The sequence below is a fragment of the Spirosoma luteolum genome (assembly GCF_054778875.1).
In genome coordinates, this window is the sequence record NZ_BAAGZE010000006.1 from 115,343 (window position 1) to 170,174 (window position 54,832).

At 56.5% G+C, this 54,832-nt stretch carries 66 protein-coding genes and 1 tRNA gene (2 of these 67 cut by a window edge); 54 read left to right on the plus strand and 13 right to left on the minus strand.

Annotation, left to right across the window (positions count from 1 at the left end; translation table 11 throughout):
• The 8 genes from ACYVAC_RS11010 to ACYVAC_RS11045 all read left to right on the plus strand — a co-directional run.
• Positions 1–355: the 3' end of a DUF6371 domain-containing protein gene (locus tag ACYVAC_RS11010; protein WP_461097708.1), read on the plus strand. The gene continues 2,597 nt to the left of window position 1, outside the view; only the last 355 of its 2,952 coding nucleotides appear in the window; its start codon lies beyond the left edge, outside the window; its stop codon occupies positions 353–355.
• 472 nt (positions 356–827) lie between these two features.
• On the plus strand, positions 828–1,127 hold the full coding sequence (locus tag ACYVAC_RS11015) for a hypothetical protein (protein WP_461097710.1): 300 nt from the start codon (positions 828–830) through the stop codon (positions 1,125–1,127).
• Between the two features lie 44 nt (positions 1,128–1,171).
• A complete protein-coding gene (locus ACYVAC_RS11020; RefSeq protein WP_461097712.1) occupies positions 1,172–1,348 on the plus strand; it encodes a histone H1 in 177 nt (58 codons plus the stop codon).
• Positions 1,349–1,387: 39 nt separating this feature from the next.
• Positions 1,388–1,684 carry a hypothetical protein gene (locus ACYVAC_RS11025; protein ID WP_461097713.1) on the plus strand — a complete coding sequence of 99 codons (297 nt, stop codon included), beginning with the start codon at positions 1,388–1,390 and terminating at the stop codon, positions 1,682–1,684.
• 82 nt (positions 1,685–1,766) lie between these two features.
• Positions 1,767–1,949 carry a hypothetical protein gene (locus ACYVAC_RS11030; RefSeq protein WP_461097714.1) on the plus strand — a complete coding sequence of 61 codons (183 nt, stop codon included), beginning with the start codon at positions 1,767–1,769 and terminating at the stop codon, positions 1,947–1,949.
• Between the two features lie 217 nt (positions 1,950–2,166).
• Entirely contained in the window at positions 2,167–5,643 is a 3,477-nt protein-coding gene (locus tag ACYVAC_RS11035; RefSeq protein ID WP_461097716.1) for a class I SAM-dependent DNA methyltransferase, read from the plus strand.
• 17 nt (positions 5,644–5,660) lie between these two features.
• Positions 5,661–5,897, plus strand: a complete 237-nt coding sequence (locus ACYVAC_RS11040) for a hypothetical protein (protein ID WP_461097717.1) — start codon at positions 5,661–5,663, stop codon at positions 5,895–5,897.
• Between the two features lie 175 nt (positions 5,898–6,072).
• Positions 6,073–6,405, plus strand: coding sequence for a hypothetical protein (locus tag ACYVAC_RS11045; protein ID WP_461097718.1), 333 nt, complete (start codon positions 6,073–6,075; stop codon positions 6,403–6,405).
• A gap of 526 nt (positions 6,406–6,931) precedes the next feature.
• On the opposite strand, the gene ACYVAC_RS11050 is transcribed toward ACYVAC_RS11045, so the two are convergent.
• The 4 genes from ACYVAC_RS11050 to ACYVAC_RS11065 form a co-directional block, all read right to left on the minus strand.
• Complete coding sequence (locus ACYVAC_RS11050) at positions 6,932–7,246, minus strand: hypothetical protein (protein WP_461097719.1); 315 nt, start codon at positions 7,244–7,246, stop codon at positions 6,932–6,934.
• A gap of 154 nt (positions 7,247–7,400) precedes the next feature.
• The gene (locus ACYVAC_RS11055) at positions 7,401–7,625 is read right to left on the minus strand and encodes a hypothetical protein (RefSeq protein WP_461097720.1); all 225 of its coding nucleotides are present in this window, start codon (positions 7,623–7,625) and stop codon (positions 7,401–7,403) included.
• 494 nt (positions 7,626–8,119) lie between these two features.
• Entirely contained in the window at positions 8,120–8,509 is a 390-nt protein-coding gene (locus tag ACYVAC_RS11060; protein WP_461097721.1) for a hypothetical protein, read from the minus strand.
• 155 nt (positions 8,510–8,664) lie between these two features.
• Positions 8,665–9,078, minus strand: coding sequence for a hypothetical protein (locus tag ACYVAC_RS11065; RefSeq protein WP_461097722.1), 414 nt, complete (start codon positions 9,076–9,078; stop codon positions 8,665–8,667).
• A gap of 1,281 nt (positions 9,079–10,359) precedes the next feature.
• Here ACYVAC_RS11065 and ACYVAC_RS11070 point away from each other — a divergent pair.
• Positions 10,360–10,521, plus strand: coding sequence for a hypothetical protein (locus ACYVAC_RS11070; RefSeq protein ID WP_461097723.1), 162 nt, complete (start codon positions 10,360–10,362; stop codon positions 10,519–10,521).
• Positions 10,522–10,719: 198 nt separating this feature from the next.
• On the opposite strand, the gene ACYVAC_RS11075 is transcribed toward ACYVAC_RS11070, so the two are convergent.
• On the minus strand, positions 10,720–11,259 hold the full coding sequence (locus ACYVAC_RS11075) for a M23 family metallopeptidase (RefSeq protein ID WP_461097724.1): 540 nt from the start codon (positions 11,257–11,259) through the stop codon (positions 10,720–10,722).
• Positions 11,256–11,456 carry a hypothetical protein gene (locus ACYVAC_RS11080; protein WP_461097725.1) on the minus strand — a complete coding sequence of 67 codons (201 nt, stop codon included), beginning with the start codon at positions 11,454–11,456 and terminating at the stop codon, positions 11,256–11,258. Before ACYVAC_RS11080 ends, ACYVAC_RS11075 begins: the two co-directional genes overlap by 4 nt.
• A gap of 121 nt (positions 11,457–11,577) precedes the next feature.
• On the opposite strand from ACYVAC_RS11080, the gene ACYVAC_RS11085 reads away from it, so the two are divergent.
• The 10 genes from ACYVAC_RS11085 to ACYVAC_RS11130 all read left to right on the plus strand — a co-directional run bounded on the left by ACYVAC_RS11085 (position 11,578) and on the right by ACYVAC_RS11130 (position 19,487).
• Positions 11,578–12,396: a hypothetical protein gene (locus ACYVAC_RS11085; RefSeq protein WP_461097726.1), complete on the plus strand. Its 819-nt coding sequence runs from the start codon at positions 11,578–11,580 to the stop codon at positions 12,394–12,396.
• Positions 12,397–12,410: 14 nt separating this feature from the next.
• Entirely contained in the window at positions 12,411–12,929 is a 519-nt protein-coding gene (locus tag ACYVAC_RS11090; RefSeq protein WP_461097727.1) for a hypothetical protein, read from the plus strand.
• Entirely contained in the window at positions 12,929–13,606 is a 678-nt protein-coding gene (locus ACYVAC_RS11095; RefSeq protein ID WP_461097728.1) for a hypothetical protein, read from the plus strand. The genes ACYVAC_RS11090 and ACYVAC_RS11095 overlap by 1 nt, the downstream gene beginning before the upstream one ends.
• A complete protein-coding gene (locus ACYVAC_RS11100; protein WP_461097729.1) occupies positions 13,606–13,797 on the plus strand; it encodes a hypothetical protein in 192 nt (63 codons plus the stop codon). The genes ACYVAC_RS11095 and ACYVAC_RS11100 overlap by 1 nt, the downstream gene beginning before the upstream one ends.
• Positions 13,794–14,441, plus strand: a complete 648-nt coding sequence (locus tag ACYVAC_RS11105) for a hypothetical protein (RefSeq protein ID WP_461097730.1) — start codon at positions 13,794–13,796, stop codon at positions 14,439–14,441. The genes ACYVAC_RS11100 and ACYVAC_RS11105 overlap by 4 nt, the downstream gene beginning before the upstream one ends.
• Positions 14,442–14,783: 342 nt before the next feature.
• Positions 14,784–14,999: a hypothetical protein gene (locus ACYVAC_RS11110; RefSeq protein WP_461097731.1), complete on the plus strand. Its 216-nt coding sequence runs from the start codon at positions 14,784–14,786 to the stop codon at positions 14,997–14,999.
• A 258-nt stretch (positions 15,000–15,257) separates the two neighbouring features.
• The gene (locus ACYVAC_RS11115) at positions 15,258–17,561 is read left to right on the plus strand and encodes a PAS domain-containing sensor histidine kinase (RefSeq protein WP_461097732.1); all 2,304 of its coding nucleotides are present in this window, start codon (positions 15,258–15,260) and stop codon (positions 17,559–17,561) included.
• Positions 17,562–18,229: 668 nt separating this feature from the next.
• Positions 18,230–18,829, plus strand: coding sequence for a recombinase family protein (locus ACYVAC_RS11120; protein WP_461097733.1), 600 nt, complete (start codon positions 18,230–18,232; stop codon positions 18,827–18,829).
• Positions 18,830–18,864: 35 nt separating this feature from the next.
• Positions 18,865–19,065, plus strand: a complete 201-nt coding sequence (locus ACYVAC_RS11125; protein ID WP_461097734.1) for a hypothetical protein — start codon at positions 18,865–18,867, stop codon at positions 19,063–19,065.
• Entirely contained in the window at positions 19,065–19,487 is a 423-nt protein-coding gene (locus tag ACYVAC_RS11130) for a type II toxin-antitoxin system VapC family toxin (protein WP_461097735.1), read from the plus strand. The genes ACYVAC_RS11125 and ACYVAC_RS11130 overlap by 1 nt, the downstream gene beginning before the upstream one ends.
• A 79-nt stretch (positions 19,488–19,566) precedes the next feature.
• Here the strand turns inward: ACYVAC_RS11130 and ACYVAC_RS11135 are convergent, their stop codons facing one another.
• Positions 19,567–20,112: a hypothetical protein gene (locus tag ACYVAC_RS11135; RefSeq protein WP_461097736.1), complete on the minus strand. Its 546-nt coding sequence runs from the start codon at positions 20,110–20,112 to the stop codon at positions 19,567–19,569.
• Between the two features lie 282 nt (positions 20,113–20,394).
• Between ACYVAC_RS11135 and ACYVAC_RS11140 the strand changes: the two genes are divergently transcribed.
• The 31 genes from ACYVAC_RS11140 (at position 20,395) to ACYVAC_RS11290 (ending at position 43,075) form a co-directional block, all read left to right on the plus strand.
• Positions 20,395–20,682, plus strand: coding sequence for a hypothetical protein (locus tag ACYVAC_RS11140; protein WP_461097737.1), 288 nt, complete (start codon positions 20,395–20,397; stop codon positions 20,680–20,682).
• Positions 20,679–21,338: a KilA-N domain-containing protein gene (locus tag ACYVAC_RS11145; protein ID WP_461097738.1), complete on the plus strand. Its 660-nt coding sequence runs from the start codon at positions 20,679–20,681 to the stop codon at positions 21,336–21,338. Before ACYVAC_RS11140 ends, ACYVAC_RS11145 begins: the two co-directional genes overlap by 4 nt.
• A 323-nt stretch (positions 21,339–21,661) precedes the next feature.
• Positions 21,662–22,042, plus strand: a complete 381-nt coding sequence (locus ACYVAC_RS11150) for a hypothetical protein (RefSeq protein WP_461097739.1) — start codon at positions 21,662–21,664, stop codon at positions 22,040–22,042.
• Positions 22,043–22,066: 24 nt separating this feature from the next.
• Entirely contained in the window at positions 22,067–22,594 is a 528-nt protein-coding gene (locus ACYVAC_RS11155) for a hypothetical protein (RefSeq protein ID WP_461097740.1), read from the plus strand.
• A 42-nt stretch (positions 22,595–22,636) separates the two neighbouring features.
• A complete protein-coding gene (locus ACYVAC_RS11160; RefSeq protein WP_461097741.1) occupies positions 22,637–22,990 on the plus strand; it encodes a hypothetical protein in 354 nt (117 codons plus the stop codon).
• 3 nt (positions 22,991–22,993) lie between these two features.
• On the plus strand, positions 22,994–23,329 hold the full coding sequence (locus ACYVAC_RS11165; RefSeq protein ID WP_461097742.1) for a hypothetical protein: 336 nt from the start codon (positions 22,994–22,996) through the stop codon (positions 23,327–23,329).
• 2 nt (positions 23,330–23,331) lie between these two features.
• Positions 23,332–23,649, plus strand: a complete 318-nt coding sequence (locus tag ACYVAC_RS11170) for a hypothetical protein (protein WP_461097743.1) — start codon at positions 23,332–23,334, stop codon at positions 23,647–23,649.
• Positions 23,650–23,673: 24 nt separating this feature from the next.
• Entirely contained in the window at positions 23,674–24,111 is a 438-nt protein-coding gene (locus ACYVAC_RS11175) for a hypothetical protein (RefSeq protein WP_461097744.1), read from the plus strand.
• Positions 24,112–24,194: 83 nt separating this feature from the next.
• A complete protein-coding gene (locus ACYVAC_RS11180) occupies positions 24,195–24,848 on the plus strand; it encodes a hypothetical protein (RefSeq protein WP_461097745.1) in 654 nt (217 codons plus the stop codon).
• A gap of 82 nt (positions 24,849–24,930) precedes the next feature.
• The gene (locus ACYVAC_RS11185) at positions 24,931–25,665 is read left to right on the plus strand and encodes a hypothetical protein (protein ID WP_461097746.1); all 735 of its coding nucleotides are present in this window, start codon (positions 24,931–24,933) and stop codon (positions 25,663–25,665) included.
• Positions 25,653–26,252: a hypothetical protein gene (locus tag ACYVAC_RS11190; protein WP_461097747.1), complete on the plus strand. Its 600-nt coding sequence runs from the start codon at positions 25,653–25,655 to the stop codon at positions 26,250–26,252. Before ACYVAC_RS11185 ends, ACYVAC_RS11190 begins: the two co-directional genes overlap by 13 nt.
• On the plus strand, positions 26,249–26,941 hold the full coding sequence (locus ACYVAC_RS11195; RefSeq protein WP_461097748.1) for an SH3 domain-containing protein: 693 nt from the start codon (positions 26,249–26,251) through the stop codon (positions 26,939–26,941). The genes ACYVAC_RS11190 and ACYVAC_RS11195 overlap by 4 nt, the downstream gene beginning before the upstream one ends.
• Entirely contained in the window at positions 26,938–27,399 is a 462-nt protein-coding gene (locus tag ACYVAC_RS11200; RefSeq protein ID WP_461097749.1) for a hypothetical protein, read from the plus strand. The genes ACYVAC_RS11195 and ACYVAC_RS11200 overlap by 4 nt, the downstream gene beginning before the upstream one ends.
• An 8-nt stretch (positions 27,400–27,407) precedes the next feature.
• Positions 27,408–27,605, plus strand: a complete 198-nt coding sequence (locus ACYVAC_RS11205) for a hypothetical protein (protein ID WP_461097750.1) — start codon at positions 27,408–27,410, stop codon at positions 27,603–27,605.
• A gap of 96 nt (positions 27,606–27,701) precedes the next feature.
• Positions 27,702–28,247 (plus strand): N-acetylmuramidase family protein, encoded by a 546-nt coding sequence (locus ACYVAC_RS11210; RefSeq protein WP_461097751.1) that lies wholly within the window; start codon positions 27,702–27,704, stop codon positions 28,245–28,247.
• 124 nt (positions 28,248–28,371) lie between these two features.
• On the plus strand, positions 28,372–28,497 hold the full coding sequence (locus ACYVAC_RS11215) for a hypothetical protein (RefSeq protein ID WP_461097752.1): 126 nt from the start codon (positions 28,372–28,374) through the stop codon (positions 28,495–28,497).
• Positions 28,498–28,501: 4 nt separating this feature from the next.
• Positions 28,502–29,101, plus strand: coding sequence for a hypothetical protein (locus ACYVAC_RS11220; protein WP_461097753.1), 600 nt, complete (start codon positions 28,502–28,504; stop codon positions 29,099–29,101).
• Between the two features lie 38 nt (positions 29,102–29,139).
• Positions 29,140–29,655, plus strand: coding sequence for a hypothetical protein (locus ACYVAC_RS11225; protein ID WP_461097754.1), 516 nt, complete (start codon positions 29,140–29,142; stop codon positions 29,653–29,655).
• Positions 29,652–29,822: a hypothetical protein gene (locus tag ACYVAC_RS11230; RefSeq protein ID WP_461097755.1), complete on the plus strand. Its 171-nt coding sequence runs from the start codon at positions 29,652–29,654 to the stop codon at positions 29,820–29,822. The genes ACYVAC_RS11225 and ACYVAC_RS11230 overlap by 4 nt, the downstream gene beginning before the upstream one ends.
• Positions 29,806–30,480 (plus strand): hypothetical protein, encoded by a 675-nt coding sequence (locus ACYVAC_RS11235; protein WP_461097756.1) that lies wholly within the window; start codon positions 29,806–29,808, stop codon positions 30,478–30,480. Before ACYVAC_RS11230 ends, ACYVAC_RS11235 begins: the two co-directional genes overlap by 17 nt.
• A gap of 13 nt (positions 30,481–30,493) precedes the next feature.
• Positions 30,494–32,035: an LPD29 domain-containing protein gene (locus tag ACYVAC_RS11240; protein WP_461097757.1), complete on the plus strand. Its 1,542-nt coding sequence runs from the start codon at positions 30,494–30,496 to the stop codon at positions 32,033–32,035.
• 9 nt (positions 32,036–32,044) lie between these two features.
• The gene (locus ACYVAC_RS11245) at positions 32,045–34,024 is read left to right on the plus strand and encodes a hypothetical protein (protein WP_461097758.1); all 1,980 of its coding nucleotides are present in this window, start codon (positions 32,045–32,047) and stop codon (positions 34,022–34,024) included.
• Positions 34,025–34,028: 4 nt separating this feature from the next.
• Entirely contained in the window at positions 34,029–35,426 is a 1,398-nt protein-coding gene (locus ACYVAC_RS11250) for a hypothetical protein (RefSeq protein ID WP_461097759.1), read from the plus strand.
• On the plus strand, positions 35,413–36,432 hold the full coding sequence (locus tag ACYVAC_RS11255; RefSeq protein ID WP_461097760.1) for a hypothetical protein: 1,020 nt from the start codon (positions 35,413–35,415) through the stop codon (positions 36,430–36,432). Before ACYVAC_RS11250 ends, ACYVAC_RS11255 begins: the two co-directional genes overlap by 14 nt.
• A 57-nt stretch (positions 36,433–36,489) precedes the next feature.
• Complete coding sequence (locus ACYVAC_RS11260) at positions 36,490–36,864, plus strand: hypothetical protein (RefSeq protein ID WP_461097761.1); 375 nt, start codon at positions 36,490–36,492, stop codon at positions 36,862–36,864.
• A 41-nt stretch (positions 36,865–36,905) separates the two neighbouring features.
• Complete coding sequence (locus tag ACYVAC_RS11265; RefSeq protein ID WP_461097762.1) at positions 36,906–37,271, plus strand: hypothetical protein; 366 nt, start codon at positions 36,906–36,908, stop codon at positions 37,269–37,271.
• The gene (locus tag ACYVAC_RS11270; protein ID WP_461097763.1) at positions 37,272–39,263 is read left to right on the plus strand and encodes a hypothetical protein; all 1,992 of its coding nucleotides are present in this window, start codon (positions 37,272–37,274) and stop codon (positions 39,261–39,263) included.
• Positions 39,260–39,745 carry a hypothetical protein gene (locus ACYVAC_RS11275; RefSeq protein WP_461097764.1) on the plus strand — a complete coding sequence of 162 codons (486 nt, stop codon included), beginning with the start codon at positions 39,260–39,262 and terminating at the stop codon, positions 39,743–39,745. The genes ACYVAC_RS11270 and ACYVAC_RS11275 overlap by 4 nt, the downstream gene beginning before the upstream one ends.
• 4 nt (positions 39,746–39,749) lie before the next feature.
• Positions 39,750–40,325, plus strand: a complete 576-nt coding sequence (locus tag ACYVAC_RS11280) for a hypothetical protein (RefSeq protein WP_461097765.1) — start codon at positions 39,750–39,752, stop codon at positions 40,323–40,325.
• Positions 40,326–40,368: 43 nt separating this feature from the next.
• A complete protein-coding gene (locus ACYVAC_RS11285) occupies positions 40,369–41,070 on the plus strand; it encodes a hypothetical protein (protein WP_461097766.1) in 702 nt (233 codons plus the stop codon).
• A 67-nt stretch (positions 41,071–41,137) separates the two neighbouring features.
• Positions 41,138–43,075 carry a hypothetical protein gene (locus ACYVAC_RS11290; RefSeq protein WP_461097768.1) on the plus strand — a complete coding sequence of 646 codons (1,938 nt, stop codon included), beginning with the start codon at positions 41,138–41,140 and terminating at the stop codon, positions 43,073–43,075.
• 153 nt (positions 43,076–43,228) lie between these two features.
• Here the strand turns inward: ACYVAC_RS11290 and ACYVAC_RS11295 are convergent, their stop codons facing one another.
• The 3 genes from ACYVAC_RS11295 to ACYVAC_RS11305 form a co-directional block, all read right to left on the minus strand.
• Entirely contained in the window at positions 43,229–44,446 is a 1,218-nt protein-coding gene (locus ACYVAC_RS11295; RefSeq protein WP_461097770.1) for a tyrosine-type recombinase/integrase, read from the minus strand.
• Between the two features lie 107 nt (positions 44,447–44,553).
• Positions 44,554–44,636 (minus strand) — tRNA-Leu (locus tag ACYVAC_RS11300).
• Positions 44,637–44,740: 104 nt separating this feature from the next.
• The gene (locus ACYVAC_RS11305) at positions 44,741–45,979 is read right to left on the minus strand and encodes an ABC transporter permease (protein ID WP_461097771.1); all 1,239 of its coding nucleotides are present in this window, start codon (positions 45,977–45,979) and stop codon (positions 44,741–44,743) included.
• Positions 45,980–46,146: 167 nt separating this feature from the next.
• On the opposite strand from ACYVAC_RS11305, the gene ACYVAC_RS11310 reads away from it, so the two are divergent.
• Positions 46,147–47,409 (plus strand): asparagine synthetase B, encoded by a 1,263-nt coding sequence (locus ACYVAC_RS11310; protein ID WP_461097773.1) that lies wholly within the window; start codon positions 46,147–46,149, stop codon positions 47,407–47,409.
• 139 nt (positions 47,410–47,548) lie between these two features.
• On the plus strand, positions 47,549–49,489 hold the full coding sequence (locus ACYVAC_RS11315; protein WP_461097774.1) for a pectinesterase family protein: 1,941 nt from the start codon (positions 47,549–47,551) through the stop codon (positions 49,487–49,489).
• Positions 49,490–49,503: 14 nt separating this feature from the next.
• Here the strand turns inward: ACYVAC_RS11315 and ACYVAC_RS11320 are convergent, their stop codons facing one another.
• Positions 49,504–50,571 (minus strand): DNA/RNA non-specific endonuclease, encoded by a 1,068-nt coding sequence (locus tag ACYVAC_RS11320; RefSeq protein WP_461097775.1) that lies wholly within the window; start codon positions 50,569–50,571, stop codon positions 49,504–49,506.
• A 145-nt stretch (positions 50,572–50,716) separates the two neighbouring features.
• On the opposite strand from ACYVAC_RS11320, the gene ACYVAC_RS11325 reads away from it, so the two are divergent.
• Positions 50,717–51,943, plus strand: a complete 1,227-nt coding sequence (locus tag ACYVAC_RS11325) for a BaiN/RdsA family NAD(P)/FAD-dependent oxidoreductase (RefSeq protein ID WP_461097776.1) — start codon at positions 50,717–50,719, stop codon at positions 51,941–51,943.
• A 75-nt stretch (positions 51,944–52,018) separates the two neighbouring features.
• Positions 52,019–52,846, plus strand: a complete 828-nt coding sequence (locus tag ACYVAC_RS11330) for a purine-nucleoside phosphorylase (protein ID WP_461097777.1) — start codon at positions 52,019–52,021, stop codon at positions 52,844–52,846.
• Positions 52,847–52,932: 86 nt separating this feature from the next.
• Here ACYVAC_RS11330 and ACYVAC_RS11335 read toward each other — a convergent pair whose 3' ends face one another.
• Both ACYVAC_RS11335 and trxB read right to left on the minus strand, forming a co-directional pair.
• The gene (locus ACYVAC_RS11335; RefSeq protein ID WP_461097778.1) at positions 52,933–54,006 is read right to left on the minus strand and encodes a peptidoglycan DD-metalloendopeptidase family protein; all 1,074 of its coding nucleotides are present in this window, start codon (positions 54,004–54,006) and stop codon (positions 52,933–52,935) included.
• Between the two features lie 81 nt (positions 54,007–54,087).
• Positions 54,088–54,832, minus strand: partial view of a thioredoxin-disulfide reductase gene (trxB, locus tag ACYVAC_RS11340; RefSeq protein WP_461097779.1) — the 3' portion only. It continues 212 nt past the right edge of the window; only the last 745 of its 957 coding nucleotides appear in the window; its start codon lies off the right edge, out of view; its stop codon occupies positions 54,088–54,090.

The window sequence follows — 54,832 nt, forward strand, 5'->3', positions numbered from 1 at the left end:
CGTGCATACGCTCTACCAGAAAGCCAGTCGGGAAGTGGGCGCCAAAAACGCCCTCGATGAAGGTTCGCTACGACACTACTTGGTCACGGCCAAAGAGTTCAAAGGCAAGGTACGGGGCGTGAAGTTTGGCAAGACCAGTTCGACGGCCCTGGCCTTCGACTACGAATACCTGTGCGAAACGATCGAAGACTTCAGCCTGAACGACCTGCTCGACGACGACGATACGGCCGATCAGGGCGACGCGCCGGCGCCCGACGCCCCCACCCCAGGGCGACCCAAAACCAAGCCCACCAAGGGGCCAAAAACGAACGTGTTTGGCGATCCAGAAAGCCCCGTCCCCGAAGACGCTTTTTGATTTCAGTAAAATACTGGTCAACCGGGTCAACTTGGTCAACCGCTCGTTTTTGGGCATTTCAGCTAATACTAATTGTTTAAAAATCAATTCTTTAAAAAAGTATGAATAGGCCCAACGCACCGCCCAAGCGGTTGACAGCGGTTGACAATGGTTGACAATCGTTGACCAGAAAGCCCTGAAACCAGGCTGACCGATACCCAACCGGAGCCCCGTGCCTGGCACCCCTCCAACGTCGGCCAAAGAGGCTCATGCCCACCAATGACCGACGCATTTGCCCAAAAAGCTGGTTTGTTGTCAACCAATGTCAACAAAAACAACCCCTTGTCAACCACTTTCACATCAACACAAAAATCATACATCGCTGATTTTCAGTCAGCTATACGTATGGTTGACAAGGTTGACCCGATTGACCGAAAAATACACCAATCACTTTTCGATTTCTCAAATCATGCCTGCACCGCTAGTTACTCCAATGCAACCCACTCCTAAGATTGTGTTGAGCCGTAGCCGGGTCAAAAAATGGGAGCCGACGCGCCGAACCGTCGATCTGTATTCCTGGTGGCAACACGTCGACCGCGACCAACCTATCTGTATTGTCGAGAAAGTAACCAGGGGGCTCGGCATCGACTTTCGAACAACGCACATCAAAACGCTGCGCATTGGCGAATCCGATCCGTCGACCTTATCGATCGAGGTGTTTTGGCACATGGTCGACACGGGTCTCGTGGTCAACGTTACCCGCCCCACCGAAGTAACTGTTGTCGAATCGTAACCACCTGAAACCCCCTTTTTATTCACAATCAACCCGTTACCCCAATGAACCCCTACGAGCAACTGAAACACCTGGTACTGAGTGCTGAACAGGACGCCAGCGCCTTCTACAACAAGGGCAACAAATCGGCCGGTACCCGCCTGCGCAAAACCATGTCCGAGGTCAAAGCCCAGGCCCAGGCTACTCGGGAGAATGTCAGCCAAATTAAAAACCAGAACTGACACACCATGACACTCACCGATTACACCAACAGTTTCGATATGCAAACGCTCAAAATGCGTCGCCAGAATCTACAAAAAACACAGGCTGTTTTAGAGCGTGAATTAGCTGACACTCATCAGAATGTTTCTGACGTGACGGCGGCCATGACGCTAAAATCGTACACGCTACGCCCCGGTGATACGATCCTGATCAATAAAGCCAGCCGGGTCAGGATCGAAGCCGAAAGCATCGACGGTAAACCACTGGGGCAACTGATCAACCGCAACGGCGAACCGGTGGGCCGACAATTTCTGCTGCACGATCACCTGTTGTCGACCGCCCGCAAGCAGGTATGATCTACACCTTATCTACCATCGCCATATCGTTTCTGGCTGGCCTGCTCGTCGGAACGATATGGCCTGTAAAAGCCCCAAAACTATGACTATTGTGCTGTTCGCGTTGTCGACTGGTGGTGCATTCTGTTTCGGCTACTACCGAGGTATGGGCTTTATTCTGCGCAATTATGAGGGGTTCAAACACTATGTCGACGACGTGTTGGACGACCTGAAAATCAGCAAAGCGGGTGACACCGATGATAAGGTGAACAAGGGGTTCCAGTAGCCAGATAGTGTACACGCCAAACCAGTACCCCCGAAAGACCCACAGCCAGTTCCATACTGGTGGTTGAAGCTGTTAGGGCGTGTTTTTCCGCTCACGGTGTAGCCCTCATTACTCGCCTACACCATAAAACCGGTATAGATTATAGTCAACGTATTGGGTCGGTTAGTATCTTTCGAACGGTTTGCGCTTTGCGTTATCAGCTTCTATTGACTCACCTGTGATCTATCCCGACTTTGAAACCCGCTGGCAGAAATCCGGCGGTGCCGAACGGGCCAACTACGGCCTGTTTCTGCAAGACCTGTGCGACCTCATCGGCGTTGACCGCCCTGACCCCACTACCGACAACCCCAGCCACGACGCCTACGTACTCGAACGGGCCGTTGAGTTTAATGATGCCGGCGTGGCAGCGCACGGCAAACGTAGCGTTGGCCGCATCGACCTCTACAAGCGCGGCTGCTTCATTCTGGAAACCAAGCAAGGTACCGACACGCCTGACCAGCAGAAAGCCGCCGAACGCGCCGAACTAGGCCTGCCCCCCGAAAAGCGCCGGAAAGGCCACGCCCTGCGCGGTACGGCCAAGTGGCAACAGATGATGCAAACGGCCCGCCAGCAGGCCCTTGGTTACGTACGGGCCCTGCCCCCCGACGAACCCCGCCCCCTGTTTGTGCTGGTGGCCGACGTGGGCTACTGCATCGACGTGTACAGCAACTTTGCCGGGGTGGGCGATCAGTTCGTGCCTTTTCCCGACCAGACTCGCTACCGCATTCCGCTCGCCCGACTGGCCGACAACGACACGCGTGAGCTGCTGCGGCTGATCTGGACCGATCCCCGCGAACTAGACCCCAGCCGACGGGCCGCCCGCGTCACGCGGGAGCTGGCTGGCTACCTGGCCAACCTCTCGGCCCAGCTCGAGCGGGCCGGCCACGCACCCGACCAGGTGGCGCAGTTTCTGATGCGGTGTTTGTTTACGATGTTTTCAGAAGATGTGGGTTTGATTCCGAAAGAATCCTTCACGGGTATGCTGCGCCAGTATGCCCAGCCCGACCTGCGCGATTTTCTGCCCGATGCGCTGCAAACGCTGTGGCAGACGATGGACACGGGCGGCTTCTCGCCCGATCTGCGGGCGCGGCTGCGCAAGTTCAACGGCAAGCTATTCCACGAGGCCCGCGCCTTTCCGCTGTCAGGCGACCAGCTGGCGCTGCTGCAGAAAGCGGCCGAAGCCGACTGGACGGCCGTGGAGCCGGCCATCTTCGGCACGCTGCTGGAGCGGGCGCTCGACCCCCGCGAACGCCACAGCCTAGGGGCGCACTACACCCCGCGCCGGTACGTGGAGCGGCTGGTACTGCCCACCGTGCTGGAGCCCCTGCGCCGGGAGTGGGTGGCTGCGCAGGCGGCAGCGGCTCAGTTGCTCAACGAAGGCAAGGAGAAACCCGCCCGCGCTGAACTGGAACGGTTTTTACGGCGGCTGACGAGCATCCGGATTCTCGACCCGGCCTGCGGATCGGGCAACTTCCTGTACGTTACGCTGGAGCACCTGAAACGGCTGGAGGGCGAGGTGTTGGCGGCTATTAACGCCTACGGACAAACAGCGCTGCTCAACCTGAGCGGGGGCACCACCATTTCGCCCCGGCAACTGTTGGGGCTGGAGCTGAACCCGCGCGCGGCCGCCATTGCCGATGTGGTGCTGAAAATTGGCTATCTGCAGTGGCACCTGCGCACCCACGGCATGAGCGAACTGCCCGAACCGCTGCTGGACGAGTACGAGAACATCCGCCAGCAGGACGCCGTGTTGCAGCACGACCCGCCGGTGGCGCGGCTCGATGCGGGTGGCCAGTCCGTTACGCGTTGGGACGGGGTAACTACCAAACTGCATCCCGTTACCGGCCAGCCCGTTCCCGACGAAACAGCTCAGACAATCGTTTACGACTACCCCAGCCCCCGCCCTGCCGAGTGGCCCAAGGCTGATTTTATTGTGGGCAATCCGCCGTTTGTGGGCACGGCCCGTATGCGCGATGCGTTGGGCGATGGCTATACGGAAGCGCTCCGCAAAACGTACAAAGGCAGCGTACCCGACTCCGCCGATCTGGTCATGTACTGGTGGTACAAGGCAGCCGAGCAGGTGAAGCAGGGCAACACCGAGCGGCTTGGGTTTATCACGACCAACAGCCTGAAACAGACCTTCAACCGACGGGTGATGCAGCCGTTTCTGGATGGCGAAAAATCATCGCTGGTATTGACGTTTGCCATCCCCGATCACCCGTGGGTAGACAGTGGCGACGGGGCGGCTGTTCGTATCGCCATGACGGTAGCTGAACGCAGGGGTACAGGGATAGCAAACGGAAGTCTATCAGTCGTTAAGTCCGAAAGTGTACCCTTGGGCGATGATGCTGCAGAAGTGTCGTTTATCAATCAACAGGGAACGATACTGTCTGATTTGACAATTGGTGCCGAACTTGATTCTGCCAAACCTTTGAAAGCAAACGAGGCAATTGCTTATCAGGGTATGAAACTACATGGCAGTGGTTTTGTCGTTTCTACTGAGAAAGCTGAAGAGATTGGATTAGGCACAATTGTAGGTCTTGATAATCATATTAAGCCATTTTTAAATGGGCGTGACATTGCCGCTCGTCCACGAGGTGTAATGGTTATTGATTTGTTTGGCTTAAAATCTGACGAAGTCCTTGCGAAATATCCTGCTGTTTATCAGCACATTATTGAAAATGTGAAACCCGAGAGAGATCAGAATAATCGTGCTATTTACCGTGACAACTGGTGGACTTTCGGAGAGCCAAGAACAAAGCTTCGTGCTGCTTGGTCTTCAATTAATAGATATATAATTACTCCTCGCGTTTCGAGGTATAGCTATTTTCTCTTTCTTGACAAAGAAGTATTACCCGATGATAAATTGGTGGTTTTTGCCTCAGATGACGCTTATAATATTGGTGTATTGTCAACTCGAATTCATGTAGTCTGGGCTTTAGCAACGGGTGGGCGTTTAGGTGTTGGTAACGACCCCGTCTACGATAAAACCCGCTGTTTTGATCCGTTCCCCTTTCCTGATGCAACACCGCAACAGCAGGCCCGTATTCGTGATTTGGCGGAGCAGCTAGACGCACACCGCAAACGCCAACAGGCGGCACACCCTACGCTCACGCTAACCGACCTGTATAACGTGGTTGAAAAGTTAAAAGCGGGTGAAGCCCTCAGCCCGAAAGAACAGACCATTAATCAGCAGGGGTTGGCGTCGGTGGTGCTCAGTCTGCATCAGCAAATAGATACCGCCGTGGCCGATGCCTACGGCTGGCCGGCCAACCTGCCCGATAGCGAGATACTGACCCGGCTGGTCAAACTCAACCACGAGCGGGCGGCCGAAGAAGCGCAGGGCCACATTCGGTACCTGCGGCCCGCCTACCAAGCACCCGGCCAGCAGCAGCTGGGCATCGACCTGCCCACCACGGGCCAGACCACCGCTACCCAGACCGCCGAGGTGGGCAAACAAGCCTGGCCCAAAGAACTGGCCCAGCAAATGCAGGCCGTTCGGGATGCCGTTCAGCAGGCGGGCGCCCCTGTCGGCACGAAGCAGGTGGCCGCCCTATTTGAGCGCACCAGCCCGGCCAAAATACAACCCCTTCTCGACACCCTGACCGCCTTGGCCCTCGTTCGCCAGACGGCTGAAGGCACGTATGCCGTGTAGTAAGACTCCTGATCACGATGAAAACAGGTAGTGAGCTGTACGAACAGCTGCAGATCCAGAAGTATGATTATCCAATTGGCTCAGTCGAATGGACCTACGCTCAGACGGTTGCCACGGCCTTCATGCTCTTTGGGTCCGAGCGGGTTTTTCCACTACTGGAGGAAGCCGAACGTACCGGCCGGCGGTTAATTCTGGTTGAAGATCCGTGCTGTGTAGGCACACCCAGCGCCGTTACACTTGAATCACACTTGTAGCCCGTGAAGCCTCAACCGCACCGGGAACAGACCTAGTTGTAAAACGATTGCCCACAAAACGATAGGTGCCCTGACAAGCGATCCCGGTAGCATACCATGGGATCGCTTGTCAGGGCATAATTTTTGCCGTTCCATGGACATGCCTATACGCTTAGGCCATACCCACCGCTCACGTATGCAATACCCATCACTCACGGCCACACAACGAGACGTTGTCTGGCTACTCTACCAGGAAATCGGGTATTCGCTCAGTACGGAGTTGCTGAAACATCGATCTACCCATTCGTCCATTGAAGTAGACCAGGCAATCATATTTCTGGTAGAGGTGGGGTTTCTGGAAGATGATGCCTCCATCCAAATCTTTCCTGACACTCCTCAATGGATACTTACCACAGAAGCCTTGTCGGAACTGCATCAGCTCTATCATTCGCTGATTGAGCTAATCACTATGGCTGAACCAAAAATTCAGTTTCCCGTCAATAACCCTGCGTTAACCGCTGCACACTGAATAGTCGTTGATACTCAGAACGAGTCGGTACTACTAGCCAATACGTTCGTTATGAAAAAGTCATTAAGTTGCTGAAGCGTACTGATCGTACATACGTTAGTGGCCAGTAAATCCGTAGCCCCTGTTTGCTTACGTATAAAAGTTGCGTGCCATACCCTGTCGCCGGGGTACTGGTTTAAAATGATCCAGTTCTCTAGTTGGCCTTTCGGTAGTACCACCGAAAGAGATACGCCTTGATGGCTGGGGATTTCTTTGAAACCCAGTTTGGTGGCCAGAATTGCTTCTTTGTCCATGCGAATAAGCTTCTACCGTCAGTACTGACTACCAACTCAGTAGCGCCCTTCAGCTGTACATAACAACTCAGGTTACCAGAAACAGTTTCGATAGCTAGCCACTGGTCTTTTACACAGGGTATAACAATACGCTCTCTTGCCAGAAGCACCATAAATTTGCTTTTGGCAGGAGAGCGGTGCCTTATAGACATCAGTCGTGCAATCGCAGGGAATTAGTCCGTCGTGATCGCCTATCAGGCGAATGGGCGTGCCCGTTGGGCCGGGCGCGGCATGGCTACCAGCTGAAACTCGTAGTTGCGATCGTTCAATTTCTGTAACTCCAGGATCAGCTTGCCCGTAGGTTTCCAGATTGTAGACGCGCCTGTCTCAGTGCTAGACACGGGCTCAATAAGCCCGGCGTCCTGCATGCCGATTAGGACCCCATCGAGGGCTGCTTCACTGATTTTCACGTGTGCGCTGATGGTTGCCGCACGCATGCAGTGGCCCACCGAACTGTACAGGCTCCAGAGAATATCCTGATAAATCGGTGCTAGCGTTAGAATAGTCATAAGAAGTAAAAGTTTACAGTGAATTTGGCAAACTGTGGTGCAAAAATGTGGCCAGCCGGGCAACCCAGGCCGACGGGGCAAACACGCTCAAACAAAAAGCCCGGACCAATGATCCTGGCTTTTGTGGTTGATTTGTTATAGGAGAAGTTAATGGTTATGAATGGAAAGGCTTACCCAGAAGTTTGGCAACCAGGGCCCGGTCATCCCGCGTTATAGCAGACTTGTTCTCACTCAATGCGTCGGTATCTCCCGTTTCCAGAAAACGCAACATACTGGCGGCTTCACAGAAAACGCCTATTCCCCACCAGTATCGATCATTGTTCAGCGAAACCGCAAAGAGCGGTTTTGGGATTTGGCCTGTCAGGTCAAATGCACTCATGACTTCGACAGTTAACCGGTTGTGGTCTGGTTGAACCGATCGAACATCACAGGCGAAGTAAAATGGGTCGTAATTCAGTATCCGTATGTCTTGGATTGCGTAAGCGCCTGCAAACAAGTGCTGCTGCTGTGCGCACTTCCGAACGATCTCCTTATATATCGAATCCATAGCATTGTGTATGTTTTTGGTTAACCTCGATCGTCATCTACCAAAAAAACAACCCTACACCTGCCGATTTACAGTAGTCAAGAGTATCACTTCAGCAGGATCAATTTGCCACTTATTAGGGTGGCAGTCTGATTTATCTACTAAATGGCGTATGCGACTAATTGTTTGCAGCGTTTTGGGACTATGTTTTAACTAGTGTCAAACCGTACCTCAGAAAATAACAATTGCATTGATTTGTTGTTTAGGCTTCTTAGGCTGGCATAAACAAAAAGCCCGGGTCATTGGCCCGGGCTTTTGCGTAATCACATTGCATTCAGAATATTACATTACAGGTAGGGTGAGCCGGACAAGATTAGCCGCAGTAATTCCTTATCATTCTGGTCCAGTACGGGCTTACAGTCATTAATCAGATCGGGATTTCCCGTTTCCAGAAAGGCCAGAATGCTGGCTCCCGAACAGGCCACACTGATGCCCCACCAGGTGCGGCCATTGTTTATCGAGAACGAGTGGATGGGTTGCAGCTCATCGCGTTGCGGATGAGCGCTCAGGACTTCCATTGTCAGCCTGTCTGTTTCTCTGTAACGCGGAACCAGATCGAGCGCAATCTCAAACGGCTTTTGCTGGAGCACCCGGATGTTATCGATGCGGTAGGTGCCCGCAAAGGCAGCGTCACTGTATATACGCTTGCGGAGTAACGTTTTGTAGAGTGTATCCATGACTGAAGGGTGATTTAGTGTCATCGGTGTCTTAGATGTCAGGTAGTATATGATGTTCTGACTGGTCATCGTCTAAGTCTACCTGCTGCCATTGTACACACTCTACACAATCAATACACTTCTGTGCAACAAGCTGACGATTTGATTTTATTTGGCTATTCGGTCCTGTCAGCCAATGGTCTGCTGCTCGCCCATTTACTAGCCAACGAGTCTGTAGCCATTGATAGGGTATCTGATAAACGTTGTCTGAGCTCGGCCGCGTTCGGGTACCCATCCGGATAGATCATATCAATATTACCTGTATCCAGAAAAGCCAAAAATGCCTGCTTCGAACAGTCTGGCCGCAGCCCATGCCAGGCCCGTTCGCTACGAATTGAAAGGCCATAGCGAACGGGAAATTGGTGAACCAGCACATTCAGCGTCAGCGTTGGCTTCACTGATCCCCAAGGTGCCATCTCGATGCAAAAGTTGGCATGAGAGCGGCTGGTAATGGAGCGAACGCAGTAACGCCCCCCCAGAATCGCAGCGTCACGGTACTGCGATAAAATGAATGCGTACAAATCTTGCATGTTATCGGTGAGTTATCCGGTACTTATTCGTCCTGACAATGTAAGGCCGTTACTTAAAAAGATCAGGCACAGGCCAGTGCCATACTTTCAGTAAATACTAAAATAATTTAGAGTATTACTACTCATGAATACTTGCAGCAATGTTACCAGTTTTTTTTATATTCTGTCAGACACGAGGGATTAAATTTACATACGAACCTACCTGGCACCCGAGAATCGGTTATACGCCTGAGCCATCCGCATTTCATATCGATTCGTTCGGTAACCGAGCTCGTTGTTTTTCCGAGTAAACAGCAACCCCGCAGACCTCATACGTAGTACCCCGACATGATTAACCCACCGTTTTCTGGCCGTATAACGACTGCATCCTTGCCGAGATTAGCGTGCCCCTTACAGTACAGTCACTACGATTTTGAACACAATGTTTACGTGTTCATAACTTATATCATCTATCAACCCATCATTTGACATATAAGGATTACCTGCATGGTCCGTTGGATTAAAGAAGGGTAGAAGTTTCATACACCCTCTACCTTTGCCACACTTTATCTGTCGGATTCGACTGGATAATGGTGTGGATAGAAGCCGAAAGCCTGTTACCTATGGTAGCAGGCTTTTTCTTGGAACCGTCGCCCCTGCCACATTAGCCGGCCCTACTTGTCTAATCAACCATTTACCGTTCATTCCACGCTGTATAATACCCTTTTATCCATCAACCTGGTTTGAGTATTTTCACATCTAATTTTCTGTATCTACCTTTAAGCAGTTTAGCCGATTCAGGCCCTTTGACAAGTAAAACGTTTGGTAGAAAGCCTGTCGCTAATGGCCGCAGGCTTTCTTGTCGTAGATCAGTCCACAGTCCACCTGCTTATTCGTCTTTCAGCCGAACCATAGCCAGTTCTGTTTTCTGATAGTTACTTTGCGAAAGGCCTGGCGTCTGAACAATAGTTGGATAAAGCATAGTCAAAAAGCCTGTTGCCCGTGGTAACAGGCTTTTTTAGTACACCTGCCAATAGACTTCTTCAACAAGGATGATCGACAGTTCATGGACATCTACAGAGTTGACCAGTAAGCTGATAAAACGTTACAGCCCGGCCAGCCGAACCCGCTCTACACGCCAGGATGTGCTTCACCGACAGAAATTAAAATCGTGTATTGATGTAATCATACACTTGAGTATTTCCCGAATAGTTTTATTATTTGTGGAAATAAGTATATCCACTCTACAAACTGTTGCCGGCTGAGATTATGACCACCAGCTTCGGTTGACGATTACCCATCATGAAATCCCTTCCTTTACTCGTTGTTATCGCCGTTGGGGCTGCGCTCATTGCCATTCTGTTAACTATATATGTAGGCTTCCTTTGGGCTTACCTACTACTTGTCTTAACCTTCTGGCTGCTGGTGTGGCTCAACGCCCAGCAAGAAAAGAGGGAAGGCTGAATATGGACAATCAAAATAAGCCGTTGTCGAACAGGCCGCGCGAATAGGGTCTCTTCAGATTTTGGAATGGACAACGATACGTGCCCTTAAACATGATGTTAACTGTTGGCAAGTCTGGCGGTTGTTTTGAACGACTTGATAAAAAAAGGCCGGTTCAAACGATCCGGCCTCTTCTATCCTACTACGATTATGTACGCACTAACTAAAAACAAAAAGCTGCTCGGGGTTCTGAATTTGCCCCTTCTGCCTGATTTCGATATGTAGGTGATCCGTTACCCCACTGCTGTATTTCTGACTGATCGCCTGGCAATGGCCAATCAGCTGACCCCGCTCAACCTGAGCGCCAATAATGCCCGCAGCTGGTATGCAGTAAAATAACTTACACTCATACCCAACGGCGTCGGACTCGAGCACGACACCCCGCCACCGCCGATCGTCGGCATAGGGCACCGCTTCACGGGTTACTTTTCCCGAGAACGGTGCGTACACGTTTTGACCGGCTCGGCAAACGACATCGGTACCCTGGTGGGTACGCCCGATCCGGCTCGCGTTGTAATGCCCATTTCCCCCCGCATCGACGCGAATAGTCATTGGATTGACCACCGGCCCCAGGGGCAGGCTGGTACTGGCCACCGCCCGCCGACGTTGCCGAACACTCCCTGCCCATATCAGGGCCATACCCATTGTCAGCGCCACCCCAGCAGCAGCCCACAAGTTTCGATTTTGTGCGTCGCTCATCGGGCCAGGCTCGATTTGATGGCATCGCGGCTGATACCCGTCACGGCCGCCACGTCATCGACAAACACGTAGTCTGTTTGCGCTTTGGTCTGCCTGATCTGGTTGTAATACTGGTAGGCTTTCTTCTGTCCCCAGCCCATCAATTGCTGAATATCTTTCGGGGTTATTCGCTCCCGTGGTGTGGTCGAATAGCACATACGTATTACCGCTGATTAATAGTCTTTTTTAATCTTTTCTGGCGAAAATTACTTCAATTTTTCTAAAGCAAAAAAGTCAAACTAAGCGGGTATTACCTTCGATCGTCGATTGTAAACCCGTATGACTCCGCAAGACCAGCCCCTACCCCTGTCTGATTCTTTGGCCATCGCGGCCGATGCCCTGCTACCAACGTCCCCCATGCCCCCCGTAATACCGGCCTCACCCGATTTTTCAGGTAAACCCACCGACGTATTACCGGATCAGGGTAATACGCCCGTAAACCCACTAAACGACGGTATTCCGGCCAGTTTACCCCCCGAAATTGACAGTAATACGCCCGATGGCATACTACCCAAAACGTTTAAACTCCCCGCATCGACGGTTGCAAGCATAGAACGGGTAATACAGCAACTCAACGACGGTTTACGCCCTGGCCAGGCCCCGTACACCGTACACAGTTACGGGATTGAAGTGCTTAACAATCACGAGGCCTACCGACGCCTGGCCAATCAGTACAACGACCTCGCGGCCCGCTACAACCAGGTTTCGGCCGCATTGACAGCCGCTAACCAGGAACTTGGTGTGGAGCAGCAACGCAATCAGGATTTGGGGGGCCAACTTAAGCAACTGCTCGACTACAGCAATCGCCTGGAACACCAGCCGACACCCGTTACGCCCCAGCCCCCGGCCCCCCAGATAAGTTCCAACGAGCAGGTTTGGCAGGAAAAATACGAAACGGCCCGCCAGGAGATTGACCGACTGCTAACCGCCACCGATCAGGACAAAGCCCAATCACAAGCCCTTACCTCTTTTGTGCGGTCGCTGCCGGGTCTGGTTGGCATTCTGGCCAGAGAAGCGGCTCGTACCAGCTGGTACACCCAGGAGTATTACCAATGGTACTTTCAGCAACTCGTCACGAACCACTTATCGGCTGAATAGCCCCTTGACATCCCATGAAAAAAATTGCCATCGTCGATATTGAACTTGTCGACAATACCCCCAAAGTAACAGCCGTAACGCCCTTTCAGGATATTGATGCCGACACCTTCTCGGCCGACTGGCTCGACGGCCAGCAGGCCCGGGCGAAGTGGGAACAGTTCTGTAACGCCTTTTACCATCTGCTAACCGAATCGGGCCTGGTCGATGCCAACGGGATTCACGTCGACGAATATACGCCGGGCTCCGTATGCCGCTTTATTCTGGCGAACCCCACCATGATCCCTGCGGATTTTCGAGATACGGGCCTGGGTATGATTGTGATGCAGGCCATCAAGACCGGCGCGAAAACGATCAAAAAGGGCAAAGCGATTGAAATCAACTGGGAGTCAATCAACGCCCATACCGGCCCCATGACCGAGGCCGTGCTGAAGCGAATGGTTCTCGACCCCCAGCGGGCTGATCTGCTCCTACCCATTTTTTCGAAGTACTTCACCATGCCCGACGCCACCGCGCCGGCTGAAATCGACGCCTAATGTCCAATCCCCTCGCTGAACTGGTTGCCGGGCGCTCGGGGTCGGCCCTATCGGACGTCCTGACCGAAGCCCCGCGCCTGGTTGACTCAGTAGCCCAGGAGTTACCCCCAGCCGTTGAATCGGCCATTCCGTCGCTTTCTGATTTATTCCGACATTCATCCAAACCCGCCCTGGCTGCCGTCCCGGCTGACGACGACGACGAGCCCTACATTCCGCTGACGGCCGACGAGATCAAGACCAAGGCCGAGTCGAAAGCGCAAATGTGGGGGGCGTTGATTGCCCTGTTTTTCGGCTTCATTCATCGGTATGCCGCTTATCAGAAACTTCGGGAGGGCGACAAGCAACTGATCAAGGAGTACGACAACTCTTTAAAGCTGACCAACATCCTGCCCAGTTACCCAGCCGATCACCCCTACCATGCCGCCCGCGAACGCTGGCAGGACTTTGAAGAAGCACTCCAAGAAGCCGACGACGAAGCCCGATTGAGCGACGCCCAGGTAATGCTACTGCAACGGGCCATCGAAGCCGACCTGCGTAGCAAGAACAAACGGGGGCAACTCAAATCCGGCTCCATTGCCGAAGTGCTGTTTGAGATTGCGGTGATCAAAGCCATGGCCCCGCTCATGCAAGTTTCCATGCTCGCCGTCAATAAGATGGTCGATAAATCGATGCGCTAATGCTCCGCCTGAAATTGATCATTGCCAACCTGATGATATGGGTACCGACACTTGGTTGGCTGGTGTACTTCGGTATTACCTATTGGCCTTTTGTTGCCGAGTTCGTGGGATATCTATTGTCGGCCGTGGTCGTTTCGTGGGGCATCGCTATGCGTGCCGAGATCAAACAGATCAATAAGCTACTGAAATGAGTAACCAGGTAATACCCAACCTCGACAACAAGAAACGGCCCTCGAGCATCTTTCTGGCCATCGGCGCCAAGCGAACCGGAAAAACGCAGGGCAGTATCAATATCCAGGTCGATATGTGGAAGCGGCAGGCCAAACCCGTGCTCGTGTTCGACATTGGTAGTCAGTCCGAGTATGACACCTACCTACCGATCCAACAGGATGATATCAGCCGATTCAATCGCCTGGCCGAGAAAGAGCAATACCCCTTTTTTGTGTGCCGTGACTGTGAAGACATTGACCAGTTCTTTACGCTGGTGAATCAGTGGGTACGGAATGCCTTCGTGGTCTTCGAGGATGCCACCTCGTACATGGCGGGCAACCTATCCGAACCGATCCGCAAACTGATCCTGAATAGTCGAAACCTGTGTAACGATTACCTATTCAACCTGCACTCGCTGGCCGAACCGGCGCCGTTCCTGTTCCGCCACTCCGAGTACATCATCTTGCGCCGAACGTCCGACGTCAAGTTACCACCCAAAGTACCGGTACCGCATAAGATCGAACGGGCTATGGCCGAGATCAAAGCCGAGAATGATAAGAAGTACCCGACAGCCGCCCAGCCGAAACTGGCGTTTCGAGTAATAGACATTACATCTGCAGACTGATGACTGTGGCGACCCATGGCCCTATACAAGTACCACGCCTGTTTTATGACCGACATTGCCAAGCGGGCTGGTTACAGTGATGTTACCCTTTTTCAGTGCTGCCTGACGCCTGACGACTGGATCGAAATGATACGGCGTGGTTGGGTGCCATATCGTAAAAAGCTAAATCCACCTGTTGTACAGTACCTCATGGATAAATTCGTACCGGAATACCACGTTCAGAAATAATCAAACCTTCTAAGGTTAAATTGCCTTTAAATCGTTGACAAAGCCTGATTCCTAACCCAAGTACGTTGAAAAATGACTCGCAAATCTTTACTCACCGAACATCAACCCTTAGTAATGCATCTTACCGCTATTGGTAACATGGGCGTCGGGGCGCACCTTACATCAACCGTACCTTTTGAAGATCAGGAAATTTACGCGGTGACCGTTTCAAACACCCCTCATCTCGATGCCGAAACCATTGCCCTGATCAGCGCCAGCGATTTTCAGATTACGTCGATCGACTTTCAGAATGGCGAGATTGTGTTAGCCCCTACCGTCGATCGCCCTTAACCTACCACAGATCAATAAAAGTGCAACGAGCCCGATCGTAACTGATCGGGCTCGTTGCGTCATTGACAGATAGTAATCAAGCAGTTTCGATATTCCTCGCCGACATACAAACGACTAGCCTAATTCAAAATCACGACTACAAAAATTAATTAAGTATTTTTACCTAGAATCGAACGGATAGGTTTTTGCGGTACTATTTTCAAAGTACATTTCAAAAAGACTATTAACAAGTTTATTCTGAGCCAACTTGACATTGCCATGGTAGATTCTTATGAGTGGCTGAAAGCGCTAGGTGTTGCTGCGTTTATTTGCAGACAAGATGGACATATTCTGATCGCCAATGAAAAATTACGCGTCCTTTTAGGTAATGACTACTCTTTCGAGCAGCTCACCGTACGTGAACTTTTCGGTTCAGGTAGAGATGACCAGGAATCGGTTAGTATGCCGTTTCTGACAGCCATTGAGCGGGCACAGGAAGCTGAGCAGGAGGTTATCTTTCAACCTAAGAGTGGCGAACCGCTGCGGCTGCGGGTAAGCATATCTCCCTTATCAACTCAACCCGGAGAGTCGCAAGCTGTGTTGGGAACGATCACAGACCTCTCTCTTTTATGGCACAAGGAGCAAGAGCTGGCATTGCTTAAGAGACAAAAAGCCCTCTTACCGGATGACTCTACCACGAGCATCATCTTTACGGACAGGCAAGGGCTGGTTACCTATATCAACACAGCAGCTGAACATCTTACCGGGTACACCTTTTCTGAGGCTGTGGGGAAAATGTCGCTGAAACAATTCTTCGAAACACAATATACAGAAGAATTCATTCATCAGATGGCCCAGGACCTCAACCTGGTCGGTTTGGATCAGCTAGCAATCGTTGATACCTACCTGCAAAAAAAACGCTACCTGACGGGAAAATATCGGTTGCTGACAAAAGCAGGCACGTCACTTACAGTCTCAGCTACCACTTATGCGTTCACTGACCATTCTGATACCGTTCTGGGCTATTTAACAAAAGCAATAGATGTATCTTATTACCAACACATCGAACTCGACCTGGCGGATAAAAACGATAAGCTTTCGCTCGCTGTTCAGGCGGCAAAAATGGGGATTTGGGAACACCAATACGAAACCGACCAGACTTTCTGGGATCAAGAGACCTATCGGTTGTACGGGGTCAACGCACAGCAACCAATCACATGGGAACTATATCTCAGCTTGATCCATGCCGATGACCGAGCACTTTTCATCCAACAAACTCAGGAAGCCCTGGCGTCTGATTCTTTTCACGTTGTACTGCGTATCAACCGACCCGATACAGGCCAGTTATGCTTCATTGAATCCACAGGAAAAGTACTTCGTGACGACGAAGGCCGGGCTATTCGCTTATTAGGAGTTGCCCAGGATGTGACGCAATTGTATGTGGAGCGTTCGGCTCTACTGGCCAGCGAATGGCGCTTCAAGCATCTGGCTGAGCAGGTTAACGAGATATTTTGGATTCGTTCTATCGAAGATGGTCGCTTCATTTATATAAATCCTGCATTTGAACGTTGTTTTGGACTTGATAGAGAGATCTTAAATACCGATCCGACCCAATTTTTCGAGCAAGTCTTTGATGAAGATCGGCCAAAAGTGCTAGCCGTTTATAAGCAGAGATCAGTGGGCCCTGTCCCCTATGTCTTTCGTTTTTGGAATGCGCAGGGCGAGCTACGATGGATGGAGGCATCGGCCATTACGTTTTATACCAGCGATTCAGTAAATCCGGTCGGCTATCGGGCGGGTGTAGCCCGTGACATTACGCTGCAACGAGAGCATGAGCAAAACCTGAATAAAGCGATCGCTCAGGAGAAGGCCCTGACGGCGCGACAATCGCAGTTCATTACGACAGCTTCCCACGAGTTTCGCACACCCCTTACGGCTATATGTTCGAGTGCTGAACTACTGCATCTTTACCTGGACCAGTTGCCGGCTGACCCACTTCTACCAATCATGGCCCGGCATCTGACGGCCATCTTCGCCAACGTTCGATCGTTAACTACCCTCATCGGCGACACGTTGACAATCAGCAAACTGGATGATCAAGGCGTTAAGGTTGACTGGCAAATTCTAAATGTTGTAGATTTCTGCCAATCGCTCATTCAGAACACGTTGGATCAACGAGTCGATAATAGGCGGGTAGACATGATAGTGGAGGGCATACCCAAACCTATTTATACGGACCCTAAACTACTTGGTCATATCCTGATCAATTTAGTGAGCAATGCATTCAAGTTCTCCAGTCAAAATACGGTTTTGAATCTCCGCTTCGAAAACGAATATCTGGCGTTGGCCGTCATCGATCGAGGGATTGGTATACCAACCGATGAGTTGGCTAGCATTTTTGATAAATTCTATAGGGCACGCAATGCGTCCGATCATCAGGGCACAGGTTTAGGACTGGTGATATGTCAGGAATATACGTCATTGCTGGGAGGGCAATTGACAGTCGATAGCGAGCAAGGGGCAGGCACCCAATTCACACTTCGGCTGCCACTATCGGGCCCGTCTATATCACCCAGCAACTGAAAGTTAGCGCAACTAGGCTCGGTGTTGACGTGGTTTGCTTGTTTCTCTTACAACCTTACTAGCCAGTTTTCCATAAATTATGTGAGTAACAAGCTAGCATTTCCTCGAAGCCAATCTCATTATCCACTACATCGATCTGATAATAGGAATCGGCCGCTCGGGTCGGCTGGATATGAGCGGGTAAGGCATAGACGGTAACCTGTTAAGGGTGGGCTCTTATTTTAATCTGGGGAGCGACTAATTACCGACTAAACTTGATGGCATAGCTAAGCAAATTCTGAAACAATTGGTCCAGTTGAGAGGTATCCACGCTGATTGTCGGCAACATGCATAAATACATACACCTCGACGCCCGTCTCAGCAATTACCAGATCTAGGACGCCCAATACCGCATCGAAGACCCTATCGAGCGGCATCAATCTGTGACTACAACCTTAGATGAAAAGGCAAGAAAATTCCAGAAAATATAAAATCAATATTTACATGTGCTTTAGAGTTAGGGGCATTCTTCAGCTTAACCGTCCAGTACAAAAAAACGATAGTTAAAATAAACTACTTCATTTTTTTCAAAAAATACTCATTAACCACTACAAAACGGTACATATTTGCCGTACATATAATCAAAGTACACTTTATTATTATTGAAGTATTTTAACTGTACCGTTTACATGATTTTTGGCTACGGACGGGTATCGACCCGCGATCAGAACTTGAACTTGCAAAAGGACGCCCTGACGGGTGCCGGCTGCGAACGACTCTACCTTGAAAAGATAACCGGTACTAAGAAGGAGCGACCTGAGCTCAACAAGCTGCGCGAACAGTTGCGACCGGGTGATACGGTTGTGGTTTGGAAACTGGATCGGTTGGGGCGCTCCCTCCCCGACCTGATCGAATTGATGGAGGAATTTAGGAGTAAGCAGATTACCTTTCGATGCCTGGCCTTGTCGATGGATACCGGCACCGCCGAAGGCCGTCTGATCTACAACATCTTTGCCTCGCTGGCCGAGTTCGTGCGTGATACGATTGTCGAGAATACCAATGCAGGTCTGAAAGCCGCCCGCTCCCGTGGTAAGGTAGGTGGACGCCCAAAGGGCTTGTCTCCTCGGGCCCGCGAAAAGGCCAAAATGGCGGCATTGCTATATAAAGACCAAAACCCCGTCGACAAGATCATCGGCATGGTGGGCATCAAGAGCAAGGCCACCCTTTACGCTTATCTGCGACACGAAGGAATAAAACTTGCCACCGATGAAAATGTAATGCCTGTATAATTTGTTTTCTTTACAAAACACAGTTTCATACCGCTATGAAGGCAGGAGCCAGTAAGCCCAAAGTTGATAAAAGGAAGGATAAGGCTGCAACAGCAACGATCGTCCATAAATCGGGTGCCTCGGGGCGCTTTACAAAAGCCGGCTATCCGGTGAAGCCTGGTCAGCGTCCACTCGGGATCGGAGCTGGTGTACTGATTGTCAAAAAAGATGCTTTCAACGACGATTTCAATAATTGATGAAGTACTTGCTCGATACCCACGCCGTTATTTTTGCCATATCCGATCCTGACGAATTATCTCCCAAGGTTCGGGCAATCGTTCAGGATCAGGCGAATAAAATGTATATAAGTTGGGTTACTCTATGGGAAATTGCGTTGCTGGTCAACGTAAATCAGATTCAACTGAATACCGGCCGACTGACATTAGGTACGTATTTGGAGCGGGTGTTGAGTGTGCTCAATATTAGTGTGTTGCCTCAGAATATGGCCCAGGTTAGCCGTTTTGCCGCGCTGCCGGTACCTAATCACCCAACCCGTAGGAAGGCCCACACTGACCCCTTCGATCGGGGGATAATCACCTGCGGCCTGGTCAATAAACTGCCAATTATTACCAAAGACATTGCTTTTCGGGCCTACGAAAACGTGTATACGATCTGGTAATTTCCTGCCTACGTTGATTAATCTTTAATAAGAAGGGCCGCTACTGGATGGTAGCGGCCCTTCTCGTTTGTAAGGCTGATTATCTACCATAAGGCTTAACCTTCATTTTCGGACTTTCTCCTTTAGGTACCAGTACTTTATACGATACTGTAACGACATCTCCTGACGTCAACGTGTATCCTACCAACATCTCTCTGGTTTGATTTGTGGCGTATACCAGTGGTGTTTCGTTGTAGTACGTTGTGAAATACTGTTTATCGATATAGGGGACATGCTTAGGCTTACCGTACAGGATCATGCTTGTTGAATATCCTTTTCGGGAGATACCATTGTAGCAGTTGAATTCCGCTAGGTGATCGCAAACCACATTTTTGCCGTTCGAATAGACGAAACGTACCCAATCTCGCTTCTGGCGGTTTTTTACGAACACGGTAACGTCATACTCGTCATAACTCTTACTGTCTAAGATAAAGCGACGATCTTTCTGGTGATCAAAATCGAAACCATACTCATACTCATCATAAGACATTGACTTTCCATTGTTTAGCTCTATAGCTGTTTGAGCAATAACATTGTTGAGTACAAGGAATAGGAAAACTAGTAAAGTGATAGTAAACGTTTTCATTTCTTCTTATGCGGATTTATATGAGTGAAGTCCAAATCTAGTAATTGGACTTTTTCTACTTAACAGAAACACAAAGGAATGTTTGACTAAACACATTTTTCTCTCTACTATTGCAATGCAGAAGTACCTAAGTCATGTCAATCAATCAGAACTTACGAAATCATCGGGGAACCCCCGGACGAGCCGGTAGGACCGGTATAGCTTCATTTCGCCCCAACCGGGGTAGACTTGGGTCTTCTGCAGCGTCCGGGGGTTCTCCGAACATATTTGCTTTCAAACGTCATGCAGAAGACTCAAGCAAACACCTCCACTCCATCGCCTGTCTGGGTGATGAACCAGTACACGGGCCACTCGGTCAACATTGAGCCCCTTTTCAGGCTACTCCACCAGCGCGATTACGTGAGTTTCAGTGAGCTATCTGGGCAACTCGATCGGTTTGCGTTTCTGGTGCTCGAAGTTGCCGATCAGCAAATGCTGCAAGAGCAGGTACTTGACATAAAGGATTGTCAGTTCATGCTCCGGCAACTGCGCGATACGTTCAATGAGCTTAAGCCCTACACCGCCCAATGAAAAACCAGATTCAAGAATTCATCTATGAGGGGCAGCCCGTCGAGTTCGACATCGCTGACGACAAGCTGATGGTCAACGCCACCGAGATGGCGAGGATTTTTGGTAAGAAGACTGAAAACTTCCTGCGTAATGAACAGACGCAGGCTTTCATTCAGGAGTGCTTGAGTTACGCGAATTCGCGTAACTCAAACGGCCTGAGTTACGGGAATTCCCGTAACTCAGATGACCTAAAAAACGCGAATTCGCGTAATTCGGACGAGTTAAAAAACGGGAATTCCCGTTTTTTAGGCATCGAAAAAGAGTCGGACCTGTACACGTCCCGCCAGCGTTCAGGCACATGGATGCACCGGATTCTGGCCCTGAAGTTTGCCGCCTGGCTCGATCCCCGGTTTGAGATTTGGGTGTATCTGACCATTGACCAAATCGTACAGGGCAAGCAGTCGGTTCCGGTAGAAACGGTTGCCGAGCGTCGGCGTGTTATGACCGAAATTCAGCAAGAAGCTGAAGAAGCCCGCCGAATCGAAGCCGAGTTGCTGCAGAGCGATGTGTACCAGCGCTGGCTAACCTCGCAGGAAAAGATCAAAACGGGTAATAGCCGCCTGAAGTCGCTGAACAAACAGGTTATCGGTCAGCTGGATATGTTTGCCAGTCAATAAGCAGGCTTAACCAGCCTGACCCATAAAAAAAGGGGTGCCCGATCAGGGCACCCCTTTTTTTATGGGTTGTCTAAGTTGACAGCCGGGCGTTTTCGTTTTTAGATGCCCCTGGATTACCCCTCATAAACGGGCATTCCCCCCCGATAACCAGGCAAATACCCACGATAGTCGCCGGTTTGCCTGCCAGAACGCCCATTAGCCTATTACGGGCCTACCTACGTTTGAAGCCAGACAACGGGAGGTTGTTGCCGGACGGTTGGGGTGGGCGCTATGCTCACCCCTCCGAATGGGGCGCTCCCGCCAATCAAACCAAACACCCTCCCATGTTCGATTATCCATTGCAACCGGGCGCGGCCAAACCGCCCCGCCAAACTCGGGTCAACTGGACTCAAACCGTAACCATTACCCTGGCGGCCTGTGTAGGCTGCCTGCTGGCCCTGGGGGCCTGCTGGATGCTCTACCGGCACCTGCTCGGCAGTGCGATCCGCGCCAAAAGCGCCGAACTCGATGCCCTGCAGAACCGGATCGACGACACCACCTACAAAGTGGTTCGTCAGCCCACCAAACGCCCCGATCCGGCCCCTAAACCAGACCCGGTTGAAGCGACGGTTGATCCCGTCGACGAAACGGAACCCGATACCGACACCACTTATGTGCCGCCGGTCATACCCGGCACGCCCATCGAAACGACTAAGGCTGTATAGATCAAGTAAACCCCTAAGACGACAATGCAAGAATCTCAGATTTCTTTCGACCTCGAGAACACATCGACCGATAAAGACGCGATCGTGATCCTCGTTCCGGCCATGCTGCGCCGTAATGCTTCCCTGGCGGGCAAATTTCTGAAAGCCGGCGACTTCAAAGATGAAACGGGTCTGATCGTGATCCACTGCACCAATGAAGGTACGGCCGGCCAGATTGCCGAACTCGACGAGTTTGCCGCGCAGTTGCAGGACATTCAGGTCGTTGGCGCCTGCGTGTCAACCGACAATCTGACCCAGGCCACGCTGAACTTCATCCAAAAGGAGTACCCAGCGTTTAAACCCGCCGTTGTGACCAACATCGACACCGTGGCCACGCTCGAAGCCGGCCGCTCGGCCGTCAACCACTCGTTCACCACACCGTTCAAATCGGGTGCCCTGCGATCGCTGGCCATCAAGTTGCTGGTTGGTCAAAAAGTGAACGTGTGCCTGCGCATTCTGATGCCTGATCTCTCGGGAGCCTCGGCCAGCCTGCCGGTGCTGCCGAACCAATAAAACCCTTTTCCCCACCCGATCGACCAAAACTGTTCCAGGGCTATGTTTTCAACCAACGACTACCTCGCAGCCTACGGCATAGCCGAATCGTCACTGTCCGATAGCGCCAAGGACGGCATCAAAGAGGTGTTGCGGGCCGCTGGCAAAACGGCCCTGGAGCAGTTTGGGTCGATTCTTCAGGAAGAAGCCAGGAAACGGGGTATCAAAATTACCGACGTCAACGGTAACCCTGTGTCGACACCCGACCAGCAGGCGGCAGCCGCCCAGGCCGCCCTCGATGCCTTCAACCAAGAGCAGGAAAAGCAGAAAAAGCAGCGCCGGTATTTACTGATCGGGGCCATCGCATTCGTGGTACTGGCCGTCGCGGCCACCTTTTTTCTCACCCGCAAACGCTAGATCATGAGTTTCATCGCTGACTTTTTTGGCGCCGGTGGTACCGGATCGTCGCTCGTGTCGTCGGCCGGCCAAATTGGCCTGGGCCTCGTCAAGAATGACGCCACGCGCATTCAGGGCGACTACCAGGTACAACTGGCCAAACTGACCAATGATGCCACGCTCACTACAGAGCAATTCAACTTGGCCCTTAACAGGCTTACAAAAGAGCGCGAAGCCGCTTTGGCTACCTACACCGATCAGAAACGAAACGATATGCTGACGCTGGTCGGTATCATCGGTGGGCTGGTCGCCGTGGTGGTTGTGGCCGTTGTATTGATCCGCAAACCCAAACCCGCTTAACCATGTGGTTTCTGATCCCGCTGGCGCTGTCGGCCGTCGCGTCAGGGGCCGCCATCTGGAATCAGACTGACCAAAACAGTCAGCTGCGGGCTGCAGCCGCCGAGGCCCTGAAGCAAGCCGATGCCACCAACGTGGCCAGCAAACAGGCCGCCGACGTCGACTATGTGGCCGCCGTCGATGCGGCCAACCGGGACGCCGACCGACTTCGCCAGCAGGCCGCTCAGTCGGTCGAAACCAGCCGGCGTATACTGACGAGCGTTTTTTTGATGCTGGCCCTGGTGTCGATCGGGCTAACGATCCGCCTGGCCCGCCCCCGCTAATTTTCCTTAACCCCTACCTGTACTATGAAACGGTGCCTCATCCTCTGCACGGGCCTTTTGATTGGCCTTATTATCGATTCCTCGGCCCTGTGTGCCGTGTTGCCCGATCCGGTCGGTATTGCGCCCCCGGCTGTGATGGCCCTGCCGACCTCCGATTCGGTCAGCCTGGGCCTGGAATGGGCCTGCCCCCCCAATGACGGCGTTACGGAAACCACCGTTCGCAAATCACTCGGTACGGCGCTCGTCGCCCGTAAACCCCAGCCCGTCAATCCCGAGGTGTACCGCCCCGGTCAGGACGATCCGGCCTGCCGACCCCGCTCGGCCGTAGTCGGCAAGGCGCCAGCGCCGGCCGATGGGCTGAACCCCAAACCGACCTGGTACGATCGGTCAGGGCTACGACTCTCCCAGGCCTGGGCAATCCCCCACCGGCCGGGCAGTCTGCACCGCGTTACCCACTACTAGTTCTATACTGCTTTCATACTGTTGCGCTTACAACGCCCTCCCGGCAAACACGTTTCAACTTTTCACCTAATCAATTCACGTTCATGGCTTTTGCAACTGGACACAACCCCCGTAGCGGATTCGTAGCGGGACAATTACGGGATGGCGATTCGTTCGGTACAATCGACGTTGCCAACTTCGGCGGGCAGGCCGTCAAGTTCAAACTTGACATTCGCTACTACAAAAATCAGCTGTTTGTGATCGGCTCCCGCCTGAGCGCCAACGGGCAGACGGAAATCGAAAAGCCCACGGTCGTTTCGAAAGCCTGGCTGCAGGGCGTCAACGGCGCGGCTATGCCGAACAAAATTCAGGCACTCACCGACCTGATCACCCTGGCTCCCAGCGATGCCACGATGGCCTCGCTCGGCGTGAAAGATGCCCAGGTCATGCCGACCTACCCGACCAATGAGCTGATTCCCTTCGAGCAGAACGCCGATGGTTTTGTCAAAGCGTTTGTCTCGGCGGCCGACCAGGCCAAAGCCCAGGCCGACGCGCAGAAACAACAGACCACGCTGCTCAACCAGCTGACCAGCGCCGTAACCGGCAACACGGCCGGGGGCACGTCGACGGGGGGCACCGGTACCGCTGCTGGCATGAGCATGACGGTCAAGATTGTGATCGGTGTCGTGGTGGCGGCCGTCGTCGGTGGCATCATCTACATGGCTACCAAGAAGAAAAAAGGGGGCGGCCGCAAATAGGCGCCTGATCTGAGTCAACCCTGAAAAGTGGCCGGGCGGGCGCTGGCTTGCCCGGCCACTTTTTGTTTATTCTACTCGCGCCATGGCCTACACCGATAGCCCCAAAATAGGCGAATACCTCTGGTCTACGCAGGACAACACCCCCGTGTATCGGGAGCCCAAAGCCAGTGCCGAACGGGTGTTGTCGAACTACACCAACGATCAGTCGATGCACCCCTTCCGGAAAGGGGATCAGGTCGGCAAGTTGGTTGAAGATGCCGTAGTACGGGGCCCTGAAGGCGAAGCCTATTACAAAGTCGAAGCCTGGATATGGACTCGTAAAGCCGTCCCTTGGTGGAACAGTATCACAGGCTATCAGGCCAACCAGGAGTTCTTTACCGCCTACGTGCGGGCCGACCACGAACCTGAGTGGTGGATTCGGGAAAGCCGAAAGGATAGCTACCAGCAGGCCCAGCAGAAAAGCGATACCGACCAGGATGTAGCGGGCTATATCAGTGGGCTGCGCGGAGTACCGCAACCCACCGAAATCCGCAAGCGTGACGACGGGTCTGTATGGCTCACCTTCGCCAATAGCTACCAGGTCACTTTTGAGGATTTTAAGAAACTGGCTGCCGATACGGTTCGCACCCTGACGACCGAGAACAAAAAAGAACCAGTCGTTCCCCCACCGGGCCTCAAAGACGGCGGTAACGGGAACGGTTCGGGCAACGGGGCCGGCTCGATCTTGACGCCTACGGTCGTACTTATTGGCGCGATTGGTCTGAGTCTATTTGGCTTATTCATCTACTTATCACGACGTCGCACATGGCAACGCTAACCTATAACGCCGATCAGCGCGGTAAGCTGGTCAAAGCCCCCAGTGGTGATTCGGTGCGGCTGTTCTACGGGCCCGAAACCGCCAAGAAGCTGGCCGAGTTTATCACCGGCCCCGCCACCATTGGTACCGCCACCGGCAAAACCTACAACGACGGCACCTATACCTACACCGAAGTGCTGCGGGCTGCCAACAACCCGTTTGTGCCCACCGTGCAGGTCGTGTACGTCATTGCCACTGACGTCACCCTGGCGACGAATCCTGACTACGATCCGGCCAAGGACACCGACCGGCCGGCCGACGCCACTACCAGCCCCGTCAGCGGAGCGGATTCGGCCGACACCGACGACGTATCGGACACCCCTGGCCCCGGCCGGGTGCCCGTGGTAGCCGCCAACGGCAAAACCGTGTACGTGCTGGTACCCCAGCCCGAGTCGACGTCGGCCCTGCAAACGGTGCAAAACGTCGTGACCGGCAACGACCCGAACCGCAAGTGGCTCACCTACGGCCTGTACGGTGTGCTGGGCCTGGCCGCTGTTGCCCTGGCGCTGCTGATGATTCGCAAACCTAAACCCGCCCTGGCCAAATGATACAAGGTGCTAAACTGAAAACCAAGACCGGACCGGACAACAACCGCGACGAGTTCTTTTTCGTCTACGATCGCCCTGGCGGCACCAAAATCGGCGCCGTCAAAGAGGGGATCGTCATTGGCACTTACGACCGCACCGAGTCAAAATTGCTGACGCCCTATGCTTACGTTCGGCTGACCGAGCCGGTAACGTATAACGGGTCAAGTTATCGCTACGTCTACATCCGCGAATCGGCCGTCTATGAGTACGCGCCCAGCCTGACGACCTACTACGTGAAGCCGACCACCTCGCGGGTCAACGTGCGCTCGTCGCCCACTTCGGCCTCGAGCAAAAACGTGATCGGGAGCCTGACGGCCAATCAGCTGGTCGGTACCACGGACGGTACCACCCAAAACGGCTTTTTTCAGTTCAGCCTGGCCAAAGGGGGCACCGGTTGGGTGTCACGCAACTACATCACCTCGACGGTGCCGGCCGGCAAAACCGCCCCCGTCAGTGACCCCACCGCCCCGGCCGACGTGGTGACTGATCCGGCGACGGATTCGCTGCTCGCCCAGAGCGGTACGGAGGTCGAAAACTCGCTCGGCAGTACGGGCCTGCTCGTACTGAAGTGGGTCGGGGTGGCCCTGCTGGCGCTGGCGCTCGGCATTGGGGTGGCAAAGTGGTCGACCCGTAAACGCTCGGCTCGATGAACCCACAACTCAAAGCGCAGCTGCGGTCGGCGCTGACCAGCCGGCCCCTACAATACGCCCTGCTGATCGGTGGGGTGCTGCTGGTGATCTACTACGTGGGCCGCAAGGCCGGCAAAGGGGTGTCGGTTTCCTATCCCGGCTCCAAAGAATCCGACGCCGTGACGACTGATTTTGTCAACAAGCAGGCGCCCAACATTCTCAATAATCTGTTCGAGGCCTTCGACGGGTTGAGCATGGATGTCGACACCAAAACGCTGGCCATTGCGCCCCTGATCAGCATGACCGACAATCAGCTGGTCTACATTTTCAACCGCTACAACCAGCGTTACCTGGCCGGCAAGGGCGAAACCCTGTACACCGTGATCAACGGGGAATACTTCGGCCCCATCGGCCTGGCCGCCAAGTACAAAGCGCAACTGCTGAAGCGGATGCGCGAATTAGGCATGGACAATCAATAACCAAGACAATGGCAATCACAGACGATATCAAAGGTGTCTTCGACAACATCGACAATCTGAGCAAGAACGGGGTACCCGTAACGGTCAAACACGAGTTCGATCTGCCCTCGGTCAGCTACACGGCCCTGGTGGCGTTTCTGGTGGTGGTCGGGGCGGTGATCCTGATCGGGGTCAAAGACGTGATCGTGAACCGGATCACCAGCTAACCATGGCCAACCCATCCACCAAAACCCGGCTGATCCGCTACGGTGCGTACCGCCGGCGGATCAGCCCCACCCCCAAACCTGCCAACGACTAAGCCCATGGCGACTACGCTCACCAGTGCCGATTTGATCCAGGCCGCCAGCGACCTGGGCTGCGACGTGGCCGCGATCCGTGCCGTCGACGAAGTGGAGTCCAATGGCGCCGGCTTCAAAAATGGCCGGATCGTTATTCGATTCGAAACGGCCGTTTTTCAGAAGTCGACCGGCATCACCGTGAACGGCAGCGACACGGCCGCCTTTAACCGCGCCTACAAGCTGAACCCTACGGCCGCCATGCTGGCCACCAGCTGGGGCCGCTACCAGATCATGGGCTTCAACTACGACACCTGCGGTTTCTCGTCGGTGGGGGCGTTCGTCGACGCCATGAAATCGGGCGAACCCCGCCAGCTGCAGGCCTTCGTTCAGTTTGTGCGCCGGCGCGGCATTGCCGACGAGTTGGCCCGCCACGACTGGGCCGGCTTCGCCCGAATCTACAACGGCACGGGCTACAAAGCCGGCAACTACGACGGTAAGTTGGCCACGGCCTACGCCAAGTACCGCAGCCAACCCCTGCCCCCCGATCCGGTAAAAAAAAAGTCCCGCTAGATGCAGGTACTATTCTGGCCCTACTTGCCCTGGCTCTGCTGGGGGGTGCTGCGTATTACGCTTTTAATGGTAATGGGGCCGCCTTCTGGCAATACCTCAAACTCCGCGCAAAAACCGCTTTCCGATGAAAAACCAATCTAAAACGGTGTCGTACATCATCCTGGGGTTCGTGGTGACCTCGGCCCTGCTCTCGTTCGTGTCGAACTACCTCACGATCCGCCAGTACTACCTGACCCACAAAAAAGCCTGACGCCATGAAACTCACCCAGGCCTATACCAACCAGGTCGTATTGAAGTCGCTCGAGATCGGTATCAAGCCGGCCGCCGATCTGTTCGAGATCGACCCCGAGGATGTGGAAGACTACCAGCGCCGGTTCATCCGCCACCGCTACGACCAACTGTTTCCGCCCGCGCCGACCGCTACTGATGGCGCCCCACCGGCGCCCCTCGGGTTCTGGAATGAACTGCTCCACAATCCCGTCAGCGCCCTGGCCGTCAAAGTGTGCCTGGCCATCGCCCTGATCGTGATCTGCTACCTCATGCCGGCGCTGCTGCAGTCGTTCGTCGACCCGCTCACCAATACGGTCGTTTGGCTCGGCTTTACGGCGCTCTACATCCTGACGTTCGTCGGCATGGGCATCGACCTGGTGCTGTTCATTCAGCACAAAGTCAACTTCGACTTCCTCAACCCGCTGTCCGATGCCGGCTTTGATTACGCGACTATCCTCCGCTCCGACAACCTGACCCCTTACGAGAAATGCCGCATCAACCAGCAAAAATACTTGGCCTACTTATTTGCCTACTGTCTGGTGGTGCTGGCTTTGGCCAGTCTGACCAGCGGGGGGGGCGTCTAGCGACCGGGCAACGCATCGTCGAGCAGGCCCGGCGCGACGTGGGTACCCAGGAACGCACCTGGCGCAACGATCACCCCTTATTCGATTACTACCGGGTACTGGGGGGCAATGCCAACCGCTCGTCGGTACGGGGCTGGAAGGACGCCTACTGTGCCTACGGGGTGTACGCCTGGCACCGGCAGGCGGGCGTAAAGCCCCCCGTGCCGGCCCTGGGCCGGGCCGTCAACTGGTCGCTCCACCCCTCCAAAATCCTGCTCGGCCGGCGCAGCAATCCCCTATCGCTGGGGCGGCTCGAGCCGGGCTGGGTGATCGGGTTCCGGTTCGCGGGCAATCACGTCGGGATCATCGAACAGCCTTACCCGTTGTACGCCATCACGATCGAAGCCAATACGAGCCTGTCGAACGCGGTCGGTAAGTACAAAACCAATCACGAAGGCGTGATCCGCAAGCGCCGGTTCTATAAAGATGCGGCCTGGGCCGCCGACTGGCGCGGTAGTCCCCACGCCGATACCCTATCCGTTTTCACCCTTCGCAAACGCTACGCTGGCCCATGAAACGCACTTATCTCTGGCAACTGGTCGTCATTCTGGCGATCGTGGCCACGTCGGTTTTCGCCTACGACGACTACTACCGGAAACCGGCCCGGCTCGAGCAGAGCCGCACCTACACGGTCAACAAAGTCTCTCACCCCGACGCGCCCATCTATGAATCTTACGCTTAACATCCCCCTGACGGGGCGCAGTAACCCAGGATTCCAGCCGGCCGACATCGCCCGCCACCAGCAGGCCGCCGACGCACTGACGGCCAAATACGGCGCGTTCATCGACCAGGCCGCCCGGCTCAACAACGTGCCGGATTATCTGCTGAAGGCGATCCTGCTGACCGAAAACGAGCAGGGCATTGCCGACAGTGTGAACTACACCGGCGCCACGGGCCTGGGGCAAATCAAACCGGCCAGCGGGGCCGATATGATTGCCCTGGCCAACACCAAACGATTGCTGACGGCCGACAAAAAGGCCGTCCTACGCAAACGCCTGGGCACCTCGCTCGATCGGCTGCTGACCGTCGACAATACGGCCGTGTTCAACTCGGGTACCTGGAAGCAGATCCTATCGCCGGCGCTGAAGGACGCCGAGTTCAACATCATGGTGGCCGGCCTGATCCTGTCCATGTTCATTCAGGAACATACCGGCGCCGATGGTCAGCTGCGCACCGACTACATCGCGGCCCGCTACAACCAGGGCTATTACCTGCTGTCGGCCCGCAAGATCACCAAGACCCTATCGACCGACGCCCTGATCAGCCGGGTGCCGGCCGAAGCCAAAAATTACATTCTCGTCGTGTGCGGCCGAAACGGCTGGCTCGACATTCTGACCTAGCCCGACCGACGCCGTGAAGACGACACCGAACAACTACGCGAGCAACTACAAACGCATTGCCCACCTGGCCACCGACCAGATGAAGGGGATTCATACGTTTCTGAAGGCCGAAACCGACGACTTCACCGACTGGTCGAACGTGGCTGATGGGGCCGACCTCGAAGACTTGGCCCGCACCCACATGGCCCAGGTCGACGAAATGATCAAGCAGGTGGCCACGGATCCCGGCTACAGTGGGCGCAAATTCGAGGGGGCGGCTTACAAACGGACGCGCGATCTGGACGTCAAAGAGATTGCCAAACTGATGCGGGAAGAATTGGCCATCGAGTTTCCGGGCTGTAAGTTCTCGGTGAATATCGACCGCTACAGCATGGGCCAATCCATCGACGTGCGGATTCTGGACGTCGACTTTGATCCCCTGCACCCCAACCTGAAGGCCGCGCTGGCTGCGGGCGAAACCTACCAAGCCTACATCAACCAACGCTCGTATAGCTTTGGTAACGTGCGTGAGCAGTCCGAATACAACGACCGCTACCAGGCCTTTTACAACAAGGTCAAACGGATTCACAAGCAGTACAACATGGACGATTCCGATAGCCAGTCGGATTACTTTCACGTCAAGTACTACGGCCAGGTTAGCAACCTGAATATCGGGGAGTATTTGGCCCGCCAGGCTGATCCCGACTATGCGACGAAACAAAAGGCGAAGGCCAGCGCCGATCGGGAGCAGGATCGTAAAGAAGCCGAAGCCCGCAAACAAAAGCGGCTCGAGCAGTACGGCGATTTTCAAAAGGGCCAGCTGGTATACTGGCTGCCCCACTACGACGACCGGAAGGGTTACTTCAAGAAGAACGAGCCCGTTTTGGCCAAGATCGTAACAGCGCCGACCGGACGGGGTACCTACGGCCGTATGGGTTTGAGCCGCTACAAACTGCGCCTGTTCATGCCGGTGGGGAGCCCGGCCGTCAAACACAAGGCCGGGCCGATTGCCGTCAAACATAACGGCAAGGAGTATATCTACTACGCCGATTACGACGGAGGCACCAAAGACAATATGCGCTCGATCGACGCGATCGACAAGCCGGCGCCCAAACGGGCCAAAGCGAGTCTGTCGACGATTCGGAAACGGGCCACCACCAAACAGGCCGCGACGGCCGGCCGTCAGACGACGGCCACCAAAAAAGCCTCTACGGCCAAGGCCAAGCGCAAACCGAGCCGCGAAACCGTTACGGCCACGCTGGACACCTACCGGACGGCGGGCCGCAAGGCCACGGCCATCAACGCCAAGAGTCGACTGCGGCAGGAAACCGGCACTACCGGCGCCCGGCGACGCACCGCCAAACCGGCACCGATCGCCCCAGTGGTCAAGCCGGCCAAACCCAAACAGGCCGTCAGCAAGCCCCTGAAGGCGAAAGCCAAACGGAAACCCTGCAAAACACCCAAGCAGGTACTCGACCGGATCGACCGGCTCGAATCGGCCAACGCCACCCTACGCAAAGCCCTGTCGTCCGACGAGCGGCTGATCAAAAAAGTACACCGCCAAACCCGCCGATAACCCACCCCTATGGCTACCAACTACACCGAAAACCGACGTCGTGGCTCCCTTGAGGACGGCGGGCATACTTACTACCGGCAACAATCGTTGGCGTCGATCCGCAAGGTCGTCCTGGGCGGCCCTTGTACGATCGGGTTCGGCATCGACCGCGAGATACAAGGGCGCTACGCCATTATGTGTACCGATCAGCTGCAGCCCTCCCACCTGGGGGCCAGCCAGAACCCGCTGCACTTCATCCCCGAGGCCCAACCCCGCAACCGATCCACGTCCCAATCGGGGGCCCTGACGCCCGAACGGATCGCCCGCAATATGCGCCCTGGCGAAGTGATGGAAGGGGCCACCGCCTACACGGGGGCACCGGTCGTCAACTCGCGGGGCGAAGTGATCCAGGGCAACGGCCGGGCCTATATGCTGAAGGTCTATTACGCGCAGTTTCCCGACGATCCGAAGGGGTACAAACAGGTGATCGATCAGGAACAAACCTGTTTTGGATTCCGCAACCCGATCGCAGCGGCCGAAAAATTGGGTATTCGCAAACCCGTGCTGGTTCGCCTGGTCGACGTGCCGGACGCGGAAGCGATTGCGCTGGGTCAGTTCACCCAGGCCGATACCGAAGCCATTGCCACCAACGTCACCAAGATCAAGGCGAAGGCCCGACTACTGACGCCCGCCCTGCAAAAACGGGTGATCGATGAACTGCTGCGCCACGATACCAACGACGAGAAAACGTTGGGTGAACTGATCCGCGACAGTAAGGTGCTCAATGTCCTGATTCGGGAAGAAATCATTCGCCCCGACGACCTCGAGAACTACGCCCGCAATGGTTCGATCAACGAAGCCGGGGTTGAGTTTGTGTCCTCGCTTCTGCTGAACGCCAGCTTTCGGGGGAGCAACGTCAACACGGCCGACGTGTTCGCCCTGCTGCCGGTACAGACGCAAAATGCCATCCGTAAGAGCCTGCTGTATCTGCTGACGGCCACCGGAGCCCGGTCGCTGAATCGGGAGTTGAGTAACGCCATTTTGGGGTACCGCGAATTTTTATCGACGCCGGCGCCCAACATTCAGGCCTGGGTCAATCAGTACGATCTACGGGGCCAAACGGCCGCCGATCGGTACGCGCCGGCCGAGTTGGCCATCATGGATTTGTTTCAGCAGTCGACCACCCAAAAGGTCGTCGTCGAGAAGTTTCGCCAGTACGCCCGCCTGGTCAATGATCAGCCGGGGAATATGTTCGAGCCGGCCAAAAAGGGGCAAACCAAACGACAAGCCCTGGCCACCGTGTTCAAGGCGGTTTTCGTACCCGATCGGCGGATCGTCGAAAAGGGGCGCCGGGCCAGCACCGCCCTGGGCAAGCTACGCAACCGCACCACAGCCGCCCGCCCCACTCGGGGCGCCACCGGCGCAGCACCCCCGCTACCCATAAACCAAAGTGATACGACCATGACCACGGCCGAAAAAGAAGCCTTCAAAAAACGCATGGCAAAGGGACGAGCCCTGGCCGAAAAAAAACGGACGCGCAAAGCCAAACCCGCGCCTACTGCGCCTAAATCGGTTAAGCCCAAAGCGACAAAGCCCACCAAAACGAAAGGCGCCGGTAAAAAAGCCTCGAGCCCAAAAACGGCCGATCGGCCCAAAATGCCCGTGGTCAAGCCGGCTGCCAAATCGGGCACCAGCCGCACTAGCGTCGTAAAAAAACGGGCTACCACCAAGTCGACGGCCAAGATCAACCGCTTTGTGTCGGCCGACAAAAAAGCCAAAACGGCCAAAGCGTCGGTACGGGTGCCCAGCGCCCGCCAGCAGCAGGGCGCCAACTTCATCCGGCAGGTCGACGAACTCGCTGAGCGGATTCACCAAAAATCAGCGACCGGCCGCACCATCGCGGTACCCGAGTACAAGATCAGCCGATCGGAAGCCAAAACGCGGGCCTTCAAGGCCTTGTCGACGGCCCGTAAGGCCAAAAACGTGTCCAACATCCGCCTGAAAATCTGAGGCTATGCAGTTCCTAACGCCCCTGTCCCGTCAGGTGATCCAACGTGGCAACAACAATGCTGCCCAGGTGAACCTGACGGGCACCTACTCCACCACCACCGAGCCGGCTAAAATTCGGGTTCGCCTGGTCGCCATCGTGCCGACCCAGGGCGTTTCGACCGATTGGCAGGAATGCCCCTTTTCAGCGGGTCAGTTCTCGGCCAAACTCGTCGGCCGGGGTGGCTGGTACCGGATCGAAGCCGAAGCCCTGACGGCTTACAACGTGGCCCAGGAAACGGCCACCGTCGACCGGTTCGGCATCGGGGAGGTCTTTTGTGTGGCCGGCCACTCGGTTGCCCAGGGGGGCGCCGACTACATCAACGGCACGGCCGACGATCGGGTGTCGGTGATTCCCCTCGATACGCCCGTCGACCAGACCCGCCACGTTCAAACCGGCTTGCTCGAGGATATGCCCCCGATCAAGTTCGTTCAGTTCGGTACGGGCATCCGGCCGGCGCCCTTCGGCCCCAGCAATTACTTCTGGTCGGATTTCGGGGGCAAACTGGCCGCCCGGCTCAATGTGCCGGTGCTGATCTACCAAACGGCCTTCGGCGGTACCAACCTCGAGCAGTGGGCCAAATCCGCCCAGGGTACCGACGTTGCCGTGTTCAACCTGGCGCCAGGCCTGCGCTTTCCCTACGTCAACCTGAAGCACGTCCTTCAGCGCTACGTCCCCCTAACGGGGATTCGCGCCCTGCTGATCGACCATGGTCAGAATGACTACCAGGAGAAGTCGGCCGACGTGCTACTGGCCCGCTACCGGCAGCTTGTCGACCAGGCCCGGTCGGATAGCAAACAGCCGTATCTGGCCGCCGTGATCAACCGGCAAACGCCCTACCTGACCGTCGACGCGGGCTACAAAGGGGGCGACGGCCCGCAAACCCAGGTGCGCCAAATGCAGGAACGCATGGCCGCCACCTCGAACTGTTGGCCCGGCCCCGATTACGATACCGGCCTGCTGGTCGCAGATCGGACGGATTACATTCACCTGAGTTTGTCGGGGCAAACCAAAGCCGCCCAGCTGTGGGAAAGCGCCCTGACGGATTCATTCTTTCGCCAGTCGATACCGGTGGTGATCGATCCGGTGACGGCCGTACTGCCGGCCGCCCTGACCGACCTGCCGGCCGCCCCCCTCACCAGCGGGACGACCTCACCCCTACCGGCCACGTCGACGCCCGGCACCGTGCCGAGCGGAGCAACGGCGCAGCTGACCGACGAGCGCCCCACGGCGCCGGCTTCGCGCCCCTCCGAACTGACTCGACTCAGCAACCTGGCCGCCATCGGCCTGGTCATGCTGGGCCTGGCCAGCCTTGCCTATCTGTTTCATCGTGCAATCAATCGCCCTAGTTATGTTACACCCTAGCCTTAGCCGCAACGCCCTGGTCGTGAACGGCATCTACCCCAATCAATTCGGCACCGGCAACGACCAGCTCGACCCCACCTCGTTTCGCACCAACCAGGGCGACGTCGTGGTGGTGAGCCACTCGGAAAGTTTCGCCCTGCGGGCTTACCTCAAAGGAGCGACCGCCCTGGCCCTGGGCGTATCGATCAACACGGTGCCGGCCGTCGCGGCCGACGTGATCGAGCGATCGGGTACCGCCCTGACGCTGGCCGATGGGGTGTTGTCCTTCGACGGCTCGGCCGACGCCGATATCACCATCGGCGCCGTGGGGAAGCCCCTGGTCGGCCCGGCCCTGTTCACCGTATCGAACTTTTTGCCCCTTATCGGTACCAATCACTCACTGGTGCTGTCGCTGGGCAAAACCAAAGGCCTGTACCTGATCACGCTGCAAGCCAGCACGATCGCCGTCTACACCTGGGCCAATAACGCCTGGGGGGTGGCCAGCACGATCACCAACCCGCAGCCCTTCACGGCGAGCGACATTGTAAGTTTCCGCATCGGCCTCGATAAGATCACGGTGGAAGTGGGCAACACGGCGCAGTGGTCGAAGAACCGCAGCTGGTCAATTGCCCTGTCCTCGCCCGACCTGGGCAAAGTGGCCACGGCCGTCGACGGGGTGACCATCGATCCGGCCGCCATTCCCTTCGGCACGGCCGTGCCGATCACCATCGGCACCAAAGCGGGCAACTACGCCATCAACGTGGCCAACCAGGACGGGGCCACCTTTGGGGTTGCTCAGGCCATCGAGGTAACGGCTGACGCGGCCGTATCGGCACCCGTCACCGACGAAAGCACGCTGCAAACGCTGTTGCTGGCCAGTATGCTGAAGAACAACGTAGCGGCCACCGGCATCACCCCGCCGGCCGCAGCTGAAACGCCCGATTGGCGCAAGATCATGACCTGGGGCGGTATCGGCCTGGCCGGGCTCCTGGTCGTGATCGGGCTGGCCGTCGCCCTGCGCAAATAATGCTCACCGGCCGGGCGATTCGACCGGATCGCCCGGCTTTACACCCCTCAAAGCACCATGGAAAATCCGCAACCGAACCAACTGGGCATCGACGAAGCCCGCGACCTGATTCGCTTCATCGGCCGGCTCGTGCTGGCCATTACCCGCGCCAAAGAAGACGGCCGGGTGAACCTCAAAGACGTCAAATTTCTGCTGCCCGTAATTGGCTCGATCAAACCGGCCTTCGACGGGCTCAATGACGCCTGGGACGAACTGCGCGAGTTGACCGACGACGAAAACGCCGAACTGACGGCCGTGTTTGCGCAGGAAGCCCGCCTGCCCCTGTCGGCCGACACGGAGCGCCTGATGCGCCGGGCGCTGGCCACCGGCACGGGGCTCATTGCCATCATTCGGACGATGGGGCACCGGCCAACCGAAGAATCATTGGTTTAGCGCCCTGAGCTCAGCTGATATCGCCAAACATTCTTTTGCTCATGAAGAACTGGATCAAACTCGTCCTGGGGCTACTGCTCGTCGGGGCCGGCCTGGGCCTGGTCGTTTATTTGAACCGGCGCAAGCCGGCCGGTAATACGGCCGTGGCCTTGACGACGGCACCGGCGACGACCCCGGCCCTGGCTCAAAGCGCCTGGGCGGTATCGGACGCCCTGCAACAAACCCACCTCAATGCCCTGGCCGATCAGGTGGCCAACGCCGTGTCCCGATCGGAACTGGCCTCGATGATGGATCAATTCAAAAAAGAACTGGCCACCCTCCAACCAGCGCCCGGCACGGGCACGGGGATCGACCCCGCCGACGACGCGGATTTCGTCGCTCTTTTCAATTCCCAACTTGCTGCCTAAATGACGCCTATCCGCTGGTTACTTATCGCATTGGCCCTCGTGGGGGGCGCCGGAGTCGCGTACTGGCTGCTGCGCACCCCCAAAGCCGCCAGCCCGGCGCCTGGCCAGCCCGCCCTGGGCCTGGGCCTTACCGGGGGCGGGGGCTCGATCCTGTTGCCGCCGACCAGCAACCTGGTCGACGGTACCGATCAGGGCCGTGGCAACTATGCGTCGAACCCCGACTGGGTGGTGGGCGACTACGGTGCCCCCTCGGGCACCGATTCGGAAGGTCGACCGTTCGAACGGTCGACCGCGCCCACCATTCCCTTCGAGGCCAAGAACCAGCCCTACGCCACCGGTATCGCGTATTCGTTTCCCGAGCAGACGGCCAAGGGGGCCGCCCTGCTGAAGCGGTTCCCGCCGTTTCAGCTGACCGATGCCCGCCTGCATTTGATGGGGCCGTGGTACGCCGATGCCGACGCCAACGCCCACTTCTCGCGGGGAGTGACGACGCTGGCCGTACTGCCCAACTTCCGGCTACCGGGATCGCCCCAGGACGCCAGCGCCCTGCCCCGCACCAAAAAAAGCGTGATGTACGGCGACGATACGGTACGCACCTACGCCTACATTTTTGCCAACGAAATCGGTTCCGACGATCAACGGTATCCCTACCTCTATGACTTTACCCAAGGGGTATTGAGTGCCGGATCAGAGGCCGAATGGGCGTTTGAATCGCTGGGCACACGGATATGGTACGGCGAACGCTCGACGGTCGACCAGCAGGGGCAGGGAAGTGCTTACGTGACCTTCGACCTGGAAACGACCTGGCCCTACGACTCGTCGTTGTCGATGCTCTACCTGCGCAACTGCCTGGGCTGGCTTTACCTAGGGTTTTGTAGCGGAGCCGCCAACGAGGGGCACCTGATCCGGCCGTTCAACTATGGGTCGTATCAGATGCAGATCGAACTGGATGCTTCGAGTTTTGCCGGGCCGGATGGGCTGCCCAACTACCTGCAACCGGAGTTTGATTTCCTGGGCGGCTACAGCCCCTTGATGGATGCCATGAATCGGTTTGGGGGCGTGATGGCCATCGACTCGTACATACAGGCCATTTGGGGGCGTGAACCCATGTTGCTGCGAGACGGCAACGGGCAGCCCATTCCAGACGGCGACGGCAACGTAATTTTTCAGGATGTTGCGTCGACGGTGGCCTATGGGCAGTCGTTACCGCTCGAAAGTGGCGAAGCGTATCGCTGTATCATTGATATCTACGAGCAGTCGATTCGGTTGTATCTACAGCTACACCGCCTGGCCGATGGCTACCCGTCTGAGTCGGGTCAGCGCCGGGCGGGTCTGGAAAACGTGTCGGCCGGCGCCTTTACCCGCTTCTCCAACGAGGGGGTAAACGGCATTGTGCAAAACGATCGGCCCGTGCCGGCCTGGGAACTGGAACTGTTCAACGCGCTGAACCTGTTCCTGGCCCCTGAGCTCTACGCCTGGGGTGTGGATTTCAACCGCGATCCGGTGGCCCTGGGGGCTTACAATGCCGCCTGGCCCACCTACCAGGCCGATGGGGTGGCCGAGCAGATTATCAAGGCCGCTCACGTCCATTCGGCCTTCGGCAACATTCAGAACTCCCGCTTCAAGTGGTGCTGGTTCAACCTGCCCATCGTCAGCTACTTTAAAATCGACGGCCACAAGCATGGGCAAAAAGCGATTTGCCATGGTAAGCTGCGCGACGTCAATGGTACGGTCTGGATCGAACTTTTCCTGGCCTTTCCCCTGACCGACGACCGGCCGACGACGTTCACGGTCTGGATCGAGCAGGGGGGTGTTCAATCGCAGCCGTATCTGTGTCAGCTGCCCAACGGCCGCTCGTACTTCTACGATGCCTGGCAGCTGCCGGCAACCTTCGCCTACGACGCCCTGACGGGCGCAAACGTATGGATCAGTTACCCCGACGTGTTCGATGTACCACGCACCCACCGGGGTGATTACCGCCTGGCCGTATGATTGTCGCCTTCAAGAACCGCTCGATTGCCGAAACCGCAGCCAACCGCCTGATTGGGTTCTGGACGGATTCGCCCTGGGTGCATTGCGAAATGATCCTGCTCAACCCCTACCCGTGTGCGATTTCGGCCCGCACCGAACAGGATGGGGTCACGGCCGAACCCATTGCGACCGTGCTGGTGCAACCCGATCGCTGGGAGTACTACGCCGTTGATATGGGATCGGCCGACGCCCACTGGCCGTTTTTGCTGGCCCAGGTCGGCAAATCGTTCAACTACGCCGGCCTGATCGCGGGGCAGGTGATCGGCAACAGCATCAGCCGGCCCGACAGCTGGTTCTGCAGCGAACTGACCTACTCGGTACTGGCCCAGTTCAGCACCTTGCCGCTGCCGATCGTCGAGCCGGCATCGGTCAACCCCGCCCGCCTGCGTCAATTCCTGATCGATGCCGGCTGCCAATCGTTCAACTTCACCCTTACCAACTGACCCCATGTTTACCACTGAGAAAAAGTACGGTTATGCCGATGGCGACCACGTTGCCAACTGGGGTACCCAATTCCCCGTTTTTGCCCGTGTTGTGAACGGCAAACTCTACGCCGTGGCCCGTGAAGACCGGCCGGATCACCCGACGCCTGGCCGCTTCGGCTCGGTTTTTTTCTGTAGCCGGGAATGGCTGAAGGCTACCGTGTTCGGGGCGTACAAGGCCTACGCCGATTTGTTCGAGGACAAGTCCAACAACGTGGCCGACACCTCGGAGCCGGGTAGCAGCTTCAGCAAAACAAGCGACGCCGAAGGCATCGTTAAGGCGCCAGTGGTCGACACCGCGACGACGCCCCTGCCGGGCAACACGTCGACGACGACCCTGCCTGGTAACCCATCGACGGCGACCCCGACCGGCACCCCGTCGACCGCGACCACGCCGGCGATCGGCCTGACGAGCAACCCACCCGCGACCGGCGCCACGACGGCCGTGGCAGGATTGCCCTGGAAAACAATCGGGCTCGGGATCGGTGCCGTGATCGTCGCCCTGGGCGTTTGGCTTTTCCTGCGTCCATCCAAAAAGTAAGTACCTGTTCAATATCAATTAACCCTCAATTCAAAGTAAGACCATGAGTATCGTAAGCAGAATTAACGACCTAGTTGCAGTCGTAGTAGCCCAAATTAAGCCGCTCAAAACGAAAGTGGGTTCGGTCGCGCTGACCACCACCGATCAAACGCTATCCGGTGCCGTAAACGAACTGAAAGCTGGTAAAGCCAACAACGCTACGACGTTGGGCGGGTATGGTATTACAGATGCCTACACGAAGGCACAGACAGATACCGCGCTCGGTGGGAAAGCCAACAACGCTACGACGTTGGGCGGGTACGGCATTACAGATGCTTACACGAAAGCACAGACAGATACCGCGCTCGGTGGCAAACAGAACACCACCGACACCATTGCCGCGAGCCGGCTAACGGGATTAATCGACGCGGCACTGATTCCGGTAATCAATATGTTTAAGCCGTTCGCATCGACGGCGGCAACGATTGCGGCCCTATCGGCAGCAGACCAAAACCAGATTGCAGCCGATGGGAAAAACGGCAAGTTCAACGCTGTAACCCTGTCGGATGGGTCAACCTACGTCTATAGTGGTGGCACCAAAAACGACCCTGCCAGCTACACGCTGATAGCAGACACGACACCCGATTGGGCGTTCATTCAAAATAAACCGGCATCGGTTGCTACTGCCTTCCCGGACGCTGTAACAACCGCGTTTGTCGGTCCTGATACGGATTTTGTAGCGGCTTTTAATGCCGCGATGGCGTAGTATTCTCTCGGGCTTTACATCCAACCAGCCGGAGCGTTGACGGCGCTCCGGCTTTACTTTTTCCAATATGAGTATTGTATCTAGGGTGAATGATTTAACCGCTCGGGTAGTAACCGAATTTAAGGCGCAGAAGCCTTACCTAAATACGGTTGTCAATCAGGCCGCCGTGTCGGGGTACGCCGGCACCCTGACGCGCCTGCTGACGGCGGACGGGTCGACCTACGATTACGTGGCCGGTTCGTCCCTGGCCCCAGTGGGCAACCTGATTCTACCAGCTACGGGTAAAGGAACCGGTAGGTGGTTAAAAAAAGCGTTGTCCTGCAACGTGGTCACCGACTTTCAGGCGGATAACACGGCCGCCACCGATTCATCGGCTGTTTTCCAGGCGGCCATCAACTACGCGCGGTCGTTGACCGCCCTGAACGGGGGGTTGTACCGGATGCGTATCGAAGTACCCTCGGGCTGGTACCTGATCCGCACCACCCTGGATATGACCAACACGAACGGGGTATGGCTAACGGGCTCGACGAGTGCTTACATTAACTCGGGATTGATCGGTTGCACCTCGGCCGCCAACGGTACCGGCGCAGGCATCATTGTTGACCTGACGGGGAGTTCGTTTTCGGGTCTGATGGGCATCAGCCTGACGGCCGATTCAGCCTGGGGCGCCGTGGCCTCTAAAGTGGCGGTTCAATTCTCGCTCAGTCAGGACGCAGGAGGGAACCAGATTGGCGGGTTGAACTGTCAACTCAACCGATGCTACATCCAACTTTATGACTCGACGACGGTCAATAATGGACTGGGCACCATTGGTGTCTTGAATTGTCGGTCTGAAGAATTTGGCATTGCCGACACAACAATAAAAGCCAACCTGCCAATCCTTTGCTCCAACCGGTACGACGTTCCGGTATCGAGTGGCACCTATACGATCACGTCACCTACGGCAACGGTGGCCACCTTTGCCGGTGGGTCGATGGGGGCAACCAACTGCACCGGCCAAATGTCGCTTTTGTCGATCCAAAAACGGCAGCCGGCCATCATGCTCGTCAATGCCAACTCGTTTAAGTTTTTCGGCTACATGGGCCGGGCCGTGGCGTCCGCCGGCACCGAAGAATCGGCGGTAAAGCTGGTGGGGCAATGCGACAACGTGCATATTATGGGCACGATCGAGTCGTATAGCCGAATTGTCAAAGGAGGTACGGTGAGTCGTCAGTTGCACGTAAACGTCGTGACGGCCAATCATGCAACACCCACGACCGAAAGTTTCGACTTCACGGGAACGGCACTGAAAGACACGCATATCGAGGTCACGTACACCAATCCGCCCGAGTTCAACAACGGACGCATTTTTCTGTATCATGCGCCCATCGACGGAGGGGATTCACCGGCAACCGGCAATATTATGAACAGTGAATTCCATTGTTCCGAGTGGGCCGACAACACCCAATTCATTTCGGCCAATCTGCTGAAGCAGTCGGCCAACTGTCGATTCTACTCGGGTCAGCCGTTCGCCAAACGGGGGCCGGCGCTCGTCGACCTGAAAAGCTACCCGGTTCCCCTGGGCACGGTAGCCAATGGCAACCCGGCAATCGTGGGTTCAATTCTGCGGTTCAGCAAGGGGGATCGGGTTACCAAGGCCAACACGAACGGGGGATATTATCACGTCGTTGTTCGGGGGGTGGTCAGGAGCGGCCTGCTGTACCAGACGGGGGGTAACGTGGTGGCAGAAATTTCGGGTTCAGCTATCGCTGGCCAGGCGTACAACTCGACCCCTAACGTACAGGGCACGGCCAGTCAGCTGACGATTCTGACCAAAACAGCCACCAATGCCGCCTACATCGACATCACGGGTGTAACCCTGTCGATTGATCTGTCCGGTGCGATCGGGAAGGTAAACCTGAGTGTAGCCAACTCGGGATCAGGTGTTGGGGAAACGTTGGTTTTCTCGGGCACCGTCGAATTTACGGGCGATTTTGGCGTGAATCAGTCGGTTATCTTCAATTAATCGACTCGTTAAAACGGCAACGGCCTGGCAGCTGCCAGGCCGTTTGTTTGTCAACCAATGTCAACAAAATAGCCCTCCGGTCAACCATACGGGCCAATAGCAACCGGCTGATTTACAACCGTAACGGGTACGGGTTGACAATGTTGACCGGATTTACCAGCTGGGGGCGGTACTTTTTTCTGAAAGCATGAGCCCGAGCGATTTCAGATAAATTACGGTGTCCTTCAGATCGGCATGGCGCAGGTGGCGCTGAAGCCACTCGATCGACGCGCCGGCCTTCCAGGCATTCACCACGCCCGTATGTTTCCAGGAATACAGCGATAGTTCGCCGTTGTAGAGTCCGGCCCCCTCGAGGGCTTCTCGGTGGCGCTCCGACACCCGGTTGCGAACGATTGACGTCCGACCAGGCTTCAGATCATACCCAAACAGGTAATCGGTGCCCTCGTAACGATCCAGGTGCATCCCATCGATTACCGTGGCCAAGCTGGCGGTGATTTCCACGTATTCCGTGATTTGCTTGCGGCTGCCCCCCTTGGTCACCGATGAATGGCACACGATCCGCTTGTTGACAATATCAATATCTCGTACCTGCAGCCGGGTCAACTCGATCGGCCGCATAAAGGCCTGATAGACGAAACGGGTAAAGGCATATAGCTGGGGATCGTTTTTCTGCAGGTACGTTTCGAGGGTAGAGCGTTGATCAGCCACAAACGCCAGGTTGCGCCGGCTGGTCTGGAGAGGCAATGCGTCTACATTCTCGGCTGGGTTCTTCTGGAGATATTCGCGCTTAATCAAATCCTTAAATAAGGTATTCAGCGAGTCAATCAGGTTATTTCGATAACGACTGGATAAACCTTGTGTCTGTACGATGTAATCAGAGAAGCCATACAAGTGCTTGGCGCTCGTGTCGGCCAGCAGGAGTTCAGATTGACTAACCTGCTTCAAGTAGTCTTCGAGCCTACGATACGCATTCCGATAGGATTCACCTGTCCGCTGACGATAAGCTGTCGACTCACGAACGCGTACGACAATATCGAGAGCTCTAAGAAGGGTCAGAGGCAGTTCCGGAGTAACAGTCTGAACTGCTAGATTATCGAGCGTTTCTTGTTGTGCTGGCTCTGAGACGTAGAAAAAGCCATCATTCAGCAGCTTACTGATCCTAGCTACCACATCCTTTCCCCAGCGCTTACGTGACGATGCAGTTTTGTATTTGGCTGGACAATGAATTTGACGTCGAACTAAGCCTCCCTGTCCGTTATTTAGTGATCGTTGCCACACGTAGTATTCTACAGTCCAGCGTTTGGACAAGTCTCCCTTGGCAGTGCTATAGGTAGGAAGCCTGAATTTTTCCAGGGTATTTTTATCACTCACGATCGGTCTGTTGGGGTGTCATTTTTCAGCCAATCTGTTACAGATTTGTTACAACGAACCGAAAGAGCACAAAAAAAGCCTGGAACAAGCGTTCCAGGCGCATTTTGTACCGGGAGCCGGACTCGAACCGGCATGCCCTTGCAGACAATGGTGTTTGAGACCATCGCGTCTACCATTCCGCCATCCCGGCCGGAACCGGTTCAAACGACCCGAAGGCGACCTGAACCGTGAACGTGGGTGCAAACCTACGCAAAAGCCGGCAAAAGCGAAACCAGCGACGCTTTTTTCTGCACGCTATTCGTAACGGAGCGCTTCGATGGGGTCGAGTTTGGAGGCCCGTACGGCCGGGTAGATCCCCGCAAACAGGCCCACGCTGACGCATACGACCAGTCCCAGCCCCATCCAGAGCCAGGGCACCACAAAGCCGCCCGCTCCCCCGCTTACCAGCAATGCAATGAGGTTACCCACGGCCAGCCCCAGTATGACCCCGCCGACCCCGCCCAGCAGGCAGATCACGATGGCTTCGATCAGAAACTGCTGCCGGATGCGCTGGGGCGTGGCCCCCAGCGACTTGCGGATACCGATTTCCCGTGTCCGTTCCGTTACCGACACGAGCATGATGTTGAGCAGGGCGATGGCGGCCCCCAGCAGCGTAATAAACCCGATACCGAAGCCCCCGATGCGGAGGTAGCCGGTAATGTTTTCGGTTTCCTTGGCTAGATCGTCGGCCCGCTCGATCTGGAACGAGTCGGGCTGGCCCAGCGGGTCACGGCGCACCAGCCGCATGACTCCCCGCGCTTCGCCGATGGCTTCGTCCTGATCGCTCACCGACGGCACCGATGCCGTGATATCGAAGGTCAGTTTGCGGCTGCCGGCCAGCGCCCGGCCGTTGTCGAGCGGAATCAGGATAATGCGGTCGTCACCGCCCCCCGTCATACCCCCCTTTTTGTCGAGCACACCCACCACCTGGTACTGGACACCCGACACGCGGATCACCTGGTTAAGCGGGTCAATTTTGTTCTGAAACAGCGTGCCGGCTACCTCGCTGCCCAGGATGGCCACGCTCCGGGCTGCGCTCAGGTCGTTGGTGCTCAGGTTACGCCCTTTTTTAAGCGTGAATCCCTTCACGGCCAGGTAGGTATTGTCGCCACCCACCAGCTGCACGTTGGGGTTGGTTTTGCGGGAGCCGAATTTGGCCTGGGCCGCATCGGACACCACGCTCGACACGGCAATGGTAGCGCCGTAGGGGAACCGCCGTTTAAACTGCACGGCGTCGTGGTAGTCGATGGGTTCGTCCTGCTTCCGCACCCGGCCGCTCCGACGGGCTACTTCCTGCCGCGCCGTGATGTTGAAGGTGTTGGCGCCAAGGCCGGCAAAGCTGGCATCGACCGAACTCTGCAGCCCGTCGATGGCCGTCAGGATACCCACCAGCGACGTGATACCGATGGCGATGATCAGCGCAGTCAGCACCGTTCGCAGCCGGTTGCCGGCAATCGACCGCATGCCTTCGCGAATGTTTTCGATAAAATTCATACAGAACCGGAGAAATAAACTAGGTCGGAACGGAGCCGGCTGGCCGGGGGGGCCGGGGTCGGTCGTTGCCGCCCGCATCACCCCGCGAATCACGCAATTTCCGCACAGTTTTTGCGTACATTACCGTTATTACAAAACTACGAGAGGCTTCATAAACCGGGAAACCAATGAAACGGCTGCTGTTACCGCTTATCCTATTTCTAACCCTGACGAATCAGGTCTGGGCCTCCCGGATTTTGATTCCGATGGACGATACCCAGAAGAATCACCTGAAAGCGTACGGCATTGCGTATTGGGTTCTGAAAACACACGACACCGAAATCGACTGGTTGCTCAACTACCGGGGTGGCGCCTTCATGATGCCCCAGAGCCAGGCGTTTATCAAGGAAATGGTGATTCGGGGCGTCAGCTACGAAGTCATCTCCGACGCGCAGGCCGGGCAGATTCTAAGCGAAGTGGCGGCCCCCGATGCCAACATGGATGCCGTGAAACTGCAGAAGCCGCCTAAAGTGGCGGTGTATTCGCCCAAAACCAAACAGCCCTGGGACGATGCCGTGACGATGGTGATGACCTACGCCGAAATTCCGTACGACGTAATCTTCGACGAAGAAGTGCTGAATACGAAGCTGCCCGAATACGACTGGCTGCACCTGCACCACGAGGATTTTACGGGCCAGTTCGGCAAATTCTATCACTTCAAAGACCAGCCCTGGTACATTGCCCAGAAACAGGAAGCCGAGTCGATTGCCCGCAAGTTTGGCTACAGCAGCGTGCCGAAGCTGAAGCTGGGCGTTACCGAAAAAATCCGCGACTTTGTGCTGGGGGGCGGCTACCTGTTTGCCATGTGCAATGCCACCGACACCTACGACATCGCCCTGTCGGCCCGCAACACCGATATCGTCGACAGCTTTTACGATGGCACCCCCGCCGACCCGAGTGCCAGTAACAAGCTCGATTTCAGCCAGACATTCGCCTTTCGCAACTTTCAGGTGTACACCAATCCGTACCTGATCGAGTTTTCGAACATCGACAACCAGCCCGACGAACGGGGACTGACCGAACACAACGATTACTTCACGCTGTTCCAGTTTTCGGCCAAATACGACCCCATTCCGACTATGCTGACCCAGAATCACCTCAACGTGATCAAGGGCTTCATGGGACAGACCACGGCCTTCAAAAAAGCGTATATCAAACCCGAAGTGGTCATTCTGGCTGAAAACCGGGCGGCCGGCGAAGCCCGGTACCTCCACGCGCCCTACGGCCGGGGCTTCTTTACGTTCTACGGTGGTCACGACCCCGAAGATTACCGGCATGAAATTGGCGAGGAGCCCACCGACCTGAACCTGCACCCCAACTCGGCCGGCTACCGCCTGATTCTGAACAACATCCTGTTTCCGGCAGCCAAGAAAAAGAAGCAGAAAACCTAGGCCGGCCGACGACACCAGGCTTTTTTTCCGGTACCGGCTTTACCCCGTCAGCAGCCCCCACCGGGGCTGTCGGCGTTTGGGAGGGGTGGGTAAAAAGCGGGGGCGGGCGACTTCAATGCCTGGTTACCCGCTCCTGTTCATGTTTCGGTTTCTTCTGCTCCTGTTACTGCCCGGCGCGTCGCTCCTGGCCCAGTCGGTGGCGCCTGCCCCACCCGCCTACCCCACCTCCCTAACGGTCGCGGCCGACGGCAGCGGCTCGTTCCGAACCATTCAGGAAGCGGTCAACGCCGTGCGCGACCTGTCGCAGGAGCAGGTACTGATTTTTATCCGGCCGGGAACCTACCGCGAAAAGCTGGTGATCCCCGCCTGGAAAACAAAAATTTCGCTTATCGGGGAGCGGGCCGACAGCACCATCATCACGGGCGATGACTATTCGGGCAAACCCATTCCGGGGGGCGCTGAGCCAACGGGCCGGTCGACCTTTGTGACCTATACGACCCATACCGTACTGGTCGAAGGCAACGATGTGGTGCTCGAGAACCTGACCATCGAAAACACGGCCAACCGCAACCGCAGCGGGCCGCGCGTGGGGCAGGCGGTGGCGCTGCACATTGAAGGCGACCGCTGCGTGGTGCGCAACTGCCGGCTGCTGGGTCATCAGGATACGGTCTATGCCGCCACCGAAACCAGCCGGCAACTGTATCAGCAGTGCTACATCGAAGGCACCACCGACTTTATCTTTGGCGAGGCTACGGCGGTATTTCTGCGCTGTACGCTGCACAGCCTGAGCAACTCCTACATCACGGCGGCCGCCACCAGCCCACGGCAGCCCTACGGCTTTGTGTTTCTCGACTGCACGCTTACGGCCGACACGGCAGCCACGCGGGTGTTTCTGGGCCGGCCCTGGCGGCCACACGCCCGCACGGTGTTTATCCGGTCGCGGCTGGGCTCCCACATCGTGCCGGCCGGCTGGGACAACTGGCGCAACGCGGCCAACGAAAAAACAACGTTCTACGCCGAATACGGCAGCACCGGACCGGGGGCCGCGCCCGACAAACGGGCACCCTGGTCGCATCAGCTGACCGACACCCAGGCCAGTGCCTACACGCTGGCGGCCATTTTCGGGGGCTCATCCGGCTGGCGCCCCGCGCCTGGCCTCACCTACCGGCGCGACACGTCGTTTACGGTCTACAGCGCCTACACCAATGCACGCCGGCAACATCCCGCTATTCAGCTGGCGGCTCCTGACCTGGCCCGTGGGGTGCAGGAGCGGTTCAACATCTCCTACCTCGTGCGGAGCGGCAAAACCCTGTTTCTCGACGCCTGCTACCCCACCCCCGGCCGCACAAAACGCCCGGCGGTACTGCTTATCCACGGCGGGGGCTGGCGCACCGGCGACCGCTCGCACAACCGGGCGATGGCGCGCGAACTGGCCCGCAACGGCTTTGTAGCCGTAACGGCCGACTACCGCCTGTCGACCGATACGCTCTACCCCGGGGCCGTGTATGACCTGAAAGAAGCCGTGCGCTGGCTGCGGGCTCATGCCGATACCTTTGGCCTGGATACGAATCGGATAGCGGCCATGGGCTGCTCGGCCGGTGGGCAGCTGGCCGCCCTGCTGGGCATGACCGGAAAGCTGCCGGCACTGGAAGGCTGGGGTCCTTCGGCCGGGCATTCGAGCGCCGTGCAGGCCGTGGTCGATGTCGATGGCCTGCTGGCGTTCGACCACCCCGAATCGGGTGAAGGCGACGACAGCCGGTCGACCTCGGCGGCTACGTACTGGTTTGGCGGGCCGCGTAGCGAAACGCTGGCCAGCTGGCGACAGGCGTCGGCGCTGACCTACGCCCGGGCCGATGCGGGCGTACCGGCACCACCGGCTCCCATACTCCTGTTCAACAGCGCCGTCGACCGCATGCATGCCGGTCGCGATGATCTGCTGGCACAGCTAACGGCACGCGGGGTCTACACCGACGTGCGCACCTTTGCCGGCGCGCCCCATACGTTCTGGTTTTTCCACCCCTGGTTTACGCCCATGATGCAGCAGACCGTCCGGTTTCTGAACCGGGTGCTGGCTCCCTGAGCAGCGGATCGTGTTTACCGGTTGAACCATGCGTCGATCATCTGATCGGTCGCTTCGTTTTTGAGCTGCCGCTGCAGATCGGTCGGCATGAGCGGAAAAAACGTGATGCCCGTGGCCCGCTCGATGCGGCTGACGGGCACGACAAAGCTCGACAGCGGTTCGTTGGAGGCTTCGTTGTTGAGCAGAAAGCCGATCATGCGAATGGTGGGTTTGTTGCAGTAGAGCAGCACCTTGTAGAACTGCTGGGGTACGCTGACTTCGTTGACTTTTCCGATGGTGGGCAGGCCGGGCTTCAGCACGGGGCCGGTAATCACATACAGCCCCTTGTCGAGCAGCGCCCACCGCCTGACCTGCTCTTCCAGCTCTTTCCAGATACCCCGGTTGAACTGAGGAACCTGGGGGGCCATGTTGCTCATGTAGAACGTTTCCTGCATCATCAGCCGCGAAAACTTGAAATCGCCGGCGGGGGCCAGGTGGCCGCGATCGTAGCCCGAGCGGGTGTAATCGCTGGGCAGGGCCGAGCCGGTCGACACGGCGGGGTCGGGCCGAAACGAGGAGCCTTCGCGGTCGGTGTCGCCGTTGATCTCCTCAGGCAGCAGCGGGTAGGCTACCCAGTCGGCCACTTTGTAGGCATCGCGGAAGCGCAGCGTGTAGCCCTGGTGCTCGACAATCTCATCCGACGAGCGGTGAGCGGGCAGCAGAAAGCCGGGCTTCTTCTCGAAGTCGAACAGTACTTTCCCGCCCGTACTGACGGGGGGTACCGACCCGCCCGCATCCGTAGCGTCATCGCTGGCCTCGTCGGTGGCCTCATCCGACCGGGTATCGGTCGCCACATCCTCCGACCCGCGGGGTTCCGGGGCTTTGTAGGGATTATCGGCGCGCTCGCGGGAATGACGCCCCCGGCCCAGTCCCACCAGTTCGCGCACGTCGTTCCAGAGCGCCACCACGGGCTGGGTACGTCCCCCGTAGTGCAGAAACAGGCCAATCAGAAAAAAAACAAACAGCAGAACAAGCGTATTGCCCCGCAGCCGAAAGCCCCGGCGGTGGTACTTCTTGGTTGAAAAACGTGGTCCGAAAAACATGCGGTAAAGCTACGGCCTAACGGTCGTTTTCGGTAGTCGCGCGCCCCGATTCCGGTGCGCTGGTCTGCCGGACGCGACCCGGCTACCGGGCCCAAAAACCAGCCGCCCCCCAGAACTACAAACGCCTGCCCCCTGTTGTCGGTCTATGGCCGCTTTGCGTATTTATGTTATTGGCGGGGGAGCCGCCGGTTTTTTCGGGGCTATCACAGCCGCCCAGACCTTCCCCAACGCCACCGTAACAATTCTGGAAAAAAACCGGACCGTACTGAACAAAGTCCGGATCTCGGGCGGGGGGCGCTGCAACGTGACCCACGCCTGTTTCGACAACCGCCAGCTGGTGAAACACTACCCCCGGGGCGAAAAACCCCTGCGGTCGCTGCTGAATCAGTTCAGCACGACCGACACCGTGACGTGGTTTGAAACCCACGGCGTGCCCCTCAAAACCGAAGCCGACGGGCGCATGTTTCCGGCCTCCAATACCTCCGATACCATCGTCGACTGTTTGCTCACCACGGCCAAACGGCTCGGGGTTCAGGTACGCACAAGCTGTGGTGTGAGTGAACTGCGGACCAACCCCGCCGGCGGCTGGGATCTGCTGCTGCTGACAGGCGAGGTACTGACTGCCGACCGGCTGCTCGTGGCCACGGGGGGCTACCCCCAGCGCACAAGCTACGACTGGCTGCCCCACCCCGCCGAGGGGCTGGTGACGCCCGTGCCGTCGCTGTTCACGTTCAACGTGCCGACCAGCTACCTGCTGCCCCTGGCGGGCGTATCGGTGCCGATGGCGAGTGTGTCGGTGGCCGGCACGAAACAGGAGCAGCGCGGCCCCCTGCTCGTTACGCACTGGGGCTTCAGCGGGCCGGCGGTACTGCGACTGTCGGCCTGGGCCGCCCGCGAGCTGGCCGACCTCGACTACCGCTTCACGCTCCGCATCAACTGGGTACCCGATCAGAACGAAGCCCAGCTGCGGGCTACGCTGCAGCCGTACCGGCAGCTCCACGCCCGAAAGCTGGTTACGTCGCAAAACCCCTTTGGTCTGCCCGGCCGACTCTGGCAGGCTATGGCCACCGAAGCCGGCATCGACGATGCGCAGCGCTGGGCCGACCTGCCCGCCAAGCCGTTCAACCGGCTCATCGAATCGCTTACCAACAGCCGCTTCGCCGTCGAGGGCAAAAGCACGTTTAAAGACGAGTTCGTGACCTGCGGAGGCATCGAGCCCGGAAGCCTGAACCCGCAGACGCTTGAAAGCCGGCAACAGCCCGGCGTTTTCTACGCCGGCGAAGTGCTCGATATCGATGGCATCACGGGCGGGTTTAATTTTCAGAACGCCTGGACCACCGGTTACGTGGCGGGCCGGCACATCGGTCTGTAGCCGGGCCACGGTCTTGTGGCCGCGATTCCCGTACTTGCGGGCCAATCCGTATGTATTCATCAATAGCGTCGACCCATGCTCGAACAGATTCAGGAAGCGACCCGCTTTATTCAGTCGCAAACCACCGTTAAACCCACCATCGGCATTATTCTCGGCACCGGCCTGGGTGCCCTCGCGGCCGATGTGGTGATCGACACCGAACTGTCGTACGAACAGATTCCGCACTTTCCCCTCTCGACCGTCGAGTTTCATTCCGGCAAGCTGCTGCTCGGCACCCTGGCCGATCAGCCCGTTGTGGTGATGCAGGGGCGTTTTCACTTCTACGAAGGCTACTCCATGCAGCAGGTCACCTTTCCGGTGCGGGTGCTGCGCGAACTGGGCATTCAGACGCTGCTCGTATCGAACGCGGCCGGCGGTATGAACCCCGATTTTGCCATCAGCGACCTGATGGTGATCGACGACCATATCAGCCTCCTGATGCCGCAAAACCCGCTGACGGGAGCCTACGTACCGGCTTTCGGCGACCGCTTTCCCGATATGAGCCAGCCCTACGATGCCGACCTGCTCGACCGCGGCTTTACCCTCGCTGCTGAGCTGGGCATCACCCTGAAACGGGGCACCTACGTCTTTGCGCCCGGCCCGCAGCTCGAAACCAAAGCCGAGTACCGGATGCTGCGCCAGTGGGGCGCCGACGCCGTGGGCATGTCGACTGTGCCGGAGGTGATCGTGGCTCATCAGATGGGGCTGCGCGTCTTCGGCGTCTCGGTCATCACCGACATGGGCATTCCCGAAACGCTCAAAAAAGCCGAACTGAGCCATATTATCGCGGCTGCGGCTGCGGCCGAACCCCACCTCACCCGACTCATGAAAGCCCTGGTCGCGCAGCTGGGCACCACCCACTGAGCGAGTACACCCGGGTATGCAAAAGGCCCGCGAATCGGTACGGTACCGATTCGCGGGCCTTTTCACTGTAGTGGCTATTTACGGCCTTAGTTGACCCGCAGTTTCTGGCCCGGCCGAAGCCGCGACCGCGACGAAAGTCCGTTCTTGCGGCTCAGCGATGATACCGACATGCCGTAGCGGCTGGCAATGGAGCTGAGCGTTTCGCCCGACCGCACGCGGTGCAGCACGGTCCGTTTGAGTTTGGGACGACTCCCGCCCGACGACGACGACGAGGGGCGCCCTCCGCGCAGGTAATCCCAGACCGAACTGGTCAGCAGAAAATGATCGGAATTAAGCGTGTTGGCCGGAAACGAATAAATGCTCAGCGGACTGAAGGGATTTCCCTCGTAGCGCGTTTCGAAGTGCAGGTGTGAGCCGTAACTGCGGCCGGTATTGCCCCCCAGCCCCAGCTGGTCGCCCGCTTTCACCAGCTGGCCTGTTTCTACCGTTTGCTTCGACATGTGTCCGTAGAGCGTTTCGAGGCCGTTGTAGTGGCGAACCAGCACGTAGCGGCCGTAGCCGTTGCCATCCCAGCCAACCACCCGCACCACGCCGTCGAAGGCCGAATAAACGGGGTCGCCGGTTTCAAGGTCGAGGTCGGCGCCGGTATGCCAGCGGCCCCAGCGGTATCCAAAATTAGACATCAGCTTACCTTCGTTGAGCGGGGCCGACCAGTAACGGTTGGCCGCCGGGTCGTAGAGTTTGATGTCGATGGCCTCGCTGAACTCCAGCGGGTCGATATTGTAGGGGTCGATGGTGCGCGAATCCCAGATGGCGTAGTAATCAGCTACTTTCACCCACTCGTTGCCGATCAGCGCCGAGTCGATGACTTCGACCACACTGGTTTCGCCCTGGTCGATCTGGCTGGTATCTTCACTAACAACGGGGTTAAGTTCTTTTTTGGGCTCAAACTGGTTGTTAAACCGCAGCTGAGTTGTTTCCTGGTCATAGATGTCGTCCGCTTTTTGAGGCTGATCAACGACGGGGGTATTCGAATTGGATTTTGTTTTGGGCGTAATGGTCAGGTTCTTTTTAAAACGCCCTCGTTCCTGCGCCTGTACCACCAGGGTCAGACACAGGCAGGCGGTGACCAGTAGCCACCGGAAAGCCAGTTTTCTCATTCGGTTCCAGAATGGGTTTAGCGCGTTCGAAGCGGTGCCGGTAGGGGCATGCGTCAAACGCGCTAAACGGATAGGTTAGTATTACACAAGCGCCTGCTGCTCCTTCATCTCCAGCGTTACCAGGTAACGCTCGGCATCGAGGGCGGCCATACAGCCCGTACCGGCTGCCGTGATAGCCTGCCGGTAGATATTGTCCTGCGCATCGCCACAGGCAAACACACCCGGAATATTGGTACGGGTAGAGCCTTTTTCAGTCTGAATGTAGCCGTGCTCGTCGAGGTTGAGGTACGGCTCAAAAATATCAGTATTGGGTTTGTGCCCAATGGCCACGAAGAAGCCCGTTACGGCCAGTTCGCGCGTTTCGCCCGTTACTACGTTTTTCACCCGAACCCCCGTTACGTCTTCAGCGCCGAGCACTTCTTCGGTTTCGGTATGGTAGAGAATTTCGATGTTGGGCGCGGTTTTGACGCGCTGCTGCATGAAGCGCGACGCCCGCATTTCGCCCCGCCGTACCAGCATATACACTTTGCGGCAGAGGTTGGCCAGGTAGCTCGCTTCTTCAGCAGCCGTGTCGCCGGCGCCGACAATGGCGACATCCTGCCCCCGGAAGAAAAAACCATCGCAGACGGCACAGGCCGAAACGCCCCGGCCGTTGAGCCGCATTTCGGAGGGTAGGCCCAGCCATTTGGCCGATGCCCCTGTCGAAATGATGACCGCATCGGCCGTCAGTTCGTGCTGTTCATCAACGATTACGCGGTGCGGATGGCTTGAGAAGTCGACTTTGGTAACCATGCCGTAACGAACATCGGTACCAAATCGGCGGGCC

Bases quoted from the DNA above. Each gene is read 5' to 3' on its own strand.
- ACYVAC_RS11255 (WP_461097760.1), top strand. From the start codon at position 35,413: ATGTTACACCCTAGCCTTAGCCGCAACGCCCTGGTCGTGAACGGCATC.
- ACYVAC_RS11185 (WP_461097746.1), top strand. From the start codon at position 24,931: ATGGCCTACACCGATAGCCCCAAAATAGGCGAATACCTCTGGTCTACG.
- ACYVAC_RS11135 (WP_461097736.1), bottom strand. From the start codon at position 20,112: ATGAAAACGTTTACTATCACTTTACTAGTTTTCCTATTCCTTGTACTC.
- ACYVAC_RS11160 (WP_461097741.1), top strand. From the start codon at position 22,637: ATGTTTTCAACCAACGACTACCTCGCAGCCTACGGCATAGCCGAATCG.
- ACYVAC_RS11085 (WP_461097726.1), top strand. From the start codon at position 11,578: ATGACTCCGCAAGACCAGCCCCTACCCCTGTCTGATTCTTTGGCCATC.
- ACYVAC_RS11090 (WP_461097727.1), top strand. From the start codon at position 12,411: ATGAAAAAAATTGCCATCGTCGATATTGAACTTGTCGACAATACCCCC.
- ACYVAC_RS11145 (WP_461097738.1), top strand. From the start codon at position 20,679: ATGAAAAACCAGATTCAAGAATTCATCTATGAGGGGCAGCCCGTCGAG.
- ACYVAC_RS11235 (WP_461097756.1), top strand. From the start codon at position 29,806: ATGAATCTTACGCTTAACATCCCCCTGACGGGGCGCAGTAACCCAGGA.
- ACYVAC_RS11310 (WP_461097773.1), top strand. From the start codon at position 46,147: ATGAAACGGCTGCTGTTACCGCTTATCCTATTTCTAACCCTGACGAAT.
- ACYVAC_RS11155 (WP_461097740.1), top strand. From the start codon at position 22,067: ATGCAAGAATCTCAGATTTCTTTCGACCTCGAGAACACATCGACCGAT.
- ACYVAC_RS11290 (WP_461097768.1), top strand. From the start codon at position 41,138: ATGAGTATTGTATCTAGGGTGAATGATTTAACCGCTCGGGTAGTAACC.
- ACYVAC_RS11025 (WP_461097713.1), top strand. From the start codon at position 1,388: ATGCAAACGCTCAAAATGCGTCGCCAGAATCTACAAAAAACACAGGCT.
- ACYVAC_RS11215 (WP_461097752.1), top strand. From the start codon at position 28,372: ATGAAAAACCAATCTAAAACGGTGTCGTACATCATCCTGGGGTTCGTG.
- ACYVAC_RS11320 (WP_461097775.1), bottom strand. From the start codon at position 50,571: ATGTTTTTCGGACCACGTTTTTCAACCAAGAAGTACCACCGCCGGGGC.
- ACYVAC_RS11195 (WP_461097748.1), top strand. From the start codon at position 26,249: ATGATACAAGGTGCTAAACTGAAAACCAAGACCGGACCGGACAACAAC.
- ACYVAC_RS11110 (WP_461097731.1), top strand. From the start codon at position 14,784: ATGCATCTTACCGCTATTGGTAACATGGGCGTCGGGGCGCACCTTACA.
- ACYVAC_RS11280 (WP_461097765.1), top strand. From the start codon at position 39,750: ATGTTTACCACTGAGAAAAAGTACGGTTATGCCGATGGCGACCACGTT.
- ACYVAC_RS11095 (WP_461097728.1), top strand. From the start codon at position 12,929: ATGTCCAATCCCCTCGCTGAACTGGTTGCCGGGCGCTCGGGGTCGGCC.
- ACYVAC_RS11100 (WP_461097729.1), top strand. From the start codon at position 13,606: ATGCTCCGCCTGAAATTGATCATTGCCAACCTGATGATATGGGTACCG.
- ACYVAC_RS11325 (WP_461097776.1), top strand. From the start codon at position 50,717: ATGGCCGCTTTGCGTATTTATGTTATTGGCGGGGGAGCCGCCGGTTTT.
- ACYVAC_RS11105 (WP_461097730.1), top strand. From the start codon at position 13,794: ATGAGTAACCAGGTAATACCCAACCTCGACAACAAGAAACGGCCCTCG.
- ACYVAC_RS11210 (WP_461097751.1), top strand. From the start codon at position 27,702: ATGGCGACTACGCTCACCAGTGCCGATTTGATCCAGGCCGCCAGCGAC.
- ACYVAC_RS11245 (WP_461097758.1), top strand. From the start codon at position 32,045: ATGGCTACCAACTACACCGAAAACCGACGTCGTGGCTCCCTTGAGGAC.
- ACYVAC_RS11045 (WP_461097718.1), top strand. From the start codon at position 6,073: ATGCAATACCCATCACTCACGGCCACACAACGAGACGTTGTCTGGCTA.
- ACYVAC_RS11220 (WP_461097753.1), top strand. From the start codon at position 28,502: ATGAAACTCACCCAGGCCTATACCAACCAGGTCGTATTGAAGTCGCTC.
- ACYVAC_RS11115 (WP_461097732.1), top strand. From the start codon at position 15,258: ATGGTAGATTCTTATGAGTGGCTGAAAGCGCTAGGTGTTGCTGCGTTT.
- ACYVAC_RS11140 (WP_461097737.1), top strand. From the start codon at position 20,395: ATGCAGAAGACTCAAGCAAACACCTCCACTCCATCGCCTGTCTGGGTG.
- ACYVAC_RS11315 (WP_461097774.1), top strand. From the start codon at position 47,549: ATGTTTCGGTTTCTTCTGCTCCTGTTACTGCCCGGCGCGTCGCTCCTG.
- ACYVAC_RS11150 (WP_461097739.1), top strand. From the start codon at position 21,662: ATGTTCGATTATCCATTGCAACCGGGCGCGGCCAAACCGCCCCGCCAA.
- ACYVAC_RS11170 (WP_461097743.1), top strand. From the start codon at position 23,332: ATGTGGTTTCTGATCCCGCTGGCGCTGTCGGCCGTCGCGTCAGGGGCC.
- ACYVAC_RS11015 (WP_461097710.1), top strand. From the start codon at position 828: ATGCAACCCACTCCTAAGATTGTGTTGAGCCGTAGCCGGGTCAAAAAA.
- ACYVAC_RS11270 (WP_461097763.1), top strand. From the start codon at position 37,272: ATGACGCCTATCCGCTGGTTACTTATCGCATTGGCCCTCGTGGGGGGC.
- ACYVAC_RS11080 (WP_461097725.1), bottom strand. From the start codon at position 11,456: ATGTGCTATTCGACCACACCACGGGAGCGAATAACCCCGAAAGATATT.
- ACYVAC_RS11250 (WP_461097759.1), top strand. From the start codon at position 34,029: ATGCAGTTCCTAACGCCCCTGTCCCGTCAGGTGATCCAACGTGGCAAC.
- ACYVAC_RS11075 (WP_461097724.1), bottom strand. From the start codon at position 11,259: ATGAGCGACGCACAAAATCGAAACTTGTGGGCTGCTGCTGGGGTGGCG.
- ACYVAC_RS11165 (WP_461097742.1), top strand. From the start codon at position 22,994: ATGAGTTTCATCGCTGACTTTTTTGGCGCCGGTGGTACCGGATCGTCG.
- ACYVAC_RS11330 (WP_461097777.1), top strand. From the start codon at position 52,019: ATGCTCGAACAGATTCAGGAAGCGACCCGCTTTATTCAGTCGCAAACC.
- ACYVAC_RS11120 (WP_461097733.1), top strand. From the start codon at position 18,230: ATGATTTTTGGCTACGGACGGGTATCGACCCGCGATCAGAACTTGAAC.
- ACYVAC_RS11260 (WP_461097761.1), top strand. From the start codon at position 36,490: ATGGAAAATCCGCAACCGAACCAACTGGGCATCGACGAAGCCCGCGAC.
- ACYVAC_RS11065 (WP_461097722.1), bottom strand. From the start codon at position 9,078: ATGCAAGATTTGTACGCATTCATTTTATCGCAGTACCGTGACGCTGCG.
- ACYVAC_RS11335 (WP_461097778.1), bottom strand. From the start codon at position 54,006: ATGAGAAAACTGGCTTTCCGGTGGCTACTGGTCACCGCCTGCCTGTGT.
- ACYVAC_RS11060 (WP_461097721.1), bottom strand. From the start codon at position 8,509: ATGGATACACTCTACAAAACGTTACTCCGCAAGCGTATATACAGTGAC.
- ACYVAC_RS11190 (WP_461097747.1), top strand. From the start codon at position 25,653: ATGGCAACGCTAACCTATAACGCCGATCAGCGCGGTAAGCTGGTCAAA.
- ACYVAC_RS11275 (WP_461097764.1), top strand. From the start codon at position 39,260: ATGATTGTCGCCTTCAAGAACCGCTCGATTGCCGAAACCGCAGCCAAC.
- ACYVAC_RS11055 (WP_461097720.1), bottom strand. From the start codon at position 7,625: ATGAGTGCATTTGACCTGACAGGCCAAATCCCAAAACCGCTCTTTGCG.
- ACYVAC_RS11030 (WP_461097714.1), top strand. From the start codon at position 1,767: ATGACTATTGTGCTGTTCGCGTTGTCGACTGGTGGTGCATTCTGTTTC.
- ACYVAC_RS11305 (WP_461097771.1), bottom strand. From the start codon at position 45,979: ATGAATTTTATCGAAAACATTCGCGAAGGCATGCGGTCGATTGCCGGC.
- ACYVAC_RS11205 (WP_461097750.1), top strand. From the start codon at position 27,408: ATGGCAATCACAGACGATATCAAAGGTGTCTTCGACAACATCGACAAT.
- ACYVAC_RS11230 (WP_461097755.1), top strand. From the start codon at position 29,652: ATGAAACGCACTTATCTCTGGCAACTGGTCGTCATTCTGGCGATCGTG.
- ACYVAC_RS11180 (WP_461097745.1), top strand. From the start codon at position 24,195: ATGGCTTTTGCAACTGGACACAACCCCCGTAGCGGATTCGTAGCGGGA.
- ACYVAC_RS11130 (WP_461097735.1), top strand. From the start codon at position 19,065: ATGAAGTACTTGCTCGATACCCACGCCGTTATTTTTGCCATATCCGAT.
- ACYVAC_RS11070 (WP_461097723.1), top strand. From the start codon at position 10,360: ATGAAATCCCTTCCTTTACTCGTTGTTATCGCCGTTGGGGCTGCGCTC.
- ACYVAC_RS11285 (WP_461097766.1), top strand. From the start codon at position 40,369: ATGAGTATCGTAAGCAGAATTAACGACCTAGTTGCAGTCGTAGTAGCC.
- ACYVAC_RS11020 (WP_461097712.1), top strand. From the start codon at position 1,172: ATGAACCCCTACGAGCAACTGAAACACCTGGTACTGAGTGCTGAACAG.
- ACYVAC_RS11040 (WP_461097717.1), top strand. From the start codon at position 5,661: ATGAAAACAGGTAGTGAGCTGTACGAACAGCTGCAGATCCAGAAGTAT.
- ACYVAC_RS11125 (WP_461097734.1), top strand. From the start codon at position 18,865: ATGAAGGCAGGAGCCAGTAAGCCCAAAGTTGATAAAAGGAAGGATAAG.
- ACYVAC_RS11265 (WP_461097762.1), top strand. From the start codon at position 36,906: ATGAAGAACTGGATCAAACTCGTCCTGGGGCTACTGCTCGTCGGGGCC.
- ACYVAC_RS11175 (WP_461097744.1), top strand. From the start codon at position 23,674: ATGAAACGGTGCCTCATCCTCTGCACGGGCCTTTTGATTGGCCTTATT.
- ACYVAC_RS11050 (WP_461097719.1), bottom strand. From the start codon at position 7,246: ATGACTATTCTAACGCTAGCACCGATTTATCAGGATATTCTCTGGAGC.
- ACYVAC_RS11200 (WP_461097749.1), top strand. From the start codon at position 26,938: ATGAACCCACAACTCAAAGCGCAGCTGCGGTCGGCGCTGACCAGCCGG.